The organism is Azospirillum sp. (assembly GCF_050789165.1).
The window spans coordinates 1-54,883 of sequence record NZ_JBOZRT010000083.1 but is presented as its reverse complement, the minus strand read 5'-3'; the positions used below and the strand labels follow the sequence as shown (position 1 = coordinate 54,883).

Here is a 54,883-nt window from a genome sequence, read left to right as displayed (position 1 = left end):
TCTCGGTGAGGATGCGGCGCATCTTGCCGGCGTACTGCTCCTCGCCGGCGAGGTTGGTGGCGGTGGCGAGGAACGACAGCAGCTTGTAGTCCTTGAACAGCTCGTCGACGCTGCCCGCCTTGGCCACCGCCTTCTTGAAGTAGTCGATGTCCTTCTGGATGTTGGACGTCTTCTCGAAGGTGGTCTGCAAGGTGGCGCTGCTGGTTGCGTACTTCTGGTACGTGATGATCGACGAGACGGACATGACGGGGTGCCCCGGTTCGAGGGGCACGGGAGAATGCCCCTTCACCGGGTTGGACGGGATTGGCCGGGGGCTCCTGCGCTGGTGGCGTGGATTTTTTGTGGGGGCAACAGGATTCACACGGATTTCACGGATTTACGGCACGGATTACACGGATCTTTTATTCGTGCCTCAGCAACGGCTTGCGGGGCATGCCGGGGCGGGACACGAGAAAAAGAAAATCCGTGTAATCCGTGCCGTAAATCCGTGAAATCCGTGTCTCCCGGGTTGCCCGCAAGGATCAGGCACGCTCAGGATTTCCAGAGCACCGCGCCGCCTTTGCGCGCCATCTTCGACCAGTCCTTGGCGAAGTAGGCGAAGTCGCGGCTCGGGCGGCCGAACAGGTAGCCCTGGCCGAGCGTCACCCGCAGCTCGTTCAGCAGCCGGGCGTGGTCCGGCTCCTCGACCTGTTCGCCGATGAGGGTGAGGTCGAGCTGGTGGCAGACGTCCACCATGGAGCGCAGCATCGCCATGTCGCGCGGGTTGCCGGCGGCGCCGCGCACGAACTTGCCGTCGATCTTGGCGTAGTCCACCTGCAGCCCGTACAGCGACTGGAACGAGGTTGACCCGGCGCCGACGTCGTCCAGGCAGATGCGGAATCCGGCGGAGCGCAGCTTCTGCAGCACGTCGTTCAGCCGGCCGATGTCGGAGACCACCACCGTCTCCGTCACCTCCAGCAGCAGCTTCTTCGCCAGATCGCCGTAGGGCTCGGTCACCGCCTGGAACTGGCGCAGGAACAGCGGGCTCATCAGCGTCTTGGCCGACAGGTTGATCGCCACGTCGGGCAGCTTGGGCTCCAGATGGTAGGCTTTCAGCGTGTCCAGCACCGACTGCGTCAGCAGCAGGTCGAAGTCGTAGATCAGCCCGACGTCCTCGGCGAAGGTGATGAAGTCGGCGGGCGACGGCATGCCCTCCAGCCGCGTCAGCGCCTCCAGGTGGTGGACGTCGCCGGTCTCCAGCTCGACGATGGGCTGGTAGACGACGAAGAAGTCGCGCTTCTCGATGGTCGCCCGCGCCCGGCCGATGCGGTCCACCGCGTCGGACAGCATGCGCTGCGCGCCGTCCTCCAGCGAGGCGATGGTGAACTCGCCGCCCTGCGCCGACACGAAGGCCTGCACCGTGTAGACCAGCGCCCGCGCCGCGTCGGCGGCGTCGAGCTGGGAGTCGGCCATGTCCAGCGACCAGCTGCGGATGCCGCCCTGCAGGTCGCCGCCGGCCTCCTTGATGATGCCGGCGATGTGCGTCTGAACCTCGTCGCCGTCCACGTCCGCCGTGTGCACGATGCCGAAGCGGTCGGCGCCGAGCTGCCCGGCGCTGTCGCCGTCCGCCGAGATGCCGCGCAGGTAGGCGTCGATGCCCTGCCGCACCTCGGCCGCGGCGCCCTCGGGCATGGTGTCCACCATGCTCTGCAGGCCTTCGATCAGCAGCAGCGTCAGGCCGTTGTCCAGGCCCTTCTCGCGCGCCTGGACGATGCGGTCCTCGAGAATGGCGGTGAAGGTGTGGTTGTCCAGCAGCTGTCCGGCGGCGCCGGGGCCGATCGACGGCGCCTCGTGGCGGGGGCCGGAGGCCAGCAGCACGGTCAGGAACAGCGACCCCGGGCAGGACTCCAGCCGGCAGCCGCCGAGCAGGGCGGGGAAGCGGTGCCCGTCGAAGCCCTGGAACACCACGCGCGCCGGCTTGATGCGGGCCTTCTCGACGATGCGGTTGAGCAGCACGTCGAGGTACTTGCGGTCGGTCGGCGCCACATGCGCGTGCAGGCTGCTGCCGACCAGCGAACCGACGTCGTCCGGCGTCAGGCGGCAGCGCGCGCCGGCGGCGAACAGGATGGTCCCCTTGGGATCGGTCTCGATCAGAAGGTCGGCGGCGGCGAAGGCGAAGCCGACGAAACGGTCGCGGTTGGTCGGCGGCGGGCGGGCGGTGGCCGGCGCGGGCTTGGCGGCGCGACGCTCCACGCCACGCGGCGGGGCGGCGGCGGCCGGGGCGCCCGGCTGGAGGGGCAGTGCATCCGCGTTTTGCGCCATGAAGCTCTTAATTTAAATAAAAGTTGATCAAGTATGCGCAATGTTGGCGCAGAGCGTACCGTCGATATTCATTTTATGAAAGTCCAAAGAATCGCCGAAGTCCGCGGCCGATTGGTCGCGGGCTTCGGCGTCTGGTCATAAGAAGACGAAGGAAATCGGCTCAGGGACGGCGTGGAAACACGCGGTTGACGTGGCCCATCTTGCGCCCGGGGCGGGCTTCGGCCTTGCCGTACAGGTGCAGGTGGGCGTTCGGCTCGGCGACGATCTGCCGCCAGCGCAGGACGTCGTCGCCGATCAGGTTTTCCATCTCGGCCTCGAAGCGCAGCTCGGTGGAGCCGAGCGGCAGGCCGCAGACCGCGCGCACCAGCTGCTCGAACTGGCTGGTGGCGCAGGCGTCCATGGTCCAGTGGCCGGAGTTGTGCGGGCGCGGCGCCATCTCGTTGACCAGGACGTGGCCGTCGGGCGTGACGAACATCTCCACCGCCAGCAGGCCGACGACGCCCAGCGCCTCGGCCAGGGTGGTGGCGACGCGGCCGGCCTCGGCGGCGGTGCCGGACGAGACGCGGGCGGGCGCCAGCGTGCGGTCGAGGATGCCGTTCTTGTGCCGGTTCTCCACCACCGGGTAGGCGGCGGTGCGGCCGTCCAGGCCGCGGGCGACGATCACCGACACCTCGCAGGTGAAGTCGACGAAGCCCTCGACGATGCCGGCGTCGGAACCGATGGACGTCCACGCCTCGGCCGGGTCGGTGCCCGGCCCGATCACCGCCTGCCCCTTGCCGTCGTAGCCGAGGCGGGTGGACTTGAGGATGCAGCGCGGGCCGATCTCGGCCACCGCCTTGGCCACGTCCTCGGCGCTCGACGCCGCGCGCCAGGGCGCGGTGGCGATGCCCAGGGCGTTGGCAAAGGACTTCTCCCGGATGCGGTCCTGCGCCACCGCCAGCACCTTGGCGCCGGGATGCACGGGCACGATCGAGGTGAGGAACTCTACCGTATCGACCGGGACGTTCTCCCACTCCAGCGTCACCACGTCCACGGACTTGGCGAAGGCGGCCAGCGCGTCGCGGTCCGTCCAGTCCGCCACGGTCATGGCGTCGGCGACCTGGCCGCAGGGGCTTCCCTCGGCGTCGGGGGCGAAGACGTGCGTGCGGTAGCCGAGGTTGGCGGCGGCCAGCGCGGTCATCCGGCCGAGCTGCCCGGCGCCCAGCATGCCGATGGTCGAGCCGGGGGCGAGCGTGTCCATGGCGTCAGGCCGGCTCATCGACGGGGGCTTCGGCGACCGCCGCGGTCTGGCGCGCGCGCCACGCGTCCAGCGCCTCGGCGACCTTCGGGTCCATCAGCGCGATGACCGAGCCGGCGAGGAGCGCTGCGTTGATGGCGCCGGCCTTGCCGATGGCGAGCGTGCCGACCGGCACGCCGCCCGGCATCTGCACGATGGAGAGCAGGCTGTCCATGCCCTTCAGCGCGTGGCTCTCGACCGGAACGCCGAAGACGGGCAGGGGCGTCATCGACGCGGCCATGCCCGGCAGGTGGGCGGCGCCGCCGGCCCCGGCGATGACGACCTTGAGGCCGCGGTCGCGGGCGGTGGTGGCGTACTCGACCAGGCGCTGCGGCGTGCGGTGGGCGGAGACGATGCGCACCTCGTGCGGCACGCCCAGGGCCTTCAGCGTGTCGGCGGCGTGCTTCATGGTCGTCCAGTCGGACTGGCTGCCCATGATGATGCCGACCAGCGGCGCGGAGGAGGACGGTTCGGCGGGCGAATGGACCGACACGGGGGCGCTTTCCAAGGGTGTTTCGGAAAGCCGGGCATTATAGGAAGGTCGCGCGCGGAGTCCAGCGGCGCATATATCCCTCTCCCGTCCCGGGAGAGGGTGGCCGCGGAGCGGCCGGGTGAGGGTGCCGGCAAGGATCCTTGGATTTACCCTCACCCCCCCGCTCTTCGAGCGGGCCCCTCCCTCTCCCGGGACGGGAGAGGGAAGGATTACGCAATAATATCGGGCAGCATCCGGCTCTCCAGGAGCGCGATCTGGTCCTTCAGCGCCAGCTTCCGCTTCTTCAGCCGCTGCAACTGCAGCTGGTCGAAGGGGGCGCGTTCCGACAGGCGCGCGATCACGTCGTCGAGATCGCGGTGCTCGCTCCTCAAGTCGGCGAGTTTCTGCTTCAGCATTTCCTGTTCGTTCATCGGCCGGCGTAAGGGGCTGCGCGAGATCGGGCGGGGGCGGCGGGGACTATAGCAGAAAACCCGGCTGCGCGCATGGTGAAACCACTGCCCATGCGGCCGGTTAACGCAGCGTGGCATTGCGGAGCGCCCGGGTTCTTGCAAGACTGCACGTTGTAACCCGGGCGGCCGCCCGCCCTCGCGACACGGGATACCATCATGACGGCAACCAAGCGCATCGGCATCCTCACCAGTGGCGGCGACTGCGCCGGCCTCAACGCGGTCATGCGCGCGGCGGTTCACCGCGCCACGCTCACCTACGGCTGGCAGGTGCTCGGCATCAAGGAAGGCACGCAGGGCCTGCTGAAGCGCCCGGTGCAGTACCAGGTGCTCGACCTGCCGCAGGTTGACGGCAACATGATGCGCATGGGCGGCACCATCCTCGGCACCACCAACCGCGGCGACCCCTTTGCCTATCCCATGGGCGACGGCACCTTCAAGGACCGCTCGGACGAGATCATCGGCGGCTACCGCGAGCTGGGGCTGGACGCCCTGATCGGCATCGGCGGCGACGGCAGCTTCGCCATCCTGCGCAAGATCGCGCAGAAGGGCGGCCTCAACCTGGTCGGCGTGCCGAAGACCATCGACAACGACCTTGGCGCCACCGAGGTGTCGGTCGGCTTCGACACCGCCGTCGGCGTCGCGGTCGAGGCGCTGGACCGCCTGCAGCCCACCGCCGCCAGCCACGCCCGCATCATGGTGCTGGAGGTGATGGGGCGCGACGCCGGGCACATCGCGCTGTCCGCCGGCATCGCCGGCGGCGCCGACGTGATCCTGATTCCGGAGATCCCGTACTCCATCGAGAAGATCGCCGAGAAGATGCGGCAGGTCAAAGCGAGCGGCCGCAACTTCGGCCTCGTCGTGGTGTCGGAGGCGGTGAAGACCGCCGACGGCGGCGAGGTGAAGAAGGTCTTCGAGGGCGGCGAGAAGCGCTACGGCGGCATCGGCGACTACATCGGCGAGAAGCTGGCCCGCGCCACCGGCGCCGAGACGCGCGTCACCGTGCTGGGCCACGTGCAGCGCGGCTCGCCCCCCAGCCCGCGCGACCGCCTCGTCGCCTCGGCCTTCGGCGTGCACGCGGTGGACCTGATCGCCGAGGGTAAGTTCGACCGCATGGTGGCGTGGTCCAACCGCGGCGTGGTCGATGTGCCGATCGAGGAGGCGATCGCCGCCTACGCCAGCGTCGATCCCGAGGGCACGCTGGTGAAGACGGCGCGCGGCCTGGGCATCAGCCTGGGGGATTGAGGTTTCCAGGCCCCCTCCCTGGCCCTCTCCCGCCGTTGGCGGTGGGGCAGGGAGGGGGCAGAAAGCCTTACCGTTCCGCCACCCGGTCGGAGGAGCCGTCCTCCTCCTCCCGCGTCGGGCGGCCGACGTAGAAGGCGGTGCAGCGCTTGCCGCCGGCGATCCGCGTCAGCGCCGCATGCCAGACCTCGCCGCGCGGGGCGTAGATCGTCAGCGACAGCGCCTCGACGTTCGGGCGCAGCTCGTAGCCGTCGATGGCGGTGTCCGGGTTCTTGGGATCGAAGATCGCCTGCGGCACCGTGAGCGTGCGGCCGTCGCCGAAGTCCAGCTTGACGTCCTGCGCCCAGGGGCAGCTGTTGCCGCCGCCCTCCGCGGCCCGCGCACCGGAAGCCGACAGTGCCGGGGCCAGCATCAGCGCTGCCGCCAGCGCGGCGCGCACCCACACCCGTGTCCGCACGATGCCCTCGATCCTCGTTCCCTTTCGCGCCGCACAATAGGACAGCCCCCGCGCCCGCCGCAACCTGTCGGAGCGTTGGGGCTGCCCTTATCACAATGCGGGGTCACAAAGCGGGCTGCGCGCTAGTCGAACACCGGGACGAAGGCGGCGGTGTGCGGGTCGATGACCCAGAGGTCGCCGGTCTCCAGGTCGAACCACCAGCCGTGCAGGTGCAGCGTGCCCGCCTCGACCCGGTCGCGGATGAAGGGGAAGGTCATCAGGTTCTCGACCGAGCCGCGCACCGCCGCGCGCTCCACCAGGTGCGGCGATGCCTGCAGCCACGCGGCGGAGGCATCGCGCTCGCTCTGGGTGTCCTCGCCGTTGGCGGGGGTGAGAAAGCGTTCGCACGCCTCCTGCGCGATGGAGACCCAGGGCGCGATGAAGTCGCCCGGCGGCTGCTCGCCGGACTGCATGCCGATCAGCCCGCGGATGCCGCCGCACTGCGCGTGGCCCAGCACCACGACGTGCCCGACCTCCAGCACCCGCACGGCGTACTCGATGGCCGCGGAGGTGCCGTGGTAGTGGCCGTCCGGCTGGTAGGGCGGCACCAGGTTGGCGACGTTGCGCACCACGAACAGCTCGCCCGGCTCGGCCTGGGTGATGAGCGCCGGATCGACGCGCGAGTCCGAGCAGCCGATGAGCAGCACCTCGGGCTTCTGCCCCTGCTCGACCAGCATGCGCATGCTCTCGGGGTATTTTTCGTAGTAGCGGGCGCGGAATCCCTTGATGCCGGCCATCAGCCGGCGGATCGCTCCATGTGGCACAGTGAGAGGCATGACGGCGGGTTCCTCTGCGGTGCGGCGCACCCTTGGGTTTAGTGCAAAATGCCGGGCATTCCAAGCGTTCCGCTCAGGTTTCGGCGATTTCCGGCTGGGGCGTCTCCCCCCACCGCCGCACCCGGCCGGAGTCCAGCCCGAACAGGTCGAGCGCCCGGCCGACCGCGTGGTCGATCAGGTCGTCCAGGCCCCTGGGCTTGGCGTAGAAGGCCGGCACCGGCGGGGCGATCACCGCGCCCATCTCGGCCAGTTGGGTCATGGTGCGCAGGTGGCCGACGTGCAGCGGCGTCTCGCGCACCATCAGCACCAGGGGCCGGCGCTCCTTCAGCGTCACGTCGGCGGCGCGGGTCAGCAGGCTGGAGGTGACGCCGGTGGCGATCTCGCCCATCGAACGGATCGAGCAGGGCGCCACGATCATCCCCAGCGTGCGGAAGCTGCCCGACGCGATGGCCGCGCCGATGTCGGCCGGGGAGTAGGCGGCGTCGGCCAGCGCCCGTACCTCGGCGGGTTTCAGGTCGGTCTCGTGCGCCAGGGTGACTTCGGCGGCGCGGCTGAGGACGAGGTGGGATTCCACCCCGATCCGGCGCAGGGTCTCCAGCAGCCGGACGCCGAGGATCACCCCGGACGCCCCGCTGATTCCGACGACCAGACGTGAAGATTGGCTCATTCCGCTCATGTAGCGCACGCTACCCCCTTCGTCCAGTATGGCGGACGCGTCCTTGATTCACTCTACCGCTGGCAACAAGATGACCGATCCCGCGTCGTATCGGGTCATATATGCCAACTTTCCGAAGGAGGGCAGTCATGACGTTTGAGGACCGGATCGAAACCCTGCGCGTCAAGCACCAGGCACTCGAAGCCGCACTCAAGCTGGAATGCCAACGGCCTCACCCGGACGATTACACGCTTGTCCGGATCAAGAAGGAAAAGCTGCGCCTCAAGGACGAGATCTCACGACTGGCGCGCGCCTGACCGGGCGCTCTTTCGGAAACGAAAACGGCGCGTCCGAGGACGCGCCGTTCTGCTTTTGGGGTCTGAGAACGCGGCTCAGTGCTCCGCGTGCTCGGAGTAGGGGGTGTCCTCCCCGTCGTCCATCTCCGCCTCGGCGTCCGCCTCGTTCTCCTCGCCGGGCTCGACCGGGCCGCGGTACTTGGCGGCGATGGCCAGCGCCTCCTCCAGCTCGCGCTGGGTGCACAGGCCCAGCAGCACCGGGCTGCGCGGCTTGATGTTGGCGGCGTTCCAGTGCGTGCGGTCGCGCACCGCGGCGATGGTCGGCTTGGTGGTGCCGATCAGGCGGCTGATCTGGGCGTCCGACAGCTCGGGATGGTGCTTGATGACCCAGGCGATGGCATCCGGCTTGTCGCCACGCTTGGTGATCGGGGTGTAGCGCGGACCCTTCGAGCGCGCCACCGGCGCCGGCAGGTCGGGGACCAGCAGCTTGAGGCGCAGGTCGGGATTCTTCTCGCAGCGCTCGATCTCGGCCTTGGTCAGCTGGCCGTTGGCGATCGGGTCGAGCCCCACCATGCCGACCGCCACCTCGCCGTCGGCGATCGCCTGCACCTCAAGGTGATGCAGGCCGCAGAATGCGGCGATCTGCTCGAAGCTCAGCGCTGTGTTCTCGACCAGCCACACGGCCGTCGCTTTCGGCATCAAGGGCAGTGCCATCATCCCTCCTGACAAACTCAAGGCCGTGCCGCGACCCGCCGGTGGGTGCGATCTCCGGCCTGCCTTCCAGTCTTGCGGACCACTTTACCCCCATATGGGAGTGCGGTCCGCTTATGTAAGCGTACACGGGGTTGGCGCCGGACATCCGGCGCCGCTTTCCCTGCTAACCCGACGGGAAGGCTTTGGCAAGCCCGCGGTTCCATTTGCACGGGCAGACAGCGTAAAAAATAGCCGCCTACAGCGGTTGCTCCACCGTCAGCACGATCTTTCCGACATGCGCGCTCGATTCCATCAGGCGGTGCGCTTCCGCGGCCTGATCCAGCGGGAAGGTGGCGTGGATCAGCGGCTTGACGGTTCCCGCCTCGATCAGCGGCCACACCTTGGCGCGCAGCTCGCCGGCGATGCGGCCCTTCTCCTCCACCGACCGGGCGCGCAGCGTCGAGCCGGTCAGCGTCAGCCGCTTCAGCATCACCGGCATCAGGTTCAGCGTCGTCTTCGGCCCGCGCAGGAAGGCGATGGAGACGTGGCGCCCGTCCGGCGCCATCGCCTCGATGCTGCGCTGGACGTAGTCGCCGCCGACCATGTCCAGCACCACGTCGACGCCGCGGCCGCCGGTCGCCTCCTTGATGACGGCGACGAAATCCTCCGCCTTGTAGTCGATGGCGCGGTCGGCGCCCAGTTGCTCGCAGGCCCGGCACTTCTCCGGGCTGCCGGCGGTGGTGAAGACGGTGGCGCCGAACGCCTTGGCCAGCTGGATCGCGGTGGTGCCGATGCCGCTGGAGCCGCCGTGCACCAGGAAGCGCTCGCCTTTTTGCAGGGCGCCGCGCTCGAACACGTTGGTCCACACGGTGAAGAAGGTCTCGGGCAGGGCCGCCGCCTCGACCATGCTCAGGCCCTTCGGGATGGGCAGCACCTGCGGCGCCGGCACCACGCAGTACTGCGCGTAGCCGCCGCCGGCTACCAGCGCGCACACCTTGTCGTCCGCCGCCCAGTCCATGACGCCCTCGCCCAGCGCCACGACGCGGCCGGCGATCTCCAGCCCCGGCAGGTCGGACGCGCCCTTCGGCGGGTCGTAGTTGCCCATGCGCTGCAGCACGTCGGGGCGGTTGACGCCAGCGGCGTGCACCTCGATGAGGACCTCGCCGGGGCCGGGGGTCGGCGCCTCGCGCGTGGCCGGGCGCAGCACCTCCGGCCCGCCGGGCTGGCTGATCTCGACGCAACGCATGCTGTCGGGCAGTGCGATTCCCATGGTCTCCCCCCTTCTCCGTCGTGCCGCCAGAAGGTAGAACTGGTCATCACCGCTGACAAGACGGGGAGGACGCCATGGCCCTGGACACCGACGAGTTGGAGCCGCGCAAGCCGAAGCCGGCGCTGAAGGACCTGTCGACGCTGTCGGTGGGTGAGCTGAAGGACTACATCGCCGGCCTGGAGGCGGAAATCGCCCGCGCCCGCACCTTCATCGACGCCAAGGAAGCCCACAAGAACGCGGCGGAGGCGTTCTTCAAGAAGGGGTGATGTGCAGTTTCCGCGCTGGCCCCCACCCAACCCTCCCCCACTTCGCGGGGGAGGGCTTAATCTCCTTCCCCCGCGAAGTGGGGGAAGGCCGGGATGGGGGCCCAGTGCGACGAGCTACCGCTCCGCCACCAGATCGCGGTAGCAGTGCCAGGTCGCGTGGCCGATCAGCGGGAAGGCGATGGCCAGCCCGACGAACGCCGTGGCGATGCCGGCGGCGGTGAACAGCGCGATCAGCGCCGCCCACACCAGCATGGCCCGGCCGTTCTGCCGCACCGCGTCGATGCTGGCCGCCATGGCGGTGAACACGTCGGTCTCGCGGTCCAGCAGCATGGGCAGCGACACCGCGCCGATGGCGAACACCGCGGCGGCGATCACCGCGCCGACCACGGTGCCGGTCAGCAGGAACGGGATCGTCTGCGACGAGAAGAAGATGCGGCTCACCAGTTGGTCGAGCGCCGGCGGATCCGACGAGAAGAAGATCGCGAAGACCAGCAGCGCCACCCGGATCCAGGCCAGCAGCGCCAGCATCAGCACCACGCCCATGGTGGCGATCTGCGTGCCGTTGCGCCGGTAGGCGCCGAGCACCGCGCGCGCCGTCACCGGCTCGCCGCGCTCCAGCAGCCGGCTGGTCTCGTACAGCCCGACCGCCAGCACCGGCCCGACCAGCATGAAGCCGGCCGCCATCGGCAGCACGAGGTAGTGCATCTGCAACGTCGCCAGCCCCGCCACCAGCACGAAGCTGGAGACCACGGCCAGCGCGCCGTAGAAGGCGCTGACCAGCGGCGCGGCGCGCATGTCGCGCCAGCCGGCGGCGAGCCACGCCCACGGGCGCTCCGTGTCGATGGCGTTCACGCGCGGGACGGCGGACGGGGGCGGGGCGGCGTGGAGGCGGTGCGAGGCGAGGTCGACCATGGCGCGATCTCCTGACCGTGTGGCGGGACGAGCCCATTCCTTAAGGTCAAGATAGCAAAGCGCCCCGCCGTGTGCCAGATTGTCGCACCGGCGGACAATCCGGTTATTCCATTGATTTGGTGCGGATTTCTGCCCCTAGTACGAAAGAGTCCGCGGGTCTATGCGGTTCAGTCCTCGCGCTTCTTGCCGTCGAGGTCGCGGCGCTGGCGTTCCTCCTCGCGGCGGCGGGACTGGGTCTCGGCCTTGGGACGGCCGAATCGGACGCGGTTCTCCTCGGCCTGACGCTCGCGTTCGGCCTTCGCCTGCGCCTTGCGGTAGCGGTTCAGGTTGACGATCTCTCCCATGGGTGCGTCCTCCGGGCGTGTGGAACGCCGCTGGCGGCCTCGTCGCGGCCTTGCCGCGGGAATGCCCAATTTGCTTGTTCACTGAGGGACGGATACCTTAGCGGAAGACGACAGGGGCGAGAAGCCTCGCGCACCGCCGAGGCGGTTTTGGGGACGGTGGAGATCCGGTGAAGAAGACGCTCATCACGCTGCTGATCCTCGCCGTGGTGCTGGTGGCCGCGGTGCTGGCGGTGCCCAGCTTCATCGACTGGAACAGCTACAAGGCGGAGATCGCCGGCCGCGTCGGCGCCGCCACCGGCCGCACGGTGGAGATCCGCGGCGACATCCGGCTGTCGCTGCTGCCGCGGCCGGCGCTGTCGGTGCGCGACGCCCGCCTGTCGAACGCCCCCGGCGCGGCGGAGCCCGACATGCTCCGCCTCAAGGAGCTGGACGCCACCATCGCCTTCTGGCCGCTGCTGGAGGGCAAGGTGACGGTGGAGAGCGTCACCCTGGTGGAGCCGGTGCTGGCCACCGAGGTGCTGCCCGATGGCCGCCTCAACTGGGACCTCTCGTCCGGCCGCGCCCCGGCGTCCGACACGGGGTCCCGGCCGGGCGAGGGGCTGGGCGGTTCGGTGCGCTTCGACGACGTGCAGATCCGCAAGGGGACCATCCTCTACCGCGACGCCGCCGGCCGCACCGAGCGGGCGGAGCACGTCGATGCCCGCGTCGTCGCCAACAGTCTGGTCGGCCCCTTCCAGGTGCAGGGCACCTTCGCGTGGCGCGGCGCGGCGCTGAAGGGCGAGCTGATCGTCGGCCCCATCGTCGAGAACATGGCGGTGCCGCTGCGCACCACCGTCGGGCTGGCCGACGGCGACGCCACGCTGCGGCTGGCCGGGACGGTCGGCGGGCTGCTGTCGCTCAACCTGCGCGCCGAGGGCAGCGACCTCGCCCGCGTGGTGGACGCGCTGCGCGGCGACGGCGGGACGGCGCCGGCCGTGCTGGCGCAGCCCTTCGCGCTGCGTGCGGTGGTCGAGGCGGGGGCGCAGGGCGGCTACGCGGTCAACGGGCTGGAGGCGCAGCTCGGCAACACGCGGGCCACCGGCACCGCCGGAGTGCGCCTGAAGCCGGCGCCCGACGTGACGCTGGCGCTGGCGGTCAACCGGCTCGACCTCGACGCCTGGATGCAGCAGGCCGCCCCGGCGCGCGCCACCAACGTCAAGGGCAACGGCCCGGCGCCGGCGGCGCCCGCCCCGGCGGCGGAGGTCGCGCTGCCCACCGACCTCACCGGCCGGCTCGACCTGTCGGTGGAAGGCATCGGCTACAACGGCGGGCTGGTCCGCCAGCTGCGGGTCGAGGCGGCGCTGGCGAACGGCACGCTGAACCTCGACCGTCTCAGCGCTCTGCTGCCGGGCGGCGCCGACTTCGTCACCGCCGGCGCGCTGACCGCCGCCGGCGGGCCGCCCAGCGTCGACCTGCGCGTCGAGGCCAACGCCGACAACCTGCGCGGCCTGCTCGACTGGCTGAGGGTCGATGCCGGCCAAGTGCCGCCCGACCGGCTGCGCAAGGCCTCGCTGTCGGCGCGCGTGCAGGGCCGGCGCGACAAGCTGGAGGTGACGGGCATCGACCTGCGCCTCGACACCAGCCGCCTGACCGGCGGCGTCGCCTACGTGGACCGCGGCCGGCCGGCCTTCGGCATCCGCGCCGAGGTGGACCGGCTGGTGCTCGACCCCTACCTGCCGGCCTTCCGCTCGGCGCCGGCGCCGGCCAAGGGCGCCGCCCCGGATCCCAAGGCCGGCCCGGTGCCGCCCGGCGTCGATCGGCTGCTGAAGGCGGTGGATGCCAACCTCGACCTCACCGTCCAGCACCTCACCGTGCAGGGGCTGCCGATCCAGGGGCTGCACCTGGACGCCACCGCCAACGCCGGGACGCTGACCGTGCGCGAGGCCACCGTCGGCGACGCCGCCGGGGTGACGGCGCAGCTCAACGGCCAGATCGGCGGGCTGTCGCCGCTGCGCATCACGCACCTGACCTTCACCGCCGCGGCCGACAGCCTGACCGGGCTGCCGAAGATCGTCGCCTGGCCGGCCGGCGCCCCGGCGCCGGAGCGCATCGGCCCGGTCAAGGCGCAGGGCCGGCTGGCCGGCGACCTGGAGCGGCTGGCGGTGGAGCTGAACCTCGCCGCGGCCGGCGGCACGCTGGACGTCGGCGGCGCCGTCACCAACCTGCAGCACACCGCCGGCGCCGACGTCAAGCTGCGCGCCACCTATCCGGAGACCGCCCGCCTCGTCGCGCTGTTCGGCGACGGCGCCAGGCCGGCGCGCGAGATCGGCGGCATCGACCTCTACGCCGAGGCCGCCGGCTCGGCCAAGGCGTTCGCGCTGAACAACCTGCAGGGGCTCGTCGCCGGCACGCCGGTGCGCGGCGGCGCCCAGGTCGATCTGGCCGGCGCCAAGCCGCGCGTGCAGGCGGACCTGCAGACCGGCGACCTCGACCTCGACCAGCTGCTGGCCGGCCCCGCCGCGGCCTCGCGCCGGCCGGCCGGCGCTCCCGCCGCGCCGGGCGCCCCCGCGGCCGATGCCGAGCGCCTCGACCTCGGCTGGATGCGCGGCTTCGACGGGAAGCTCGGCCTGACCGCGGCGGCCATCGTCGCCGAGGGCTGGCGGGTGGAGCGCCCGGCGCTGCGCGCCGGCCTGGAGAACGGCGTGCTGACGCTGGACCAGCTCGACGGCGGCGTGCTCGGCGGGCAGGTTGGCGCCACCGGCCGTCTGACGGCGGGGGAGGGCGGCGGCGCCCAGGGCGAGCTGAGCGTCACCCTGGTCAAGGCCAAGCTCGCCGAGGCCCTGGGCGGCGGGGCGGTGGACGTGGCCGGCGGCACGCTGGACCTCGACCTGGATCTGAACACCGCCGGGGCGAGCCGCGGCGCGCTGATGCAGGGGCTGTCCGGCAAGGGCGCGCTGCACGCCCGCGACGGTCTGGTGCGCGGCTTCGACATGGGCGTGCTGCGCGACCGGCTGACCCGCGTCGACCGGCCGCAGGACGCGCTGCCGGCGGTGCTCGGCGCCTTGCAGGGCGGGCAGACCCGCTTCGCCCGGATGGACGGCACCTTCGCCATCCAGCGCGGCGTGGCGCGCACCGAGGACCTGCGGCTGATCTCCGAGGTCGGCGAGGCCACGGCGGTGGGGCAGGTGGACCTGCCGGCGCGCACCGTGGACATGCGGGTGCGCGTCGCCGCCCGCGCCGACCAGCCGCTGCCGCCGGTCAGCCTGCGCCTGACCGGCCCGCTCGACCAGCCGACCCGCGCCTTCGAGATGCAGGAGGTGCAGGAGTTCCTCGCCCGCCGCGCGGCCGGGGCGGTGCTGGACAAGGTGGTGCCGCAGGTTCCGGGGCTTCCCCTGCCGGGCGGTGCCGCCCCGCAGGAGATGATCCGCGGCCTGTTGGACGGCCTGAAGCGCTGAACGGGTGACAAAGCCGCCATCGGGCGGCATTCTGCGGGCCTGGCCAACAATCCGGGAGGGCGGGGAATGCTGAAGGGCAAGGTGGCGGTGGTCACGGGATCCACCAGCGGCATCGGGCTGGGGATCGCGCGGGCGCTGGGGCGGGCCGGGGCGGACCTGGTGCTCAACGGCTTCGGCGACGCCGCGACCATCGAGGCGCTGCGCTCCTCCCTGGAGTCCGAGTGCGGCGTGCGCGTCGCCTATCACGGCGCGGACCTCGCCACCGCCGGGGGCGTGGAGTCGCTGATCCGGCACGCCGAGGCGACGCTGGGCGGCGTGGACGTTCTCGTCAACAACGCCGGCATCCAGTACGTGGCGCCCATCGAGGAGTTCCCGGTCGAGCGCTGGGACGCGGTGCTCGCCATCAACCTGTCCGCGGTGTTCCACGGCACGCGCTGCGCGCTGCCCGGCATGAAGGCGCGCGGCTGGGGCCGCATCGTCAACATCGCCTCGGCGCACGGCCTCGTCGCCTCGGCCCAGAAATCGGCCTACGTGGCGGCCAAGCACGGCGTGGTCGGCCTGACCAAGGTCACCGCGCTGGAGACCGCCGGCACCGGCGTCACCTGCAACGCCATCTGCCCGGGCTGGGTGCTGACTCCGCTGGTGCAGAAGCAGGTGGACGCGCTGGCGGCGGCCAAGGGCCTGGACGACGCGGCGGCGCGCGCCGAACTGCTGGGCGCCAAGCAGCCCTCCGGGCAGTTCGTCACGCCCGAGCAGTTGGGCGCGCTGGCGGTGTTCCTGTGCTCCGACGCGGCGGCGCAGATGACCGGCGCGGCGCTGCCGATGGACGGGGCGTGGACGGCGCAGTAGGGGCTTGATAAGGGCTTGATGAACGTCAAGCTACAGGGCGGTGTGTGGCTCCATACTGCCGCCACCATGCAGAACTGGGTGGACGGTATGAAGACGAGTCTCGTGGCCGCCGCGCTGGCGGCATCCCTGGCGTTCGGCCCGGCCCTGGCGCAGGAGGCGAAGAAGCCGCCGCAGATGCGGGTGATGGACCTGCTGATGCTGGGCGAGGGCACCGTCGTCGGCACGGTGAAGCGGGTCGGCTCGAAGTACGTCGCGCTCAGCGACGGTCAGCAGACGGTGGACGTGACCAGCAAGGAGTTCGTCTTCGACGGCTTGAAGGAGGGCGACCGCCTGACCGTCACCGGCACCGCCAGCCGCGGCACGCTGAAGCCGACGGAGATCCTGAAGGCGGACGGCACGCCGCTGCCGAAGCGGGAAGCGAAGTAGGGGGCGTACTTCCCCCCACCCCTGACCCCTCCCCCGCTTCGCAGGGGAGGGTGGGGCAAGTGAGCCGCGTTAAGCCGCCCGGACCTTGTTGAGGAACCCGGTCACCTCGGTGCGCAGCATGTCGGCCTGACGGGCCAGCTCGCGCGACGCGGTCAGCACGGCGTCGGCGGCGCTGCCGGTCTTGCCGGCGGCGGTCGTCACCTCGGCGATGTTGCGCATCACCTCCTGCGTGCCCTCGGCGGCGTGGTTGACGTTGTGGGCGATCTCGCGGGTCGCCGAGCCCTGCTGCTGCATGGCGTCGGCGATGCCGGTCACCGTGTGGCTGATGGTCGCCACCGCGTCGGAGATGGTGCGGATGGCGTCCACGGCGCCGCTGGTGGCCGACTGCATCTCCGACACCTGGGCGGAGATCTCCTCGGTCGCCTTGGCGGTCTGCCCGGCGAGGTTCTTCACCTCGGTCGCCACCACCGCGAAGCCCTTGCCCGCCTCGCCCGCACGGGCGGCCTCGATCGTGGCGTTGAGCGCCAGCAGGTTGGTCTGCTCGGCGATCTCCTGGATCAGGCCGATCACGTCGCCGATGCGCTGGGCGGCGGTGGACAGGCCCTGCACCGCGGTGTTGGTCTGCTTCGCCTTGTCCGCCGCGTCCATCGCCGCCTGCGACGAGGCGGTGAGCTGGCGCGAGATCTCGGCGATGGAGGCCGACAGCTCCTCGGTCGCCGCGGCCACCGTCTGCACGTTGCTGGTGGCCTGCTGCGAGGCGCTGGCGACCGCGGTGGACTTGGCGGTGGTCAGCGCGGCGTCGGACGACATCTCCTGCGCGTCGCGGCCGAGCGCGCCGGCCGACGTGGTCAGCGTCTGCACGACGCCGGACACCGCCTGCTCGAAGCCGTTGGCGAACTCGTTCATGGTGCGGCGGCGGTCGGCGTCGATCTGCCGGCGCATGCTCTCGCGCTCCTCCTCCATGTGCCGCATCTCCAGCGCGTTCTCCTTGAACACGCGCAGCGCGTCGGCCATGTGGCGCATCTCGTCCTTGCGGTCGGAGGCCGGGATGTCCACCGACAGGTCGCCCTCGGCCAGCTTGTCCATGGCGTGCGTCATGGCGTGCAGCGGCACGGTGATGGCGCGGTCGATGAACCAGGCGAGCAGGCCGCCCAGCACCAGCGCCACCAGGGCGCCCAGCGTGATCACCAGCGTCGCGTTGGCGCGGCCCTCCTCACGGTCGTCGCGCTGCATGGAGACCAGCCGCGCGGTCTGGTCGCTGACCGTACCGGCGGCCTTGGCCATGGAGGCCGACGCGGCGCGCTGAGCCTCGGCGGTGGCGACCAGGGCGGCGAACTCCTTGTCGAAGGCCTGGGCCGCCGCCTTGGCGCTGGCGATCATCGCCTTGCCGCCGGCGTCCACCAGCAGCTTGCCGGCCTGCTCCGCCAGATCGAGGGTGTCCTTCACCGCGTGGGTGGCGCTGGCGCGGGCGACGGCGTCGCCCTTCAGGCGGTAGTCGCGCTCGGCCAGCATGGCGGCCTGGGCGCTCTGCATCATGCGCATGGCGATGCCGCGCAGCAGCGTCGCCTCGTTCACCTCCGACTGGGCGAAGTTCGCGGCGTCCTGCAGCGCGCCGGAGACGGCGACTTGGTTGTCCTGCATCTCGCGGACCAGCGCCTGCACCTGCTCGGCCTGCTTCTCCAGCACGACCATGCGGGCCTGGAAGGTCTCGGCGTCCTCGCCGCGGGAGGACTGGCGGGTCTGCTCGACGATGGTGTCGCGGTAGGCGCGCACGGCGGCGACGATGTTCTCGCCCAGATCCTCCTCGTTGGTGCCGGCCACCTCGCCCCTCAGCGCCTCGGCGTGCTCCAGCAGGCTGTCGAGGACGTTGACCGTGGCGCCGGCGGTCGTGCGGGCGCGGGTGCGGGTGAACTCGCTCTGCAGCCGGCGGGCCTCCAGCAGCTGCTCGATCATGCGGTCGGCGCGGGCGGCGGTCTCGCGGCTGTGCCGGGCGGCGGCAGCGGCGTCGTTCAGGCTGACCAGGTTCTGGTCGTAGCGCTCGGACTGCTCCTTGCTGATCTTCTCGGCGACGTCGCGCAGCTCCTTGGCGCGGGCGGCCATGGTCTCGGTGCGCTTGTTGGCCTCGGCGTCCTGCGCCACGAAGTTGGCGAAGGCGCTGCGGTAGCCGTCGATGCCGCCGAGGATGTCGTCCACCAGCTTGACGCCGTCGGCGCCGTCCAGCGCGGCGCGGGTGTCCTGCGCCTCCTTGCGCAGCGCGTCGAGCATGCCGGGGACCGCGGCGGCCGCCTTGGAGTCGCGTTCGGTGACGAAGCGCGCCTCCTCCAGCCGGACGTTCTTCAGCCGTGCGTCCAGCTCCGCGGTGTGGGACGCCAGGTCCACGCGACCCGCGTAGGTGCGCAGACTGTTCCAGCCCACGAAGGCGACGGCGACCGTCAGCAGCAGCACGGTCGCGAAACCGAGCGCAATACGCGTACCAATGGTCATAACGGCGGGCTCCCCGGGGTGTGCGGCCTGTGGCAGCTTTTCTTGTAGTCGCAAACGGTTAATGTCTGGTTTTTCATACGCCGGAGATCCGCGGGAATCCAGGGAGTCCGGCAGCGCCCCCGCCGCCGGGTGGCCTCAGAAGCGGTCCGCCAACCAGGGGCGCGGCCCCGCGAAAAGCTTATCAGCCGTAGCAATTCCAGCGTCGGAGCCGTGCAAAACCCCGATCCGCCGCAACGCGGACGCGCCGAGATGGCCGGTGTAGAGCGGCGCCAGTGCGGCAACTGGTAGCACCACGTCCGCTTGCCCTCCGTCAGATGGTCTGTCGACCCGGCCGCGCCCGCCCGCCACCGTCAGGCGGAAGCGGCCGTGGTTGTGCGGCAGCAGCGGGTCGGCGACGTCCAGCACCAGCGTGCCCTCGACGCCCGCCGGGTAGCCGCGCGCGGCCAGCGCCCGCTCCACATCGACGACGCGGGCCAGCCACTCCTCCCAGCCGTCGATGGCGACGCCGGTGTCGGCCGCCAGATGCACCAGCGGGTCCTCCGGCCCGCCCGGCCAGACCACGCGGTCCACCTGGGCGCGGTAGCCGGCGAGGAAGCCCAGCACCCGGTGCGCCGCGCGCAGGCCGTGCACGCACACATCCACCACCGTCAGCCGCCGCTCGGCCGGGGGCCGCACCGCGACGTAGCCTTCCGGCCCGTCGGGCCCGTCGGCGACGTAGACGTCGGCCGCCTGCTCGTCGCCGGGCTTGAGCAGCAGCGTCCACTGCGCCTCGCCGCGCTCCGCCAGCCCGTTGCCGGTCCGCGCCTCGCGCAGCCGCAGCGCCGCCAGAAGGTCGGCGTCGAGCGGGTCGAGGCGGCGCAGCCCGTCCGCGGGTCCGCGCGCCAGCACGGCGGGCGCCGCGCCGTAGGTGACGGCGCTGCCGGCGCGGGCGTAGCCGAGCTTGGCGTAGAGCGGCAGCGTCGCGCCGTAGAGCACCGACAGCGCGCAGCCCTCGGCGTGCGCCTCGCGCAGGACATCGGCCATGAGGGCGCCGCCCAGCCCGGCGCCGCGCGCCGCCGGCTCCACCGTCACCACCGCCACGGCGCGCGACGGCACCGGCCGGCCGCCGAACCACTGCGGCATGTCCCACACGGCGGCGCAGCCGGCCGGCCGGTTGTCGTGGCGCAGCATCCGGAACACCCCGTCGCCGAACAGGTCGCGGTAGCGCAGCAGGTCGGCGCGCGGGATGCCGAAGCCCTGGCGCAGCAGGTGCGCCAGGGCGTCCAGGTCGCCGGGGGCGAAGCGGGTGTAGGTGGGCATGGTGCTTTCCACGAGATGGTGTTGCCCCCTCCCTGTCCCTCCCCCGCTTTGCGGGAGAGGGAACGCCGCCACTGCGTCGGCAGCCCCCTCCACCGCGACGCGGGGGAGGGTTGGGGAGGGAGCGATCGCGCGCTACAGCGCCTTCGCCTGCTCGCGCAGCACGAACTTCTGGATCTTGCCGGTCGAGGTCTTGGGCAGCGGTGCGAACACCACGGTGCGCGGGCACTTGAAGTGCGCGAGGTTGGCGCGGCACCAGGCGATGATCTCCGCCTCGGTGACGGTCGAGCCGTCCCGCAGCGTGACGAAGGCGCAGGGCGTCTCGCCCCACTTCTCGTCGGGCCGCGCCACCACGGCGGCCTCCAGCACCGCCGGGTGCTTGTAGAGCACGCCCTCCACCTCGATGGTCGAGATGTTCTCGCCGCCCGAGATGATGATGTCCTTCGAGCGGTCCTTGATCTGGATGTAGCCGTCCGGGTGCCACACCCCGAGGTCGCCGGTGTGGAACCAGCCGCCGGCGAACGCCTCCTGCGTGGCGCGCGGGTTCTTGAGATACCCCTTCATCACCGTGTTGCCGCGCATGAAGATCTCGCCCATGGTCTCGCCGTCCCTGGGCACCGGCTGCAGGGTGACCGGGTCGGCGACCATCAGCCCCTCCAGCGTGGCGTAGTTGACGCCCTGGCGCGCCTTGATCGCCGCGCGCTCGTCCAGTGGCAGGTCGTTCCATTCCTCGTGCCAGGCGCAGATGGTCACCGGGCCGTACACCTCGGTCAGGCCGTAGACGTGCGCGACCTCGATGCCCATGCGCTCCATCTTCTCGATGACGGCGGCAGGCGGGGCGGCGCCGGCGGTCATCATCTTCAGGCCCGGCTTCAGCTCGCGGCGCTGGTCGTCCGGCGCGTTGCAGATCAGGCCCATGACGATCGGCGCGCCGCAGAGGTGGGTGACGCCGTGGTCGGCGATGGCGTCGTAGATGGCCTTGGCGGTGATGGCGCGCAGGCAGACGTTGGTGCCGGCCATGGCGGTGACCGTCCACGGGAAGCACCAGCCGTTGCAGTGGAACATCGGCAGAGTCCACAGGTACACGGGGTGGTGCGGCATCGCCCAGGTGGCGACGTTGCCCATGGCGTTCAGGTAGGCGCCGCGGTGGTGGTAGACGACGCCCTTCGGGTTCCCCGTGGTGCCCGAGGTGTAGTTGAGCGCGATGGCCTCCCACTCGTCCGGCGGCATGCGCCATTGGAAGGCGGGGTCGCCGGTTTCCAGGAACTGTTCGTAGGTCATCGCGCCGATCAGCTCGCCGCCCTTGGCCTGGGGGTCGTCGATGTCGATGACGAGCGGCCGGCGCGCCGGATCCAGCAGAGCCACCGCCTTGGCCATCACGCCGGAAAACTCCCGGTCGGTGATCAGCACCTTGGCCTCGCCGTGGTCGAGGATGAAGGCCAGCGCCTCGGCGTCCAGGCGGATGTTCAGCGCGTTCAGGACGGCGCCGATCATGGCGGGGCCGAAGTGCGCCTCGAACGCCTCGGGAATGTTGGGCGCCATCACGGCCACCGCGTCGCCGACGCCGATGCCGCGCGCCGCCAGCGCCGAGCCGAGGCGCACGCAGCGCTCGTAGGTCTCCGCCCAGGTACGGCGGACCGGGCCGTGGACGACGGCCGTGCGGTTCGGGAACACCGCCGCGGTGCGGCGCAGGAACGACAGCGGGGTCAGCGGCGTGGTGTTGGCCGCGTTCTGGTCGAGGTCGGTCTCGTACGGGTTCTGCGTCGCGCGCGCCATGGCGGTCCTCCCCTGGGCCGTGTTCTTCGTTACCGGGAGTCTTGCCAGAGAACCGGCGGGCGGGGAAGGCGTTAGAAGCGCACCTCCTCGTAGACGTCCGTCAGGGACAGCACGCAGTCGATGGCGGGCAACGGAATTTGTGCGTCGAGGCCGGTGAGGACCTCAAGCCGCCAGCCGGCGCCGTCGCGGGTGTAGACATCGACCCGCGGCTCGTCCTGCGACACCAGCAGGTAGTGCTGGAGCGAGGCGATGCCCTGGTACGCCACCCACTTGCCGCCGCGGTCGTAGTCGGCGGTGGTGCGGGACAGCACCTCGACGATGACGACGGGATTCTCCGCGCGGTCGTCGTCGAAATCGGTGGGGCCGCAGGTGACGACCGCGTCTGGATAGGTTCCGGAGACCGGCGTGACGACCTTCGGGCCGTCGGCCCAGGCCCGGCAATTGCGTCCGCGCAGCGCGGAACGCAAGGTCGTTCCGACGTTCAGCTTGATCGCGGAATGCCGGTTCGTGCCGCCGGTCATCATGCGGATGACGCCGTCCACGAACTCGTACCGCTCAGGCTGCTGGCGCTCCCAATCGAGGAACTCGGCGACCGTCCAGGGCTTCGGCAACGGCTGGGCCACAGGCAACCTCCGCGTCGGATGTCCACGCCACGTTCATGATAATATACGGCACGGATCGCCGCTTGGGCAGGGGTGAGCCGAAACCCCGTCCGACGCCCGCGTCCTCGCGCCGCACGCCCCGTGATCGCGTTTGCAATCTCCCTATGATTTGTAGCACATTGACGCGCCGGCGCGACCCATCGTTGCGCGGCGCCGGAGGAATCCGCAGAAAACGAACAAAAATGGGAACGCTCTCATGAGTCAGACGTCAGCAGCCACCTATGACGCGATGCATGCCCGCTCGCTGTCCGATCCGCAGGGCTTCTGGGCCGACGCCGCGGAGCAGGTGTCCTGGATCAAGCGTTGGGACACGGTGCTCGACGACAGCAAGCCGCCGTTCTACCGCTGGTTCAAGGGCGGCGAGCTGAACACCTGCTACAACGCCGTCGACCGCCATGTGGAGCAGGGCCGCGGCGATCAGGCCGCCATCATCTACGACAGCCCGGTCACCGGCACCGTCCAGACCATCACCTATGCCGAGTTGCAGGACCAGGTCTCCCGCTTCGCCGGCGCGCTGCGCGCCCAGGGCGTCGAGAAGGGCGACCGCGTCATCCTCTACATGCCGATGATCCCGCAGTCGGTGGTCGCCATGCTGGCGTGCGCGCGTCTGGGCGCCGTGCACTCGGTGGTGTTCGGCGGTTTCGCCCCGCACGAGCTGGCCACCCGCATCAACGACGCCGCCCCGAAGGTGATCGTCTCCGCCTCCTGCGGCATCGAGCCGAACCGCGTCGTCAAGTACAAGCCGATGCTGGACGCCGCCATCGAGCAGGCGGACCACAAGCCCTCGGCCTGCATCATCTTCCAGCGCCCGCAGGAGACCGCGTCCCTGGTCGCCGGCCGTGACGTGGACTGGACCGAGGCCGTCGCCAAGGCCGAGCCGGCCGAGTGCGTGCCGGTTGCCGCGACCGACCCGCTCTACATCCTCTACACCTCCGGCACCACCGGCCAGCCCAAGGGCGTGGTGCGCGACAACGGCGGCCACGCCGTGGCGCTGATGTGGACCATGAAGCACATCTATGCCGCCGAGCCGGGCGAGGTGTACTGGGCCGCGTCGGACGTGGGCTGGGTGGTCGGCCACTCCTACATCTGCTACGCGCCGCTGCTGTACGGCTGCACCACCATCGTGTTCGAGGGCAAGCCGGTCGGCACGCCGGACGCCGGCACCTTCTGGCGCGTCATCGAGCAGCACAAGGTGCGCACGCTGTTCACCGCGCCGACGGCGTTCCGCGCCATCAAGCGCGACGACCCGAACGGCGAGTTCATCAAGAAGTACGACATTTCCAGCCTGCGCGCCCTGTTCCTGGCCGGCGAGCGGTCGGACCCCGACACGCTGCACTGGGCCGAGGACAACCTGCACGTCCCGGTCATCGACCACTGGTGGCAGACCGAGACCGGCTGGGCGATCACCGGCAACCCGCTGGGCGTGCACCTGTTCCCGATCAAGTACGGCTCGGCGACGCGCCCGATGGCCGGCTGGGACATCCGCATCCTCGACGCCGAGCACAAGGAGGTGCCGCGCGGCGACACCGGCGCCATCTGCGCCAAGCTGCCGCTGCCCCCGGGCACCTTCCCGACGCTGTGGAACGCCGAGGAGCGCTTCGTCAAGTCGTACATGGCCGACTACCCGGGCTACTACCAGACCGGCGACGCGGGCTTCATCGACGATGACGGCTACGTCTACATCATGGCCCGCACCGACGACATCATCAACGTGGCCGGCCACCGCCTGTCCACCGGCGCCATGGAAGAGGTGCTGGCGAGCCACAAGGACGTCGCCGAGTGCGCGGTGATCGGCGTCGCCGACGACCTGAAGGGGCAGGTGCCGCTGGGCTTCCTGTGCCTGAAGGCCGGCGTCACCCGCAGCCACGAGGAGATCGTCAAGGAGGTCGTCGCCCTGGTGCGCGAGCAGATCGGCCCGGTGGCCGACTTCAAGCGCGCCGTTGTGGTGGACCGCCTGCCGAAGACGCGCTCGGGCAAGATCCTGCGCGGCACCATGCAGAAGATCGCCGACAACGCCGAGCACAAGGTGCCGGCGACCATCGACGATCCGGGCATCCTGCCGGAGATCGCCGAGGCGCTGAAGTCCCTGGGCTACGCCGCCAAGTACGATCAGGCGGAGTAGGCCGCACGGCTCGCGAAGGCCCCTTCCCCGGCACCGGGGAAGGGGCCTTTTTCATGTCCGGAGCCATTTTTTCCCGTGATCGCTCTACCAAAGGTCGTAGACGAGAAGCCTCATCCTGAAGTAGGTTCGGCCATTGATCCTGTGGTCGCAACACCGGTGACCGCGTTCCGGCCGACGTGCCGTGCGTCCGACAGACTTCAGGTCGGCCAAATTCTGTCGGAACTCTTTGGGTGCCCTTGCGGGCGCGCCCACTTTCCCTTTGATCGCTTCTAAAGCGATGATTTTTGTCAACGGAAGGCGGGTCGAGCCCGGAATATTTTTTCTCAGCAAGCAATACGTCGTCTACCGCAAGGGAAACTCCTCCTGTATCGTCCGCGGACGTTGTCGGGGTTGCCGGACCGGAAGAGGAAACGCATGTCTGCTAAAGATATTCCATTCTCGATGCTCGACGAGGATACCATTGCGGCGGCGGCCCTGCACCGCGATCCTTACGATTATGCTTACGTGGACCGGGCGATCGGCCTCCAGCACAAGGAGGCGGTGCTCGCCGACGCGCCGCAGATCCCGCACCGCGGCAGCTACGGCCTGCCCAGCCTGCGCTACGGCGAGAAGTTCGGCGCGGTGATCAAGGACCTGCTCTCCCCGCGCTTCGAGCGGCTGGTCGAGAACAAGTTCGACATGGACCTCAGCCACCGGCACCGCTGCATCGTCATGATGGGCGCCACCACCGGCCACTACAACGAGGGCTACGCCCACCCGGATTCCCGGCACAAGATCGTCACCGTTCTGCTGGGCTTCAGCCGCGAGTGGCCGTACGAGCGCGGCCGGCTGCGCGTGCTGCGCAGCAACGACCGCGAGGACTGCGCCTTCGAGTTCCCGCCGGAGTTCGGCAAGATGCTGATGTTCCGCGTCTGCGACCACTCCTGGCACGGCTTCCTGCCGCAGAAGGGGCAGCGCGCCAGCCTGCAGCTCTGCTGGGTCGATTCGGAGTGGTATGTGCGGAAGGAATACTTGCGCCACAGCGTCAGCGCCTTCGCCAAGTCGATCCCGCCCCTGCGCAAGATCATCGAACTGGCGCCGCGCAAGCTGCCCGGCATGAACTGAGCCGACCTCGCCGCCCCGCAGACAGGACCGCCCCATGGACCCCCTGGTTTACCCCGACGCCGCGAGGATCGCGCGCCACTTCCGCCGCGCGCTGCTCGACTCCCAGCGCCACGAGGATCCGTACCTGCACTGGAACCTTCAGGACGTGCTGCCGGAGGCGGTGTGCCTGGGCCTCATCAGCCTGCCGATAATGCCGCTGCTGATCGACGACTGCGGCGGCGTGCGCGACCGTGACAACAACAAGCGGACGTTCTTCACGCCCCAGCTCCAGGCGCGCTTCCCGGTGGTGGCGCGGCTGGCCGAGGCGCTGCAGCGCCCGGACGCGGCGCGGCTGGCGGGCGAGGTCTGCGGCTTCCGGGCCGAGGGCAGCCATCTGCGCATCGAGTACATCCAGGACATCGACGGCGCCTGGCTGGAGCCGCACCACGACGTGCCCGAAAAGCTGTGCTCCATGGTGATCTACCTGTGCACCGGGCCGGACGCCGCCGACTGGGGCACCGACATCTACGATGCGCAGAAGCGCTGGGTCGGCCGCTCCTCGGCCGAGTTCAACTCGGCGGCGATCTTCATCCCCGGCGAGAACACCTGGCACGGCTTCGAGAAGCGCCGGATCGTCGGCATCCGCCGTCTGCTGGAAATCAACTACGTCCACCCGAGCTGGCGCGACAAGGACCAGCTCTGCTTCCCCGACCGCCCGGTCTCCATCGGCTGAGCGCAGCAGGAACCCTCCGTCATGCACATGGCCACCACCGGCATCGCCGCCCGCAGCTTCCGCGGCGCCCTCGGCACGACCGAGCACTACATCACCGTCGAGGCGCCGGCCGACCTCTCCTTCGCCGACCAGCTCCGGGCCGTCGAGCGCCGCTACGCCGACGCGCAGCGTGCCCTCGGCCTCGATCCGGAGACCGCGGTGTTCCGTCGCGTCTTCGTCAGCGACGTGCTGAACCAGATCGCCGCGGTGCAGGCCAGCCCGCTCGTCCAGGACCTGCCCGGCAGCCCGGTCGCCGTGTCGCTGGTGCAGCAGCAGCCGCTGCCCGGCTCCAAGGTGGCGCTGCTCGCCTACCACGTGGACGGCGCGGCGGTCGCCAAGCGGCGGCTGTCGCCCAACCACGTGCTGGTCGAGCAGAACGGCCTGCGCCACCTGTGGAGCACCCGCCTGTGCGCCGGCAGCGCCGACCCGGTCGTCAGCGCCGAGGCGCAGACGGGCGGCATCTTCGACGCGTTGATGGCGACGCTGTCGGCCGAGGGCGGCAACCTGCACGACCACTGCGTGCGCACCTGGATCTACGTCAAGGACGTCGACGTCTTCTACCATGGCATGGTGAGGAGCCGGACCGCCGTCTTCGACCGCCAGGGCCTGACCGCCGACACCCACTACATCGCCAGCACCGGCATCGAGGGGGCCTGCGCCCACCAGTACGACGTGGTGTCGATGGACGCCTACTCGGTCCTCGGCATGGTCCCGGAACAGATGTCGTTCCTCAACGACTTCGACTACATGTGCCCGACGCGGGACTACAACGTCACCTTCGAGCGCGGCACCCGCATCGCCTACGCCGACCGGGCGCACGGCTTCATCTCCGGCACGGCGAGCATCGACAAGACCGGCCGGGTGGTGCACCCCGGCGACGTGATCGCCCAGCTCGACCGGGCGCTGGAGAACGTCGAGGCGATCCTGAAGCCGGGCGCGGCGACGCTGGCCGACATGACCCACCTGCTGGTCTACCTGCGCGACACCGCCGACCACCCGCGCGTCGAGGCCCACCTCGCCGAACGGTTGCCGGAGGTGCCCGCCCTCATCGTCCGCGGTGCCGTCTGCCGGCCGGAATGGCTGATCGAGGTCGAGGGGATTGCCGTGTCGAAGAACGACGATCCGGCGCTGCCCCGCTTCTGACCCGGCGCGCCGCCCAGAGAAGGCGGCGTGACGCCGGTCCGGCTGGCGGCTACAATGCCTGCATGACGAGTACCGCCGACACCTCTGCCAAGCCACGATAGCCCCGGCAGCGCCGTCCACCGTGGACGGGACGCACCGGGGCATCGAGCTTGAAGAGGCAAGATGTCCAAAGACATGAAGCGGGCGCGCCGCCGGCATGAACGCGCGCGCATGGTCGCGAAGGCTCGGCGTGTCTGCCCTTGGGCCGACGTTCCGCAGAAGGCCGCCGACAATCTGGCAATGTGTAGCTGCTGGATGTGCGGCAATCCACGGCGTTATGGACTGGAGCCGACCCTGCAGGAACAGCGACAGGCCATCCGGGAACGGGATTGGGATCGATGAGAGCGGAGGGGCGATGCAGAGCGGCATCGTCCCTCAAATCTCGAACCGAGACACGACGCGGCGTGCTCGTCCCCTGGCGTGACGATCCTGCCTGACGCGGGCGCTCCGGGGCCCGTCAGTGCGGTTGTCGGAGCGGTGCCTGGCGACGTGCCATGGGTAGCGCCGGCCTATGATCCTTTCCGGAAGTCGACATAGTCCCCCTCCGACAGCGGGCCGAACCGCGAGAACACCAGGACGGCGGCGAGGCCGAAGAGGACGACCGGGACGCCGGTCACCTCGCCGGTCCCGAACGCCGTCCAGGTCGCGAACGCGGCGGGCAGCCCCAGGGCGCCCACGCCCACCGCGATGGCCAGTCCCTCGGCCAGCAGGAGGTTGCGGTCCTCGGCGTAGGACGAACTCACTTTCACGGCGGCGAGGGCGCACCCCCTCGCGCCGTGCTGGACGAGGAACGTGCCGTCGGCGCCGGCGGCCAGGTGTGCGGACACGTTCGGCCCGACGACGACGTTGCGCAGCATCACGGTTCCACGCCGGCCGGCCAGTTCGAGCCAGGCGTAACGCTTTCCGCGGCCGGACGGAGATGCCGGCCCGAGCGCCTTCACCATCCCGCTGACGACTTCCGAATGCGCCATGCCGACCGGCTCCCGACAGTTCACACGATCATGGTTGGGTGGTGCAGGCCGTGGGCGGGGCGCTCACGGCGGGGGCGAGCAGGGCGAGAACGCACGGCCCGTACCGTTCGGCGAAGGCGCCGCTGCGCGGCCCGTCGGCGGTGCCGGCCGACCCCGGTTCGACCGCCACGTGGTGAACCGGCGTGCGGACTGCGACGATGAGCGGCAGCGCCGCCCCCAGCGTCTCCGCCTCGTCGGGGTCCGCCTCGTAGACGAAGAGCGCCAGCCGGGTCGGATCCTGCGTCTTCAGGACATTGATGAACGTGTACTGCTGCAGGCGCCGGTCCGCCTCCGCCGCGCTGATGGCGTGCGGATCGAGAGCAATCACGGCATGGATGCCGCTGCCGTGCTCGGGAGACTGGAAGGACGAGTTGGCCAGCAGGGAAACCCAACCGCCGCCCCCCTCGCCGGCCAGGACGACGCGCCGGTATCCTTGTGCCTTGAGGCCCTGGACGCGTGCGATCAAGGCGTTGGCGTCGTCGCGCTCCCGCCCGGCATCGGCGGACACGGGGTTGATGGCCAGATCCCAGCCGCCGGCCTGCACGCGCCGGAGCAGGGGGGATGGGGCCGCCGGGCTCCCGGCCTCCACGCTGTAGACCACGATCCCCTGGCCGTCCGCGGGCGCCGCCGCAGCGTCGCCGAGGCCGGCCAGGACAACCGCCAGCCCGCCCAGGCCGACCGCCCAGCGCTGAAGGAACGCGCTCCGGTTCATTCCGCCCCACCGGCAGGATGGCCGATGGGGCGGACGTCGATCATCCGCCGGAACGCCGGCCGCCCGGTGGGGCGGGGACCATGCACGGCCATGATGGGAGAAAGAGTTGTTTCATGTGCCGGCATGACCGCTCGCCCTGTTCGGCCGACAACATACCCTGCAGGAGTCGTGTCCGGGATTAAAGTAATTTCATCCTTCGCGCACCGGCGGCCTGGGTCGCGCAGAGGAGGCGAGCGTCGCCGGACGCCGGCGGCATAGACGTGACCTGGGCTGAACCCATGGGTGGCCTTGCGACGACCGCAACATGAAGGAAGTTTAACGTGCCCGATCCGATCGCCAGGGGTTAGCCTTTGGCCATCCAGAAGGAGGCGGCCATGAACGAGATGTCCAGGCGCCCGTCGGAGCGCACCAGGAACGCGGCGGAACAGTTCGCCCAAGTTGACGCCGGGGCGGCGAAGACACCCAGGACCTTCCTGGAAGCCCAGTGGGAGAAGGCGGCGGAGCGCTGCCGGTCGACGGGCGCGGACCGCGCGCCCGCGGTCACGCCGGCGGGCCGAGGCGCTTCACGCGTCCCGTCGGCGCGGGACGGGTGAGCGGCCTGCGCCCCCCGCTTCCCGACGGCCGATGCCGTCTGGCGAAGGTCCGGTAGAACACCTGTTTGATGGCCTCGGCCAAGCCCAGGTAGGTGACGACGGTCACCGCCAGGAAGGCGAAGTAGGCCGGCGGCAGGGGCTCGAAGCCGAACAGCGCGCCGGCGGGGCTCAGCGGCACCAGCGCGGCCAGCACGACGGCCCCGACGGACAGCCCGGCCAGCAGCGGGTGCGGACGGCTGGCGAAGGGCGTGCGGCGCGTGCGGATCACGAAGATGATCAGGCACTGCGTCGCCAGCGACTCCACGAACCAGCCGGTCTGGAACAGCGCCTCGCCGGCGCCGAACAGGGCCAGCAGCGCGTAGAACGTCAGGAAGTCGAACAGCGAGCTGACCGGCCCCATCACCAGCATGAAGCGGCGGATGTGCTCCAGGTCCCAGCGCACCGGTCGCCTGATCGTCTCCGGATCGACGTGGTCGAAGGGGATGCCGATCTCCGAGGCGTCGTACAGCAGGTTGTTGAGCAGCACCTGGATCGGCAGCATCGGCAGGAACGGCAGGACCAGCGCGGCGCCCGCCATGCTCAGCATGTTGCCGAAGTTGGAGCTGCTGCCCATCAGGATGTACTTGGTGACGTTCTCGACGGTGCGGCGCCCTTCCAGCACGCCGTCGTGCAGCACGGCGAGGTCGTGCTCCAGCAGGATCAGGCTGGCCGCGTCCTTGGCCACGTCGGCGCCGCTGTCCACCGAGACGCCGACGTCGGCGACGTGCAGCGCCGCCGCGTCGTTGATGCCGTCGCCGAGGAACCCCACCGCGTGCCCGCGGTGCTTGAGCGCCACCAGCACGCGCTGCTTCTGCGGCGGCGACAGCCGGCAGAACACGTTGGTGGTCGCCAGCCGCGCGCGCAGCGCCTCCTCGCTCAGGGCGTGCAGCTCGTCGCCGGTCATCAGGCCGGTCACCGCGATGCCGAGCTCGCGGCAGACGTGCCGGGTCACGCGGTCGTTGTCGCCGGTGAGGATCTTGACCGCCACGCCGGCCCCGGACAGCGCGCGCACCGCCTCGGCGGCGCCCGGCTTGGGCGGGTCGAGGAAGGCGGCGAAGCCGGCGAAGACCAGCTCGGTCTCGTCGCTCACCCGGGCCTCGCGCTGCTCGGGCCCGACGGCGCGCGAGGCGATGCCGAGCACGCGGAACCCGTCCTCGCCGAGCCTCTCGAACAGGTCCGCGGCGCGCGCCCGCGCGGCGGCGTCGAAGGCGAGCACGGTGCCGGGGCTCGGCTCGTAATGGGTGGACAGGCGCAGGATCTCCTCGGGCGCTCCCTTGACGATCAGCATGTGGCCGCCGCCGCCCTCCAGCAGCACCGACACGCGCCGCCGCTCGAAATCGAAGGGGACCTCGTCGAGCTTGCGCCAGTCCGCGGCCTCGATCGTGCCGTGCTCCAGGATGGCGTCGTCGAGCGGGCTGCGGATGCCGCTCTCGAAATGGCTGTTGAGCCAGGCCAGCCGGAACACGGCCTCGCTCTCCCGCCCGTGCCAGTCGATGTGGCGGACCAGGCGGATGCGCGCCTCGGTGAGGGTGCCGGTCTTGTCCGTGCACAGCACGTCCATCGCGCCGAGGTTGTGGAGCGCCGTCAGCCGCTTGACGATCACCTTGCGCGCGGCCAGCCGCAGGGCGCCGCGGGCGAGCGTCACCGTCACCACCATGGGCAGCAGTTCCGGCGTCAGCCCCACCGCCAGGGCGACGGCGAACATCAGCGACTCCAGCCAGGGCCGGTGGAACGCCACGTTGGCCAGCAGCACGAACAGCACCAGGAAGACCGTCACCCGCAGGATCAGCATACCAAAGCGGCGCACGCCGATCTCGAAGTCGGTCGGCGGCGGCGCGGCCGCGAGGCTGTGCGCCATGCCGCCGAGAAGGCTGTCCCGCCCGGTCCGCACGACCACGGCGCGCCCGGTGCCGCTGATGACCGAGGTGCCCATGAACAGCGTGTTGGTCGCGGCGCTCGGATCGGCCGCCGGCTGCGGCAGGTCGGCCGCGTGCTTCTCGACGGGGTAGGGCTCGCCGGTCAGCAGCGCCTGGTTGACGAAGAGGTCGCGGGCCTCCATCAGCCGCGCGTCGGCCGGCACCAGATCGCCGGCGGTCAGCCGCACGACGTCGCCGGGCACCAGTTGCTCGACCGGAAGGTCGCTCTCCCGGCCGTCGCGCAGGGCGGCGGCGCGCAGCCCGACCGAGCGCCGCAGCGCCTCCACCGCAGTCTCGGCCCGGACCTCCTGGACGAAGTCGAGGACGATGCTGAGGAGCACGATGACGACGACGATGGCGAAGCTGTAGAGGTCGCCGGCCGCCGCCGAGAAGCCGCTGGCGAGCAGCAGGATGACGAGCAGCGGGTTGCGCAGCCGGTCGAGGAAGCGCAGCCACAGCGGCCGGCGCCGCACCGCCGTGACGTCGTTGACGCCCCAGCGCTCCAGCCGCGCCCGCGCCTCCGAGGCGTCCAGGCCGGCGGGCGTGGCGCCGAGGTCGGCCAGGACGCCGGCCAGCGGCCGGTCCGCCATCGCGACGCTGTCGGGGTGATCGCTCATGGCGCGCGCCTCCGGCTTCGGTGTCCAGGCTACCCGCTCCTATTCGTACCGCAGGGCTTCGATCGGCTGCAGCCGCGACGCCTTGCGGGCCGGGTAGAAGCCGAAGAAGACGCCGACCGCCGCGGCGAAGCCGACGGCGAGCAGGATCGCCATCGGCCTCAGGTCGGTCTGCCAGTGCGCCCAGTGGCCGATGGCGAAGGACGCGGTGGCGCCGACGGCGATGCCGGCCAGCCCGCCCAGCAGCGACAGCGTCAGCGCCTCGATGAGGAACTGGCCGAGGATGTCGCGGCCGCGCGCGCCCACCGCGAGGCGCAGGCCGATCTCGCGGGTCCGCTCGGTGACGCTGACCAGCATGATGTTCATGATGCCGATGCCGCCGACCACCAGCGACACCGAGGCGACCGCGGCCAGCAGCAGCGTCAGCACGCGCGACGACGCCTCCTGCGCCTGCGCCACCTCCGACAGGTTGCGCACCCAGAAATCGTCGTCCTGCGCCGGCTGGAGATGGTGGCGCTGGCGCAGCAGGCCGTGGATCTGCGCCTCGGCGGCGCGCATGTCGGCGCCGGCGCGCATCTTCACCAGGATGGCGGCGACGGCGCGCCGGTTCACCTCGCTGGCCCCCAGCACCCGGTTGCGCGCCGTGCTCAGCGGCATGACGAGGGTGTCGTCCTGGTCCTGCCCCTGCATGCTCTGGCCCTTGCGGGCGAGCACGCCGATCACCGTGAACGGCACCTTCTTGACGCGGATCGTCTGCCCGACGGGGTCGGCGCCGCCGAACAGCGTCGTCGCCACCGTCTGGCCGAGCAGCGCCACCTTGGCGGCGCGGTCGAGGTCGGCCTGCTCGAACGGCCGTCCCTGCGCCACGTCCCAGTCGCGGGCGGCGAGGAAGTCGGGCGTGGTGCCGAAGACGACGGTGGACCAGTTGAGGTTGCCGTAGATGATCTGCGCGCCGCCGCGCACGCCGGGTGCTGCGACGAGAACCTCGGGCACCTCGCGCTGCAGGGCCTGGGCGTCGTCCTCGCTCAGCGTCATCTGGGTGCCGAAGCCGAGCCGCACGCCGCCCGAGGTGATGGCGCCGGACACCACGACGATCAGGTTGGAGCCGAGGCTGTTGATCTGGTCGGCGATGCGCGCCTCCGCTCCTGACCCGACGGCGATCATGGTGATGACCGAGGCCACGCCGATGATGATGCCCAGCATCGTCAGCACGCTGCGCATCAGGTTGAGGCGCAGCGCCGCCAGCGCGATGCGCAGGGAGGAGAGCAGGGTCATGCCGCCGCCTCCGCCGGCCGCCACGCGGCCAGCACCTCGGCCGCGACGCGCGGGGCCGCGACCGGCCGGTCGTCGATCAGGCGCCCGTCGCGGAAGCGCAGCGTCCGCCGGGCGAAGGCCGCGATGTCCGGCTCGTGCGTCACCAGCACGACGGTGATGCCGCGCGCGTTGAAGGTCTGGAACAGCGCCATGATCTCGACGCTGGTCCGCGAGTCGAGGGCGCCGGTCGGCTCGTCGGCGAGGATCAGCAGCGGTTCGTTGACCAGCGCGCGGGCGATCGCCACCCGCTGCTGCTGGCCGCCCGAGAGCTGCGAGGGGTGATGCCGCGCCCGCTCGGCCAGACCGACCTCGGCCAGCTGCGCCAGCGCACGGCGGCGCCGTTCCTCGGCCGGAACCCCGGCGTAGACCAGCGGCAGTTCGACGTTCTCCACCGCCGACGTGCGCGGCAGCAGGTTGAAGCCCTGGAACACGAAGCCGACCAGCCGGCTGCGCACCGCCGCCAGCGCGTCGCCGTCCAGGTGGGAGACGTCCCGGCCGTCGAGCCGGTAGGTGCCGGCCGTCGGGCTGTCGAGGCAGCCGAGCAGGTTCATGAAGGTGGACTTGCCCGACCCCGACGGCCCCATGACCGCCACGAACTCCCCCCGCGCGACGCGCACCGACAGGTCGTTCAGGGCGAGCAGGGGCACGTCGCCGAGCCGATACTCCTTGCTCAGATGCTCGGTCTCGATCAGCCAGTCGGTCATGGCCGGTTCCTCGACCTCAGAAGCGTGGACCCGCGCCCACCGTTGGGCCGGAGCCGGTGCGCGCGGCGGGTGCGGCTTCGCCCAGCACGACCCGGTCTCCGGGGGCGAGCTTGCCCGCGACGACCTCCACCGCGGTGCCGTCGGAAATGCCGAGGCGAAGCGGCCGGCGCTCCGGCTGCCCCGCGGACGCCAGCACCCAGACCTCGCCCGCCTGCGGGGACGGCGGCGCGCTCGACGGGGCGGCACTGGCCGGGTGGTAGCGCAGGGCGGCGTTGGGGATCAGCAGCGCGTCGTCGCGGTGGTCGGCGATGATGCGGACGTTGGCGGTCAGCCCGGGCAGAAGCGCCAGGTCCGGATTGGGCGCCGAGATCACCACGTCGTAGGTGACGACGTTCTGCACCACCTGCGGCGCCTTGCGGATCTGCAGCACCGTTCCGGTGAAGCCGCGGCCGGGGTAGGCGTCCACCGAGAAGCGCACCTCCTGGCCGAGCCGCACGGTGCCGACGTCCGCCTCGTCCACCGAGGCGTCCACCTGCATCGCGGTGAGGTCCTGCGCGATGGTGAACAGCACCGGCGCCTGCAGGCTGGCGGCGACGGTCTGGCCGCGGTCGACGTTGCGCTGGATGACGGTGCCGTCCACCGGGGCGACGATGCGCGTGTGCTCCAGGTTGATGCGCGCCCCCTGGTACGCCGCCTGCTTCTGCTGGACGAGCGCGGTCGCGCTCGTCAGGTTGGCCTGGGCGAGGCTGAGTTGCGCGTCGGTGGAGCGGACGATCGCCTGCTGGCTGATCTGCTGGGCGGTCAGGGCCTCGACATCGGCCTGGGCGGCATCGTTGGCGGACCTCGCGCTGTCGCGGTCCGAGGCGGACGCGTTGCCGCGGTCGAAGAGCCGCTGCGTGCGGTCGAAGCTGTTCTGGGCGTTGACCAGAACCGCCTGCGCCTTGCGCAGCTGGGCCTGGACGTTGGTCAGGGTGGCGCGGGCGGCTTCCAGGTCGGCGGTCGCGCGCGCGACCGTGGCGTGCTGCGTCTCGATGCCGGCCTGGGCGACGGCGAGATCCCCGGCGGCCTGCGCGACCTGGGTCTCGAACAGCGCGGGGTCGATTCGGGCGATGAGCTGGCCGGTCTTCACCTCGGTGTTGAAGTCGGCCAGCAGTTCGCTGATCTGCCCCGACACCTGCGAGCCGACCTGCACCGTCACGACGGGGTTGACGGTGCCCGATGCCGTGATCGAGGCGGTGACCGCCCCCCGCGTCACCGGGCTGGTGCGGTATGCCGGCGCGCCGCTGCGGGTGCCCACGGCGGAGTAGAGCAGCGCGGCTCCGGCCAGCAGCGCCAGCGCCAGCCCGATGAGCCAGGCCGACGGCCGCAGGCCGCCGCGGCGGGGCGGTGCCGACGCGCCCGACCGTCCGGTGCGCGATCCGTGGTCGGAAAGCGGCAGCGTCATGGTCTGGCTCCATCCGGATGTCGGCCCGCATCGACGCGACGGACGGTCCATCATCGTCCCGCCTTCATGCCGGGCATTAACCTGGATCAACGCCGTTCCGGCCGGCGCGCGGTCGGGACACCCGGTCCGGACGAACCGGCCAGCCGTTCAGAATGTAACTTTATTGTCCCAGATGCCTCACAAATGTCCCGGCTGAAACTTTATTGTCGGCGAACCGTTGGGATTTCAACGGCCTGGAGCCGGCGGCGCCACGATTCTGACGAATTTCCGCTACACCGGCTCCACAGTCTGGAATAAACCTCAAAGCGGCCGTGTTTCTCAGGTCGGCACCGGGCTTCGGGGCGACCTGGGAACCGCGGCCGCGTCTTCCTACCTGTGGGTGGGCCGTTCCGCCGCATGGCGGAGGGCACCGCCGGACAACGATCGGGTGCGCGGTTGAGCAAATTCGGGGTCGAGCTGGAGGTCCACATCGCGTCGCTGCGCCGGTATGCCCGGTCGCTGCTGCGCAACCGCGTGGACGCCGAGGATCTGGTGCAGGAGGCGCTGGCGCGCGCGATCTCGCGGGCCGACAGCTTCCAGGCGGGGACGAACCTGCGGGCGTGGCTTTTCACCATCCTGCACAACGTCCACGTCAATCAGGTCCGTTCCCGCGCGTCGCGCCCGGACGAGGTGCCGGTCGATGCTGTGGAGCACCGGCTGACCACGCCGGCCCGGCAGGAGGAGCGCGTCGAGGTCCGCGAGATGATGCGGGCGGTCGATGAACTGCCCGAGGAGCAGCGGCAGGTGCTGATGCTCGTCGCGCTGGAGGGCCTGAAATACGAGGAGGTCGCCGAGGTTCTCGGCGTTCCGATCGGCACCGTCATGTCGCGCCTCTCCCGCGCGCGCGAGGCGGTGCGGACCAAGATGGCGAATGGCGGGGCCGCGGCGGGCCTGCGGAGGGTGAAGTGATGACGGCGCACAAGCTGAAGGACGAGGATCTCCACGCCTACGTGGATGGCTGGCTGGACGGCGACCGCCGCCTGGCCGTCGAGCGCTGGCTGGCCGACGACCCGGAGGCCGCCCGCAAGGTCGAGGATTACCGCGCCCAGGCGGCGCTCCTGCACGAGATCTTCGACCCGGTCCTGCGCGAGGAGCACGTGCCGGAGACCCAGGACCTCGCCGACCGCCTGAAGGGCCGCATCGCCGGCAACGACAACCGCCCGGCCTGGTACGCCAAGCCCTGGGTGCGCATGGCCGCGGCCGTGATGCTGCTGGTCAGCGGCGCCGCCGGCGGCTATTTCGGCCGCGGCGCCAGCATCCCGTCGCCGGCGCAGCAGCAGCAGCGCCAGAACCTCCTCACCTTCGCCGAGGAGGCCGCGCAGGCCCACCGCTTCTACACCGCCGACGAGCGCTATCAGGTTGAGATGGGCGCCGACGACCCCGGCGCCCTGGACAGCTTCCTGTCCCAGCGCGTCGGCAAGGAGGTGTTCGGCCCCGACCTGTCGAAGGTCGGCTACCGCCTCGTCGGCGGCCGCTCGCTGCCCACCGACCTCGGCGCGGGCGCGCAGTACATGTACATCAACGACCAGGGCAAGCGGATCACCCTGTTCGCCGGCTCCGCCCCGCAGGGCCAGAACAACTCCTTCAGCTTCGCGCAGAAGGGCGACGTCGCGACCTTCTACTGGGTCGAGGGCCAGCTCGCCTACGCGTTGATCGGCCGCCTGTCGCGTGACGAGCTGCTGGGCATCACCAAGGCCGTCTACGACGACGTCAAGGCTGGCCGCCGCCTCGCCCCGCCGCCGCCCCAGCAGCAGCAGCAGCAGAACCCGGAGGAGAAGAACCCGGACCAGCAGCGCCGCGAGAGTGAGCAGGGCAACGGCGTCCAGCCGGTCAGCGACACCCACAAGCCGAAGGACAGCTGAGGCCGGGGAGTGGAAAGCCGAGGGGCGCCGTTCCCCCGGCTTTCCGACGCCTTGTGGTTTGCCTCCGCGCCGATCACAGCTTCAGGATGATTCCCTGCCCGGTTGGCAGCTCCAGGACCTGATAGCCGCGTTCGGCGAAAAACTTGTCCTCGCCGACCTTCTGGGCGGAATGCTTGCCGTCGGCACCGCGCCAGCCGTAGTCGTCCAGAATGACCATCGCCCCGGGCACGACGCGGTCCCACAGCTCGTTCAGGGCGCCGAGTTCCGCGTGGACGTTGTTCATGTCGATGTGGAGGAACGAGATCTTCTCCGGCGTCCCTTGCTTGAAGCTCTCGGGCACGTAGCCCTTGATGATCCGGACGCGCGTCGCTCCCTCGAACAGGTCGAGGACGCTCTGGTACAGGCTGTCGGTCAGCCCGTCGAGCCTGGGATGGGCATCACCTTCGGACCAGTTGAACACGTCGTACAGCCACAGGGTCCGGTTCGTGGATTCGATGTCGATGGTGTCGTACAGGATGCGCGCGGTGGTGCCCTTGTAGGTCCCGCACTCGACGAAATCGCCTTCCAGCTTCAGCGCGTTGCGGGCCGCCCACACCAGCACCGCGGTCCGCCAAGCCAAGCCACGGGCAATCGGGTCCTTGCTCTTGTCGATCGCGGCCATCATCGCACTGTCGCTCAGGAAGCTCAGGTTCCTGGCGTAGGTGACGAGCGTGTCGCTGGCGAAGATGCCGGATCCCGGAAGTGCCGTAATATAATCGGCAAGCTTCTCCCCCATTCTCTTTGATTTGTTTTCTTCCTGATGGAACGACGTCCATGGAAATTTTTGTACGAAATTGTCTTTTGAACTAAGGATGGCATCCCTGCGGCATCGGTCGATAACATCCTGGATGTTCGGTATCGTCGTTTGGCCGCGCTCTTGCGCATGCTCAAAGCAGACCGCCGCTTCGCCCCAGCGTTCACGCCCTACATAGGCGTACCCCAGGTTCACATAGGTGTTTGGCTCCTGCGGCGCTATAGAGATTGCCTTCTCAAAAAGGGAAATAGCTTCATCCCCACCAACGATCATGCCAAGATTGTTCATGCAGCCTGCATTGTATGGCTGTTCATTCAGAATATCGCGATACAGCCGCTCCGCCTCCGAGTAACGTCCCTCATTGTGGGCCTTGACGGCGAGCGACATCATATCTTCCAACGACATGTCCATTTACCGGCGCCCCATTTCAGATCTCGTGGACATGGACGTTCATCGAATGAACGATATTCCATGGTGAGGATGGCGGCGATTATGCGGGCGGCTCTTGCACGAGCACAAGGAAGATGCGGGGATACAATGTCGCGCATGTCCAAGCCGGTTTCACGTCCATCATCGATGCGCAAGCCGACACCGCCGGTGGCGCCGGCGTGACGGTCCACACGGACGGTCGTCCGGCGTTGAGGGAGTCCAAGCGCGTTCCGCCTTGTGGTGGAATCCCTCGTGCCCCGAATGTTCTTGAATTGTTCGTGTCGATATGCCACGCTCACGGTTGGGCCGGCAACGGCCCGCGGGCGGTTCGGGGCGCAAGGGGGAATGGTGAAGTGAACACGCCCCGCACACTGTTTCACGGTGTTCCAAACCGTTCCATTCGCCGCCGCGGCTCCCCTCACGCCGGCAGCGGCACCCCGTGCGCGGTCAGCGCCCCCGTCTGCCGGCGCTCCAGCGCGCCCACGTCGAAGTCCTTGATTAGGTCCTGGAAGAGGCGGAACCAGTTCACCTCGGCGTTCAGGTGCAGGAAGACCGAACCCAGGCCGATGGCCGCCCGGTCCATGAAGACGAACTCGCGCGGCACCTCGACGCCGCCGACGCGCCTAAGCTCGGCGTGCACCTTCTCCGCCGTCTCGCGGCCGTAGTGGCCGGCGTTGGTCTCCTCGATGCGGCGGGTGCGGTCCTCCATGATCGGGGCGTAGACGAAGCGCGCCCAGATGTTGAGGACCTCCACCAGCTCCTTCGACGGGTTCACGAAGCCCCAGGTGCGGTAGGCCTCCACCGCAGCGTCCTGGTCGCCGGCGCGCAGCGCGTTGTAGAGGTCGATGACGCCCTTGACGAAGCTGGGGTGGAAGACGCGGACGCAGCCGAAGTCCAGCAGGTTGATCGAGCGGTCCGGCCGCACCGTGTAGTTCCCCAGGTGCGGGTCGCCGTGGATGACGCCGTAGAAGTAGAACGGCACGTACCACGCCCGGAACATGTTCATCGCCAGCTCGTCGCGGCTTTCCGGGTGATCCTTGACGAAGTCGAGGATGCGCCGGCCCTCCACCCACTCCAGCGTCAGCAGCCGCCTGGTGGACAGCCCGTGCACCACCGCCGGCACGTGGACGCCCGGCGTGTCGGCCAGCATGGCCCGGTACAGCCCGGCGTGCCGGCCCTCCAGGTCGTAGTCCAGCTCCTCGCGCAGGCGGGCGCCGATCTCCGCGTGGATCTGCCGGGTCGAGATGGCGCTGTCCGACCGCTCGAAGATGGCGAAGATCAGCTGGAGCTGGCGCAGGTCCGCCTCCACGGCCGAGGCCATGTCGGGGTACTGCAGCTTGCAGGCCAGCGCCCGGCCCTCATGGTCCACCGCCTTGTGCACCTGCCCCAGCGAGGCGGCGGCGGCGGCCGCGTGCTCGAAGCTGCGGAACTTCGCCTGCCAGGAGGGCCCCAGCTCCGCCTGCATGCGGCGTTTGACGAAGGGCCAGCCCATCGACGGCGCGTCGGCCTGGAGCTGCGACAGCTCCGCCACGTACTCGCGCGGCAGGGCGTCGGGGATGGTGGAGAGGATCTGCGCCACCTTCATCAGCGGGCCCTTCAGCCCGCCGAGCGCGGCGCGCAGCTCCTCGGCGTGGCGCTGGCGCTCGATGGGGATGCCGAGCACGCGCTCCCCGGCGAAGCGGGCGGCGAGCCCGCCGACGGCGGTGCCGACCCGCGCGTACCGCGCGATCCGCCCGCCCAGCGTGTTCTCTTCGGATTTTGCCATGGCGCCCTAATGTGGGGACGCGGGCGGCGCCGGACCAGTGTCGCCGCCTTGACCGGCCGCGGCCGCTTCGGCAGGCTGCCCGCCGATAAAGGGGAGGGAAGGGCATGAAGGGTCCGGCACTGGCGGCGCTCGCCGCGGTCTTCGCAACCGGTCCCGCGGCGGCGGCGGAGAGCGGCTGGTACCTGCGCGCCGACCTGTCGCGGGATTGGTCCCGCTCCACCGCCTTCCACGACTGGACCTGCGACGGCACCGACCCGGCCCGCGTGCCGCTCTACGGCTGCGCGGCGCGCGGGGCGGGGGACTTCGGGAGCAGCACCGGCTTCGGCGCCGGGGTGGGCTACCGGGTGGCGCCATGGCTGCGGCTGGACGCCACGCTCACCTACCGGCCGGGCTGGCGCTTCGACGGCCACGCCAACTTCCTGCCCGGCGAGGACGAGCCCATGAACGCCAAGGCGCGCACCCTCACCGGCATGGCGAACGCCTACCTGGACCTGCCCGCGCTGGGCTGGTTCGAGCCGTACGTCGGCGCCGGCATCGGCGTGTCGCACAACCGGCTGGACGGGGTGGCGCTGTCCTTCCCGTCGCTGGACCAGCGGGTGTGGACGCCGTCCGGCCGGCGCACGTCCCTGGCGTGGCAGCTGACCGCCGGCACGGGGATCGCGCTGGGCGGCGGGCTGACGCTGGACGTCGCCTACCGCTACACCGATTTCGGCACGATGGAGACCGAGAATGGTGACGCCCCGCGGCTGCGCCGCGGCGCCTGGCGCACCCTCGCCATCGACGGCACGGAGGCGCGCCTGCGTGCGCACGGGGTGAGCGTGGGGATGCGGTACGGGTTCTAGCCCTGCAGCCGCCGCGTCCACGCCGCCAGCGCGGTCAGCAGCGCCACCACCCTGCCGCGCACCGCCTCGTCCTTCAGCGAGCCGTCGGGGTTGAAGGATTCGGCCGCGCGGACCAGCACCTCCGGCTTGTTCAGCGGGTGCATGTCCAGGTACACGCAGGTCTGGCGCAGATGGTACTGCGAGCGCCCGGTGCCCAGCCCGCCGCCGGCGCCCATGATCGCCAGCGGCTTGCCGGCGAAGGGCTGGTCGGCGCCGCGCGACGCCCAGTCGATGGCGTTCTTCAGCACGCCGGGCATGGAGTAGTTGTACTCGGGACACGCAATCAGCAGCGCGTCGGCGGCGCGGATGCGCTCGCGAAAGGCCTGCACCGGCTCCGGAAAGCCGGCGGCCTCGACGTCGCCGTTGTAGAGCGGGATCGGGGCGATGTCGAAGACGTCGATCTCCAGACCCTCGGGCGCCGCCTCGACGGCAAGGCGCAGCAGGGCGCGGTTGAACGATCCCCTGCGCAACGAGCCCGCGAACCCAAGAACCCGCACCGGTGCCGCCATGCCGCCCTCCCCTTGCCGCTCCGAAAGAGGGATGGGGCGGGCAGGGCGTCTTGGCAAGGGGGGAAGACGGTCAGCCGCCCTGCGCCCTGATCCAGCCGGCGGTGGCGCTGTCCATGGTGTTCTTGTGGGCGACGAACCAGTCCGGCAGCGCCTCGCCCACGTAGCCCCGGGCGAGCATGAGGTTGCCGGCGGCCAGCCGCTTCTCGATCCCTTCCAGCTCCAGCCGCACGCGGTCGTGCTCGTGCTTGTGGATGGGGTAGGGCGGGAAGCCGTGCTGCCGCATCAGCTCCTCCTCGCGGCCCAGATGCTCGCGCAGGTGGGTGGCGATCTTGCCGAAGAGGGCCGGGAACTCGGCGTCGTCCGCACGGGCGGTGACGGCCAGAAGCTCGACGAACTCCTGATGGTCGGCGTCCATCACGGCGTTGCCGACCTTCATGCTGTCGTCCCAGGAAAGGGTGGTCATATGCCCTCCGAAAGGGAATTCGGGGGGCACGCTACCACCGCATTGCGGGAGCTTCTTGACTTATGTCAAACCGTGGCGCGATCAGCCGGCCTTCTCGAGTTCGTCGAGGAAGCCGCGGATCACGCCCAGGCCCTTCTGCCAGAACGCCGGGTCCGTGGCGTCGAGTCCGAACGGCGCCAGCAGGTCCTTGTGGCGCAGCGTTCCGCCGGCCTCCAGCATCGCCAGATAGCGCTTGGCGAAGCCGGCGTCGGATTCCTGGTACACGGCGTACAGCGAGTTCACGAGGCAGTCGCCGAACGCGTACGCGTACACGTAGAACGGCGAGTGGACGAAGTGCGGGATGTAGGCCCAGTAGTTGCGGTAGCCCTCGTCGAAGCGCAGCGCCGGGCCCAGGCTGTCGGTCTGCACGCCCATCCAGATCTCGCCCAGGCGTTCCGGCGTCAGCTCGCCGTCGCGGCGCTCGGTGTGGACCTTGGTCTCGAAGTCGAAGAAGGCGATCTGGCGGACCACGGTGTTCAGCATGTCCTCGACCTTCGAGGCCAGCATGATCTTGCGGCGCTTGGGGTCGGTCTCGCTGTCCAGCAGGGCGCGGAAGGTCAGCATCTCGCCGAACACCGACGCGGTCTCGGCCAGCGTCAGCGGCGTGTCCGACATCAGGTGCCCCTGCCGGCCGGCGAGGATCTGGTGCACGCCGTGCCCCAGCTCGTGCGCCAGCGTCATCACGTCGCGCGTCTTGCCCTGGTAGTTGACCAGCAGGTAGGGGTGCGCGCTGGGCACCGTCGGGTGGGCGAAGGCGCCCGGCGCCTTGCCGGGGCGCACCGGCGCGTCGATCCACGGGTTGTCGAAGAAGCGCTTGCCGTAGGACGCCAGCTCCGGCGAGAAGCGCCCGTAGGCGCCGAGCACGAGGTCGCGCGCCTCAGACCAGGGGATGGTGCGGTCGCTGTCGTCGGGCAGCGGCGCGTTGCGGTCCCAATAATCCAGGTGCGTCTGCCCGAACCACTTGGCCTTCAGCTTGTAGTAGCGGTGCGACAGGCTCGGGTACGCCTGCTTGACGGCGGCGACGAGCGCCTCCACCACCTCGTCCTCGACACGGTTGGACAGGTTGCGGGCGGACACCGGCGTCGGGTAGTTCCGCCACTTGTCCTCGATCTCCTTGTCCTTCGCCAGGGTGTTGGTGACCAGCGCGAACAGGCGGATGTTGTCGCCCAGCACGCGGCCCACCACCTGCCCGGCCTCGCGGCGCACGCCCGCGTCGCGGTCGGACAGCTTGTTCAGCGCCTCGGCGCAGGTCAGGTCCTTGCCTCCCATGGGGAAGCGCAGGCCGGCGATGGTCTCGTCGAACAGGCGGTTCCAGGCGGCGCGGCCGACCACGTGCTTCTCGTGCAGCAGCCGCTCCAGCTCGTCGGAGAGCTGGTGCTCGCGATACAGCCGCACGTCGCGGATCCAGGACGCGTAGTGGGCGAGGTCCTTCGACGCGCGGACGCGCGACTGCAGGGCGTCCTCGTCGATGCGGTTGATCTCCAGCGTGAAGAAGACGAGGTGGGTGGAGATGCCGTTCACCCGCTCCTGCGCCGACTGGTAGAACTTGCCGATCTCCGGGTCGGCCATGTTGCCGGAATAGACGAGCCCGGCGTAGGACATGGCGCGGGAGAGCACCTCGTCGATCCGCTCGTACTCGCGCACGGCGCGGGCCAGCGTGTCGCCGTCGAGGCTGGCGACGCGGCCGGCGTAGGCCTCGTGGAACGCCTTGGCCTCGCCCTCCATGCGCACGAGGTCGGCCTTCAGCTCGGGCGAGTCCATCCCCGGATAGAGGTCGCGCAGGTCCCAGGTGGGAAGCGTCCCCAGGTCGGGGCCGGCGGCGTTGTCCAGGGCGGCGCTGCGGAACATGCGGAATCCTCTCAGAAGGGCGACCTTCCCGATATAGGCGGAGCGGCCGGCGATGGAAAGCCGCGCGTCAGCCGCCCGCCTCCTGCACGCGGCGGATGGCGGCGTCCACGCATTGCATGTGCAGCTTGCGCTTGGCCAGCGTGCGGGCGCGCCGCTCGTCGGGGTCGGTGGTCGGCATCGCCTCGATGCGGCAGCCGCGCCAGCCCTGGGCGTCCAGCGCGCGGGCGACCTCGGCGTAACCGAAATAGCCGTTGTCCGGCTGCTCCCACGGCGTGCGCAGATCGACCCGGCGCAGCACGAAGCGGTTGGACTGGCTGCTCGCCCCGGCGTTGGTCAGCCGCGCCACGATCAGCCGCTCGCCGTTCGGGTGCACGACGGAGAGGATCGGGCGGATGCCGGCGATGGGCGGATTCTGGGACATGCAGGCCGGAGCGGGGCGGAGCTATCTCTCCTGTAGAGGGAATGGCGCCGATTGACCAGCCCGGCGTGTGGGGCGGGTCGGGATCGGCCAGCGCATCGCCTCTGATGGAATAGGGGTATTCGGAAGCGGGCGGGCCAGAACCAGAAGTATGCCGGAAAAATTATTGACTATTATCAAGAAATAGGGAAATGCTGTTTTGCGCTGCACCAATCCTGTCGAACAATTGATCTGAATCACTGTTTGAAGCCGCAGCATCCCCATACCCTCTGCCCAATAGCATACGACATTAGCCCGATCATCGGTGCTGCGATCGGATGCGGAAGGCTTGGAGGGTGACATGCTGTTTTCGGTCGGCTCGAACGAGGATGCCGGCGCGCGGCGCGCGATGACCAGCGGGGTCGCGGTCGGCGCGCAGCCCGCCGCCCGGACGCAGACGTTCTGCTCCTCCTGCCAAGCCCGCGCCAAGGGGATGTGCGCGGCGCTGAGCGCGGCCGAGCTGTCCGGGCTGGCCGCGATCTCGCGCAGCCGGGTGCTGGCCTCCGGCCTGCCGGTGATCCACGAGGGCGAGCACGCCGATGCCGTCTACACGGTGATGTCCGGCATGCTGAAGCTCTTCAAGATGCTCCCCGACGGGCGGCAGCAGATCACCGGCTTCGCCAGCGCCGGCGATATGATCGGGCTGTCCTATGGCGACAGCTTCGCCTACACCGCCGAGACGATCACCGCGGCCACCGTCTGCCGCTTCCCGCGCACCGGACTGAGCACCATGATGGCGCGCCACCCGCACCTGCAGGGGCGGCTGCTGGCCATGACCTCCATCGAGCTGACGGCGGCGCAGGACCAGATCCTGCTGCTCGGCTGCAAGAACGCGGCGGAGCGCATCGGCTCGTTCCTGCTGGCGCTGGCGCGCCGTGCGGAGGGCGCGGAGAAGGATCCGCAGCCGACCGTCTTCCTGCCGATGCAGAAGACCGACATGAGCGCCTACCTCGGCCTGCGGCCGGAGACGCTGTCGCGGCAGTTCCGCAAGCTGGAGGACGCCGGCCTGATCGAGCGCGTGGCGGCCGACCGCATCCGCCTGCTCAACCCCGACGCCCTGTCGGACATGGCCGGGCGGGCGGCGTAGCCTCCGCTCAGGCCGTTGCCGCTACGGGGGCGCTCACCGCGCCCTCGCCGACCAGCGCGTCGCCCTCCAGGCGGTAGCCGCGGTGGGCGAACAGCTCCACCAAGTCGCAGTGCGGCACCGCGATGACCGCCAGGGCGCCGCGGTCCACCACGATGCGGCCGGCGCCCAGCCGGTGCGCCAGCTGACCGGCCGCTTCGATCAGGCCGTCGGCGGTCGCGGGCGCGTCGAACAGGCCGGCCACCGCGAACGGGCCGACCCGCAACACCCCCGTCTCGTCCAGCGCGTAGCAGAACAGGCCACGGATGTGGCCGGTGCCCATGCGGCACGCGATGACGCCACGCGTGTCCCCGGTTTCGGTGAACGGCGCGGCCAGGGCGCGCCACTGCGCGGGCGTGAAGCCGGGGCGCAGCGGTTGCACGACCGGGAAGGCCTGGTCGATGTGGGCGGCGGACAGCGGGGCGATGACGAAGCGTCTGGGCATCGGGGTTCCTTTGCCCGGCATCGTGCCCGCCTCCGCCGGCCGGCGCCTTGACCCTGGTCAGGCGCCCGTCCTTACACGCTCAGCCGCTCGCGCAGGTCGTCCACCGCCTTCTTCGGCAGCAGCTTGCGGGCCGTCAGGTCGTCCACCGCCTGGAAGGGGCGGGATTCGACGATCTTCTGCGCGCGCTTCGGCCCGATGCCCTTCAGCGACGCCAGGGCGTCCGGCGCGGCCCGGTTCAGGTCGACCAGCGCCACGGCCGCGGCGGTCACGCCGGCGGCGGTGTCGAGCACCTTGCTGACCTTCCTGGCGGTCTTGCCCTTCTTCGGGCCGAGGGCGGCGTTCACCGTCACCGCCGCACCGACGATGGCCGCCGCGGCATCGACCACCGCGCGCACCGTATCGACGATGGTCGTCTTCTCGGGTGCCGCTTTGGGGGTGGCCCGGGTGGGGGATTTCTTGGCGGCGGCAGGTTTGGCGGCGGCAGGCTTGGCGGTCGCAGATTTTGCCGCGGCGCGCTTGGGCTTGGCGGCCTTCGCCGCGGTCTTCTTCTTCTGTTCGGTGTCCTTGGTCGTCTTCGTGGTCTTGCTCGGCATGGGAAATCCTCCGGCTTTTCAAGAAAAACCCGGAGACCACGCTCGTGTTCCCAAGCTCACGCTCGGTGGTGAGGCGCGGGGCGCTTATGGAACGGAATGGAACACTATGGAACAGTGTGCAGGGGCTGTTCAGTACGCCATCCCGGGTGTCGGCGCAGTACGCCCCTTGAGGATTTTCATCCTAGCACGATCAAGCCCGAACCGGCAATGGCGCAATCGCTTGAAAAGCGCGTGCAGGGGTTCCCTGGGAGGTCTTCGCGCCGGGCTCCCTCCCAACCCCCTCGCTTCGCTGGAGAGGGTCGGGTGGGAGCCCGGCGCGAGACCTTCTCCCTTTACTCCGCCGCCATCGGCTGCGGCGTGGCCGGGGCGCGGAAGGCGCTGAGCAGGTCCGCCTCGCGGGCCTTGGCGGCGGTGAGGTTGCGCTCCTTGACCGGACCGTAGCCGCGGATGTCCATCGGCAGCTTGGCGATCTCCACCGCGAGGCCGAGGTTGCCGCGGTCGAGCTTCGTCAGCATCTCGCCCACCGTCGCCTCGAACTCCGCGATGAGCTGGCGCTCCATCTTGCGCTCCGGCAGCCAGCCGAACGGATCGAGCGGCGTGCCGCGCAGGCGCTTGCCCTTGGCCAGCCAGACCATGGCCTTGCGCATCCACGGGCCGAATTCCTTCTTCTTCGGCTCGCCGGTGCCGTCCTCGCCGGTCTGGCCGAGCACCGGCGGGGAGAGGTGGAACTTGACCTTCCAATCCCCCTCGAACATCCGGTCCAGCTTCTCGAAGAAGCCGGTGTCGGTGTAGAGGCGCGCCACCTCGTACTCGTCCTTGTAGGCCATCAGCTTGAACAGCGACCGCGCCACCGCCTCGGTCAGCACGGTCGAGCCGGGGACCTTCTGCCCCTCGACGCGGCGCGTCCAATCCACCGTCGCGTGATAGCGCGAGGCGTAGGCGGCGTCCTGGTACTCGGTGAGGAAGCGCGTGCGGCGCTCGATCATCTCGTCCAGGGTCTCGGACAGGCGGCGCTGCTCGTCGATGGGGGCGGTGCCCAGGCTCTCCGCCGGGACCGCCGCGGCCTCGACGGCCGTCTGGTCGTGGGCGGCGCGGCGGCCCCAGAGGAAGGCCTGCTTGTTCATCTCCACCGCGGCGCCGTTCAGCTCGATGGCCTTCAGCAGCGCCTCCGCCGACAGCGGGATCAGGCCCTTCTGCCACGCGTAGCCGAGCATGAACGGATTGGACGCGATGCTGTCGCCGAGCAGGCTGGTCGCCAGCCCGGTGGCGTCCACCGCGGCGACGCGGTCCATGCCGCCGCAGGCCTGCGCGATGTCACCGACGAGGTCGCCGACCGGCACCGTCAGGTCGCGCTGCTTGGTGAAGTCGGCGGTGATCAGCTCGTGCGTGTTGACCACGGCGCGGGTGCGGCCGGCCACCATCTTCGACAGGCCGTCGCCGGCGGCGGCCACCACCACGTCGCAGGCCACCACGGCGTCGGCGCCGCCGGCGGCGATGCGGACGGAGTGGATGTCCTCCGGCGCCTTGCCGATGCGGATGTGGCTGGTCACCGCGCCGCCCTTCTGGGCCAGCCCGGTCATGTCGAGCACGCCGACGCCCTTGCCCTCGATATGCGCGGCCATGCCGAGCAGCGCCCCCACCGTCACCACGCCGGTGCCGCCGACGCCGGTGATGTATATGCTCCACGGCCGCTCGTCGATGGAGGGCAGGACGGGGTCGGGCAGGCCCGGGAACAGGTGGGCGGCGTCCACCCCGGCCTTCGCCGCCGGCTTCGGCTTGCGCAGCTGGCCGCCCTCGATGGTGACGAAGCTCGGGCAGAAGCCCTTCACGCAGGAGAAGTCCTTGTTGCAGGTGGACTGGTCGATCTGCCGCTTGCGGCCGAACTCGGTGTCCACCGGGATCACCGACACGCAGTTGGACTTGACCGAGCAGTCGCCGCACGCCTCGCAGACCAGCTCGTTGATGACCGTGCGCTTGGCGAGGTCCGGCATCTTGCCGCGCTTGCGGCGGCGGCGCTTCTCGGTGGCGCAGGTCTGGTCGTAGATCAGGATGGTGACGCCGCCCTCCTCGCGCAGGTCCTTCTGCACGCGGTCGAGGTCGTCGCGGTGCTCGACCGCGGTGAAGGGCGGCAGGCCGGACTCGGGGCCGTACTTCTCCGGCTGGTCGGAGACGACGACGATGCGCTTCACCCCCTCGGCGGTCAGCTGCTTGGCGAGCGAGGAGACGGTCAGCGTGCCGTCCAGCGGCTGGCCGCCGGTCATGGCGACGGCGTCGTTGAACAGCACCTTGTAGGTGATGTTCACCTTGGCGGCGATCGCCTGCCGGATCGCCAGGATGCCGGAGTGGTAGTAGGTGCCGTCGCCGAGGTTGGCGAACAGGTGCTTCTCCTCGGTGAAGGGCGCCTGGCCGACCCACGGCACGCCCTCGCCGCCCATCTGGGTGAAGGTGTCGGTGCGGCGGTCGAGCCACGTCGCCATGTAGTGGCAGCCGATGCCGCCCAAGGCGCGGCTGCCCTCGGGCACCACGGTGGACGTGTTGTGCGGGCAGCCGGAGCAGAAGGTCGGCTTGCGCACGATGCGCGCGACGTGCGCCTTCTGCTTCTCCTGGGCGTCGAGGAAAGCGACGCGCTGCTTGATCCGCTCGTTGTCGATGAAGCGCAGCAGGCGGCGGCCGATCACCACGGCGATCTGCGCCGGCGACAGCTCGCCGGCGGAGGGGAGGATCCACTCGCCGTGCTCGTCGAACTTGCCGACGACGCGCGGGCGGACGTCCGGATGCCAGTTGTAGAGCTGCTCCTTCAGCTGGTTCTCGATGACCGCGCGCTTCTCCTCGACGACGATCACCTCCTCCAGGCCTTCGCAGAAGTGGCGGGCGCCCTCGCGCTCCAGCGGCCAGGGCATGGCCACCTTGTAGACGGTGATGCCCAGGTCGGCGGCCATCTCCTCGCTGATGCCCAGCTCGTCGAAGGCCTGGCGGACGTCCAGGTAGCTCTTGCCGGTGGTGACGATGCCGAAGCGCGGGCGCGGCGAGGAAATCACCACCTGGTCCAGCTTGTTGGCACGCGCGAACGCCAGGGCGGCGTACAGCTTGTGCTTCATCAGCCGGAATTCCTGCTCCAGCGGCGGGTCGGGCCAGCGGATGTTGAGGCCGCCCATGGGGATGGGGAAGTCCTCGGGCAGGATGGGGTGCACGCGGTGCGGATCGACGGTCACCGAGGCGGAGGTGTCCACCGTCTCGGCGATGGTCTTCATGGCGATCCAGCAGCCGGAATACCGGCTCATCGCCCAGCCGATCAGGCCGTAGTCGAGGATCTCCTGCACGCTGGCCGGGTTCAGCACCGGGATCATGGCGTGCATGAAGGCGTGTTCGGACTGGTGCGGGAAGGTCGAGGACTTGCAGTTGTGGTCGTCGCCGGCCAGCACCAGCACGCCGCCGTGGCGCGAGGTGCCGGCGCCGTTGGCGTGCTTGAACACGTCGCCGGAGCGGTCGACGCCCGGCCCCTTGCCGTACCACATGGCGAAGACGCCGTCGTACTTGGCGCCGGGGAACATGCCGACCTGCTGGCTGCCCCACACCGCGGTGGCGCCCAGTTCCTCGTTCACGCCGGGCTGGAAGACGATGTGGTTCTTCTCCAGGAACTTGCGGGCGTTCCACAGGTTCTGGTCCAGCCCGCCGAGCGGCGAGCCGCGGTAGCCCGAAATGAAGCAGCCGGTGTTCAGCCCGGCGGCGAGGTCGCGCTGGCGCTGCATCATCGGCAGGCGCACCAGCGCCTGGGTGCCGGTGAGGTACACGCGCCCCTGCTCGAGCGCGTACTTGTCCTCGAGAGTCACGGTGGCGAGAGCCATGCTTTCCATCCCCGAATCGGCGCGCCGGACGGTCGCGCGCTCTTTGTTCAACTGACAGAAAGGTAATAGCCGCTGTCGTATCAGTCCATCGCCGGCCGGGGTGCCGCGTGAAAAAGCAAGGAACGGTCGGCGGACGCGTCTCCGTCGATTTTCAATATAGGGATTCGCTGGGCGAACGGAAATTACCGGTCCGGACTATCCGCGCCGGGGGTGGCTCAGCCGAGCAGCCGAGGGCCGCGCGGCGGGCGCGGGGCCTCCGACTCCTCCCACATCGTGCCCTCGACGATGGGGTGGCGCTCGATCAGCGAGTCCACCCCGGCGGCGAGGCAGGCGGCGAGGCTGGCGTCGGCGACGGTGGCGTCGCCCTCGCGCGTCACCAGCCAGCGCAGGCCGGCGTGGTGCGCCCGGAGCGTGTCGAGGAAGGCCGGCACGAACGGGTCCACCCGGGTGACGCAGCGCGCCAGCGAACGGGCGATCTCCTCCAGCAGCGGGTCGCCGGCGGCGGCGTGCTGCAGGTCGGCGGTGACGATGCGCAGCGCGGCGAGGTTCGGGGCGGGGCGGTCGAGCACGCCCTCCAACCGGTCCAGCGCGAGCAGCAGGCGCAGCCGGCGTTCGCGCTCGGCCGGCGTGCCGGGGGCGACGGAGAGGCGAGGCGCCTCGGACCCGGCGACCTGCGGGAACAGCGCCTCTCCGGCGGGCGTGGGCGGGGCGGCGTGCGGGGCGGCGGGAGCCGGGCGGCGGGGCTGGCGCAGCACCGCCTCGATCCGGCGGGCGATGACCACGGCGGAGACCGGCTTGGCCAGCACCGCGTCCGCTCCGGCGTCCCAGGCGGCGCGGACGGTGGGCACGTCGGCCTGGGCGGTCAGCACGATCACCGGCAGGTCGGGACGCGGGCTGTCCGGCGCGTGACGGATCCAGCGCAACAACGCCGCCCCGTCCACCGGCGCCATCACCCAGTCGGTGACCACGAGGTCGATGGGCTCGCTGCACAGCAACGCACGCGCTTCCGAGCCGTCGCCGGCGGTGACCACGCGGCCGACGCCCCACAGGCTCAGCATCTCCTTCAGGCCGCGGCGCAGCAGCGCGTTGTCGTCGGCGACAAGGATCTTCATGCGGGCGAGGGTGCGCGGGGTCATGGGCCGTCGGTTCGCTCGGTCGTTCATCGTCGAGCGGGAATATCGTCGGTGGAGGCCGCGGGTGCAGGGCGGGGAGAGGGGTTAGCGCCATTCCCGGCCGGCTCGCCGGGAGGAACTCCCGCCCGGTGAGGATGGTGGCCGGGTGGAGACCGCATTGGGAGGACGGCATGGCCGATCAGGACGACCGCGGGCGCGCGGGGCAGACCGTACAGAACACCCGCATCCCCGATATGGGGTCCGAAGGCGGCGGCCCGGTTACCCCCGGCCGCGCCGGGCGCGGCATGGGGGTATCCACGGGGGATTACACGGAGGAGGGGAAGCCGGGGTGATGTGAGGTGTCGTCCCCACCCGGGACCTCCCCTGCGAGGCGGGGAGGCCGGGGTGGGGCGAGTGATCCGCTTACCCCTTCACCAGCGTCAGGTCCCGCAGCACCGCCACCTCGTGCGCCTGCTCGTTCAGGCGGGCCTTTACCACGTCGCCGATGGAGACGATGCCGACGAGGTCGCCCACCTCGTTGCACACCGGCACGTGGCGGTGGCGGCGCAGGGTCATCATCTGCATCAGGTCCTTGATGGAGTCCGTCGGCGTGCAGGTGCGGACCTCCTTGGTCATCAGGTCCTCGACGCGGTCCTCCAGCGCCTCGTCGCCGTGATCGGCGATGGCGCGGACGATGTCGCGCTCCGACAGGATGCCCACCAGCTTGCCGCGCCGGTCGCGCACCACCAGCGCGCCGATGCGCTTCTCGGTCAGTATCCGGGCGGCGTCCGCCACGGTGTCGTTCGGCAGGATCGAGACGATGGTGTGGCCCTTGGTGCCCAAGACGTCGGCGATGGTGCTCATGGCGTTCGCTCCCCCTGGATGGCAGGTGCTTGCTGCGCGGATGATCGGCTCCTTGATCATCTAGAGTGCCGCCCCCGCACCGCAACGGCGCGAACAGATTTGCAAGATTACAAATTTCTAATGGGCTGGCCTGGACGCCCGGTCCGGGCGCGCCTATCCTCGCGGCCGGAACGGCGTGGCGGGAAGGAGCGGGCGATGGGCGGGTGCTGCGGTGGGTCGTGCGGGACGGGCGGCGGCCCGGCGAACCGTCCGGTGGACTACCGGCGCGTCCTGCGTCTGGCGCTGCTGGTCAACGCGCTGATGTTCGTGGTCGAGATGGCGGCGAGCGTGCAGGCCGACTCCATGGCGCTGCGCGCCGACGCGCTGGACTTCCTGGCCGACGCGGCCAACTACGGCATCAGCCTGTGGGTGCTCGGCCGGGCGCTGGAGTGGCGGTCCTGGGCGGCGCTGGCCAAGGGGCTGTCGCTGGGGGGCCTGGGGCTGTGGGTGCTGGGCAGCGCGGTGTCGAACGCCGCATCCGGCGTGGTGCCGGACGCCCCGGTGATGAGCCTGGTCGGGCTGCTGGCGCTGGCGGCCAACGTCTCGGTGGCGGCGCTGCTGTTCGCCGGACGGCGCGGCGGTGCCACCGTGCGGTCGGTCTGGCTGTGCTCGCGCAACGACGCGCTGGCCAACGTGGCGGTGATGATGGCGGCGGCCGGGGTGTGGACCACCGGGACGGGCTGGCCCGACCTGATCGTCGCCGTGGGAATCGCCGGGCTGTCGCTCAACGCCGCGGCGTCGATCCTGCTGCAGGCGGCCGGCGAGCTGCGCGCGGCGCGCGGGGCGCCGAGTCGCTAGACCCGGCGCCGCCCGCGTCACTCGCCCATGCCCAGGGCCTGCTTGTAGAGCTCCAGGATGGCTTCCTGTTCCTGCAGGTCGGCCTTGTCCATTTTGCGCAGCCGGACGATCTGCCGCATGATCTTGGCGTCGAAGCCGGTGCCCTTGGCCTCGGCGTACACTTCCTTGATGTCGTCCTGGAGGCCCTTTTTCTCCTCCTCCAGGCGCTCGATGCGCTCGATGAAGGAGCGCAGGCGATCCACGGCGATGCCGCCGACGTCGGACATGATGGCTAACCCCTGAACCGGTGTCTTTTGGAGCGGCGACGATATCGGCGCACCCCGGCCTTCGCAAGGGCCGGTGCAGCTTTCGGTTCGCTTGTCACGGACGGAGCGTCCGTGTGCCAATCCAACGAAAGTCGGATCGCGCGGGTTGCCACGGTGTGAGAAACCGGCCGGAATCCGGGTTGTGTGGCGCGGGGGGCGCTTCACAAGCCGCATGGATTGCGGCAAACATGCCTAATCAGCGAGCGAATTGCTTTCGACCAGCACATTCGGGGAAGGGGAAACAAGAATGAAGGTCGCCATACCCAAGGAACGGCGCCCGAACGAGGCCCGCGTCGCGGCGTCTCCGGAGACGGTGAAGAAACTCAAGGCGCTGGGGCTGGACATCGTGATCGAGAGCGGGGCCGGACTCGGCGCCGCGGTCACCGACGCCGCCTACGAGGCCGCCGGCGCCAGCATCGCACCGGACGCCAAGTCGGCCCTGGCGGACGCCGACATCGTGCTGAAGGTGCAGCGCCCGCTGCTCGCTGCGGAAGGCGGCGCGGACGAGCTGGCGCTGATCAAGCGCGGCGCGCTGCTGTTCGGCATCCTCAACCCGCACGCCAGCCGCGACGCGGTCAAGGCCTACGCGGACGCCGGGGTGAACGCCTTCGCGATGGAGTTCATGCCGCGCATCACCCGCGCGCAGGTGATGGACGTGCTGTCCTCCCAGGCCAACCTGGCCGGCTACAAGGCGGTGGTGGACGCGGCCAGCGAGTACACCCGCGGCTTCCCGATGATGATGACCGCCGCCGGCACCGTGCAGCCGGCCCGCGCCT

At 70.3% G+C, this 54,883-nt stretch carries 50 protein-coding genes and 1 pseudogene (1 of these 51 cut by a window edge); 17 read left to right on the top strand and 34 right to left on the bottom strand.

The features are described 5' to 3' along the window. The 5 genes from ACRWK7_RS18385 to ACRWK7_RS18365 form a co-directional block, all read right to left on the bottom strand. Nucleotides 1-271, bottom strand: the 5' end (the start) of a protein-coding gene (locus ACRWK7_RS18385; protein ID WP_431857733.1) for a DUF1217 domain-containing protein. The gene continues 530 nt to the left of window position 1, outside the view; only the first 271 of its 801 coding nucleotides appear in the window; its start codon is at nt 269-271; its stop codon lies beyond the left edge, outside the window. A gap of 260 nt (nt 272-531) precedes the next feature. Then, nucleotides 532-2,301 (bottom strand): EAL domain-containing protein, encoded by a 1,770-nt coding sequence (locus ACRWK7_RS18380; protein WP_431857732.1) that lies wholly within the window; start codon nt 2,299-2,301, stop codon nt 532-534. A 160-nt stretch (nt 2,302-2,461) separates the two neighbouring features. Further along, a complete protein-coding gene (locus tag ACRWK7_RS18375; RefSeq protein WP_431857731.1) occupies nt 2,462-3,559 on the bottom strand; it encodes a 5-(carboxyamino)imidazole ribonucleotide synthase in 1,098 nt (365 codons plus the stop codon). Next, complete coding sequence (gene purE, locus ACRWK7_RS18370; RefSeq protein WP_431857779.1) at nt 3,546-4,013, bottom strand: 5-(carboxyamino)imidazole ribonucleotide mutase; 468 nt, start codon at nt 4,011-4,013, stop codon at nt 3,546-3,548. Before purE ends, ACRWK7_RS18375 begins: the two co-directional genes overlap by 14 nt. Nucleotides 4,014-4,279: 266 nt before the next feature. Continuing rightward, nucleotides 4,280-4,465 (bottom strand): YdcH family protein, encoded by a 186-nt coding sequence (locus ACRWK7_RS18365; protein WP_431857730.1) that lies wholly within the window; start codon nt 4,463-4,465, stop codon nt 4,280-4,282. Between the two features lie 210 nt (nt 4,466-4,675). Between ACRWK7_RS18365 and ACRWK7_RS18360 the strand changes: the two genes are divergently transcribed. Beyond that, nucleotides 4,676-5,761, top strand: coding sequence for an ATP-dependent 6-phosphofructokinase (locus tag ACRWK7_RS18360; RefSeq protein ID WP_431857729.1), 1,086 nt, complete (start codon nt 4,676-4,678; stop codon nt 5,759-5,761). Nucleotides 5,762-5,828: 67 nt separating this feature from the next. Here ACRWK7_RS18360 and ACRWK7_RS18355 read toward each other — a convergent pair whose 3' ends face one another. The 3 genes from ACRWK7_RS18355 to ACRWK7_RS18345 form a co-directional block, all read right to left on the bottom strand. Further along, entirely contained in the window at nt 5,829-6,215 is a 387-nt protein-coding gene (locus tag ACRWK7_RS18355) for a hypothetical protein (RefSeq protein ID WP_431857728.1), read from the bottom strand. Nucleotides 6,216-6,337: 122 nt separating this feature from the next. After that, nucleotides 6,338-7,030: a carbonic anhydrase gene (locus ACRWK7_RS18350; RefSeq protein WP_431857727.1), complete on the bottom strand. Its 693-nt coding sequence runs from the start codon at nt 7,028-7,030 to the stop codon at nt 6,338-6,340. A 73-nt stretch (nt 7,031-7,103) separates the two neighbouring features. After that, nucleotides 7,104-7,697: a UbiX family flavin prenyltransferase gene (locus tag ACRWK7_RS18345; RefSeq protein ID WP_431857726.1), complete on the bottom strand. Its 594-nt coding sequence runs from the start codon at nt 7,695-7,697 to the stop codon at nt 7,104-7,106. Between the two features lie 137 nt (nt 7,698-7,834). On the opposite strand from ACRWK7_RS18345, the gene ACRWK7_RS18340 reads away from it, so the two are divergent. Next, on the top strand, nt 7,835-8,002 hold the full coding sequence (locus tag ACRWK7_RS18340; protein ID WP_431857725.1) for a YdcH family protein: 168 nt from the start codon (nt 7,835-7,837) through the stop codon (nt 8,000-8,002). A gap of 75 nt (nt 8,003-8,077) precedes the next feature. On the opposite strand, the gene ACRWK7_RS18335 is transcribed toward ACRWK7_RS18340, so the two are convergent. Together ACRWK7_RS18335 and ACRWK7_RS18330 are read right to left on the bottom strand one after the other, a co-directional pair. Beyond that, on the bottom strand, nt 8,078-8,695 hold the full coding sequence (locus ACRWK7_RS18335) for a DUF1013 domain-containing protein (protein WP_431857724.1): 618 nt from the start codon (nt 8,693-8,695) through the stop codon (nt 8,078-8,080). Between the two features lie 235 nt (nt 8,696-8,930). After that, complete coding sequence (locus tag ACRWK7_RS18330; protein WP_431857723.1) at nt 8,931-9,944, bottom strand: NAD(P)H-quinone oxidoreductase; 1,014 nt, start codon at nt 9,942-9,944, stop codon at nt 8,931-8,933. A gap of 74 nt (nt 9,945-10,018) precedes the next feature. Between ACRWK7_RS18330 and ACRWK7_RS18325 the strand changes: the two genes are divergently transcribed. After that, nucleotides 10,019-10,210 (top strand): DUF1192 domain-containing protein, encoded by a 192-nt coding sequence (locus ACRWK7_RS18325; RefSeq protein ID WP_431857722.1) that lies wholly within the window; start codon nt 10,019-10,021, stop codon nt 10,208-10,210. Nucleotides 10,211-10,324: 114 nt separating this feature from the next. On the opposite strand, the gene ACRWK7_RS18320 is transcribed toward ACRWK7_RS18325, so the two are convergent. Together ACRWK7_RS18320 and ACRWK7_RS18315 are read right to left on the bottom strand one after the other, a co-directional pair. Continuing rightward, nucleotides 10,325-11,122, bottom strand: a complete 798-nt coding sequence (locus ACRWK7_RS18320; protein WP_431857721.1) for a DUF2189 domain-containing protein — start codon at nt 11,120-11,122, stop codon at nt 10,325-10,327. A 167-nt stretch (nt 11,123-11,289) separates the two neighbouring features. Next, the gene (locus ACRWK7_RS18315) at nt 11,290-11,466 is read right to left on the bottom strand and encodes a DUF4169 family protein (protein ID WP_431857720.1); all 177 of its coding nucleotides are present in this window, start codon (nt 11,464-11,466) and stop codon (nt 11,290-11,292) included. A gap of 167 nt (nt 11,467-11,633) precedes the next feature. On the opposite strand from ACRWK7_RS18315, the gene ACRWK7_RS18310 reads away from it, so the two are divergent. From ACRWK7_RS18310 to ACRWK7_RS18300, 3 genes are all read left to right on the top strand, one after another. Continuing rightward, the gene (locus ACRWK7_RS18310; RefSeq protein WP_431857719.1) at nt 11,634-14,900 is read left to right on the top strand and encodes an AsmA family protein; all 3,267 of its coding nucleotides are present in this window, start codon (nt 11,634-11,636) and stop codon (nt 14,898-14,900) included. A 66-nt stretch (nt 14,901-14,966) separates the two neighbouring features. Beyond that, nucleotides 14,967-15,749 (top strand): 3-hydroxybutyrate dehydrogenase, encoded by a 783-nt coding sequence (locus ACRWK7_RS18305; protein ID WP_431857718.1) that lies wholly within the window; start codon nt 14,967-14,969, stop codon nt 15,747-15,749. Nucleotides 15,750-15,836: 87 nt separating this feature from the next. Next, nucleotides 15,837-16,175: a hypothetical protein gene (locus ACRWK7_RS18300; RefSeq protein WP_431857717.1), complete on the top strand. Its 339-nt coding sequence runs from the start codon at nt 15,837-15,839 to the stop codon at nt 16,173-16,175. Nucleotides 16,176-16,244: 69 nt separating this feature from the next. On the opposite strand, the gene ACRWK7_RS18295 is transcribed toward ACRWK7_RS18300, so the two are convergent. The 4 genes from ACRWK7_RS18295 to ACRWK7_RS18280 form a co-directional block, all read right to left on the bottom strand. Then, nucleotides 16,245-18,659: a methyl-accepting chemotaxis protein gene (locus ACRWK7_RS18295; RefSeq protein WP_431857716.1), complete on the bottom strand. Its 2,415-nt coding sequence runs from the start codon at nt 18,657-18,659 to the stop codon at nt 16,245-16,247. A gap of 135 nt (nt 18,660-18,794) precedes the next feature. Then, the gene (locus ACRWK7_RS18290; RefSeq protein WP_431857715.1) at nt 18,795-19,958 is read right to left on the bottom strand and encodes a GNAT family N-acetyltransferase; all 1,164 of its coding nucleotides are present in this window, start codon (nt 19,956-19,958) and stop codon (nt 18,795-18,797) included. Nucleotides 19,959-20,090: 132 nt separating this feature from the next. Beyond that, on the bottom strand, nt 20,091-21,731 hold the full coding sequence (locus ACRWK7_RS18285) for an acyl-CoA synthetase (protein WP_431857714.1): 1,641 nt from the start codon (nt 21,729-21,731) through the stop codon (nt 20,091-20,093). Nucleotides 21,732-21,802: 71 nt separating this feature from the next. After that, entirely contained in the window at nt 21,803-22,354 is a 552-nt protein-coding gene (locus ACRWK7_RS18280) for a Uma2 family endonuclease (protein ID WP_431857713.1), read from the bottom strand. 235 nt (nt 22,355-22,589) lie between these two features. On the opposite strand from ACRWK7_RS18280, the gene ACRWK7_RS18275 reads away from it, so the two are divergent. The 4 genes from ACRWK7_RS18275 to ACRWK7_RS18260 all read left to right on the top strand — a co-directional run bounded on the left by ACRWK7_RS18275 (nt 22,590) and on the right by ACRWK7_RS18260 (nt 27,513). Then, nucleotides 22,590-24,515, top strand: a complete 1,926-nt coding sequence (locus ACRWK7_RS18275; protein WP_431857712.1) for a propionyl-CoA synthetase — start codon at nt 22,590-22,592, stop codon at nt 24,513-24,515. Between the two features lie 414 nt (nt 24,516-24,929). Then, entirely contained in the window at nt 24,930-25,619 is a 690-nt protein-coding gene (locus ACRWK7_RS18270; protein ID WP_431857711.1) for a 2OG-Fe(II) oxygenase, read from the top strand. Nucleotides 25,620-25,653: 34 nt separating this feature from the next. Further along, nucleotides 25,654-26,331: a 2OG-Fe(II) oxygenase gene (locus tag ACRWK7_RS18265; protein ID WP_431857710.1), complete on the top strand. Its 678-nt coding sequence runs from the start codon at nt 25,654-25,656 to the stop codon at nt 26,329-26,331. A gap of 21 nt (nt 26,332-26,352) precedes the next feature. Continuing rightward, on the top strand, nt 26,353-27,513 hold the full coding sequence (locus ACRWK7_RS18260) for a Rid family hydrolase (RefSeq protein WP_431857709.1): 1,161 nt from the start codon (nt 26,353-26,355) through the stop codon (nt 27,511-27,513). A gap of 548 nt (nt 27,514-28,061) precedes the next feature. On the opposite strand, the gene ACRWK7_RS18255 is transcribed toward ACRWK7_RS18260, so the two are convergent. The 6 genes from ACRWK7_RS18255 to ACRWK7_RS18230 all read right to left on the bottom strand — a co-directional run bounded on the left by ACRWK7_RS18255 (nt 28,062) and on the right by ACRWK7_RS18230 (nt 35,898). Then, nucleotides 28,062-28,523 (bottom strand): hypothetical protein, encoded by a 462-nt coding sequence (locus ACRWK7_RS18255; RefSeq protein ID WP_431857708.1) that lies wholly within the window; start codon nt 28,521-28,523, stop codon nt 28,062-28,064. Between the two features lie 28 nt (nt 28,524-28,551). Continuing rightward, nucleotides 28,552-29,274, bottom strand: coding sequence for a hypothetical protein (locus ACRWK7_RS18250; RefSeq protein WP_431857707.1), 723 nt, complete (start codon nt 29,272-29,274; stop codon nt 28,552-28,554). 540 nt (nt 29,275-29,814) lie between these two features. Continuing rightward, nucleotides 29,815-32,439, bottom strand: a complete 2,625-nt coding sequence (mgtA, locus tag ACRWK7_RS18245; RefSeq protein WP_431857706.1) for a magnesium-translocating P-type ATPase — start codon at nt 32,437-32,439, stop codon at nt 29,815-29,817. Between the two features lie 39 nt (nt 32,440-32,478). Further along, nucleotides 32,479-33,711 carry an ABC transporter permease gene (locus tag ACRWK7_RS18240; protein WP_431857705.1) on the bottom strand — a complete coding sequence of 411 codons (1,233 nt, stop codon included), beginning with the start codon at nt 33,709-33,711 and terminating at the stop codon, nt 32,479-32,481. Next, complete coding sequence (locus tag ACRWK7_RS18235) at nt 33,708-34,454, bottom strand: ABC transporter ATP-binding protein (protein WP_431857704.1); 747 nt, start codon at nt 34,452-34,454, stop codon at nt 33,708-33,710. The genes ACRWK7_RS18240 and ACRWK7_RS18235 overlap by 4 nt, the downstream gene beginning before the upstream one ends. 16 nt (nt 34,455-34,470) lie before the next feature. Further along, nucleotides 34,471-35,898, bottom strand: a complete 1,428-nt coding sequence (locus tag ACRWK7_RS18230; protein ID WP_431857703.1) for an efflux RND transporter periplasmic adaptor subunit — start codon at nt 35,896-35,898, stop codon at nt 34,471-34,473. A 435-nt stretch (nt 35,899-36,333) separates the two neighbouring features. Between ACRWK7_RS18230 and ACRWK7_RS18225 the strand changes: the two genes are divergently transcribed. Further along, entirely contained in the window at nt 36,334-36,846 is a 513-nt protein-coding gene (locus ACRWK7_RS18225) for a sigma-70 family RNA polymerase sigma factor (protein ID WP_431857702.1), read from the top strand. After that, entirely contained in the window at nt 36,846-37,799 is a 954-nt protein-coding gene (locus ACRWK7_RS18220; RefSeq protein WP_431857701.1) for an anti-sigma factor family protein, read from the top strand. Before ACRWK7_RS18225 ends, ACRWK7_RS18220 begins: the two co-directional genes overlap by 1 nt. A gap of 73 nt (nt 37,800-37,872) precedes the next feature. On the opposite strand, the gene ACRWK7_RS18215 is transcribed toward ACRWK7_RS18220, so the two are convergent. Together ACRWK7_RS18215 and ACRWK7_RS18210 are read right to left on the bottom strand one after the other, a co-directional pair. Then, nucleotides 37,873-39,003, bottom strand: coding sequence for a TylF/MycF/NovP-related O-methyltransferase (locus tag ACRWK7_RS18215; RefSeq protein ID WP_431857700.1), 1,131 nt, complete (start codon nt 39,001-39,003; stop codon nt 37,873-37,875). Nucleotides 39,004-39,439: 436 nt separating this feature from the next. Next, on the bottom strand, nt 39,440-40,786 hold the full coding sequence (locus ACRWK7_RS18210) for an ABC1 kinase family protein (protein WP_431857699.1): 1,347 nt from the start codon (nt 40,784-40,786) through the stop codon (nt 39,440-39,442). Between the two features lie 104 nt (nt 40,787-40,890). Between ACRWK7_RS18210 and ACRWK7_RS18205 the strand changes: the two genes are divergently transcribed. Continuing rightward, on the top strand, nt 40,891-41,628 hold the full coding sequence (locus ACRWK7_RS18205; RefSeq protein ID WP_431857698.1) for an outer membrane protein: 738 nt from the start codon (nt 40,891-40,893) through the stop codon (nt 41,626-41,628). On the opposite strand, the gene ACRWK7_RS18200 is transcribed toward ACRWK7_RS18205, so the two are convergent. The 4 genes from ACRWK7_RS18200 to ACRWK7_RS18185 form a co-directional block, all read right to left on the bottom strand. Then, nucleotides 41,625-42,176, bottom strand: a complete 552-nt coding sequence (locus ACRWK7_RS18200; protein ID WP_431857697.1) for an NADPH-dependent FMN reductase — start codon at nt 42,174-42,176, stop codon at nt 41,625-41,627. The two genes, ACRWK7_RS18205 and ACRWK7_RS18200, sit on opposite strands and share 4 nt — an antisense overlap. Nucleotides 42,177-42,246: 70 nt before the next feature. Further along, nucleotides 42,247-42,639 carry a bacteriohemerythrin gene (locus ACRWK7_RS18195; protein WP_431857696.1) on the bottom strand — a complete coding sequence of 131 codons (393 nt, stop codon included), beginning with the start codon at nt 42,637-42,639 and terminating at the stop codon, nt 42,247-42,249. Nucleotides 42,640-42,720: 81 nt separating this feature from the next. Further along, nucleotides 42,721-44,526, bottom strand: a complete 1,806-nt coding sequence (locus ACRWK7_RS18190) for a M3 family oligoendopeptidase (protein WP_431857695.1) — start codon at nt 44,524-44,526, stop codon at nt 42,721-42,723. Between the two features lie 67 nt (nt 44,527-44,593). Then, the gene (locus ACRWK7_RS18185; RefSeq protein ID WP_431857694.1) at nt 44,594-44,947 is read right to left on the bottom strand and encodes a hypothetical protein; all 354 of its coding nucleotides are present in this window, start codon (nt 44,945-44,947) and stop codon (nt 44,594-44,596) included. 337 nt (nt 44,948-45,284) lie between these two features. On the opposite strand from ACRWK7_RS18185, the gene ACRWK7_RS18180 reads away from it, so the two are divergent. Then, nucleotides 45,285-46,070: a Crp/Fnr family transcriptional regulator gene (locus tag ACRWK7_RS18180; RefSeq protein WP_431857693.1), complete on the top strand. Its 786-nt coding sequence runs from the start codon at nt 45,285-45,287 to the stop codon at nt 46,068-46,070. Between the two features lie 7 nt (nt 46,071-46,077). On the opposite strand, the gene ACRWK7_RS18175 is transcribed toward ACRWK7_RS18180, so the two are convergent. The 4 genes from ACRWK7_RS18175 to ACRWK7_RS18160 all read right to left on the bottom strand — a co-directional run bounded on the left by ACRWK7_RS18175 (nt 46,078) and on the right by ACRWK7_RS18160 (nt 52,125). Then, nucleotides 46,078-46,551 (bottom strand): hypothetical protein, encoded by a 474-nt coding sequence (locus ACRWK7_RS18175; RefSeq protein ID WP_431857692.1) that lies wholly within the window; start codon nt 46,549-46,551, stop codon nt 46,078-46,080. Nucleotides 46,552-46,622: 71 nt separating this feature from the next. Next, nucleotides 46,623-47,144, bottom strand: a complete 522-nt coding sequence (locus tag ACRWK7_RS18170) for a ComEA family DNA-binding protein (RefSeq protein WP_431857691.1) — start codon at nt 47,142-47,144, stop codon at nt 46,623-46,625. Nucleotides 47,145-47,476: 332 nt separating this feature from the next. Further along, nucleotides 47,477-50,989, bottom strand: a complete 3,513-nt coding sequence (locus ACRWK7_RS18165; RefSeq protein WP_431857690.1) for an indolepyruvate ferredoxin oxidoreductase family protein — start codon at nt 50,987-50,989, stop codon at nt 47,477-47,479. A 215-nt stretch (nt 50,990-51,204) separates the two neighbouring features. Further along, nucleotides 51,205-52,125: a response regulator gene (locus ACRWK7_RS18160; RefSeq protein WP_431857689.1), complete on the bottom strand. Its 921-nt coding sequence runs from the start codon at nt 52,123-52,125 to the stop codon at nt 51,205-51,207. A gap of 167 nt (nt 52,126-52,292) precedes the next feature. Between ACRWK7_RS18160 and ACRWK7_RS18155 the strand changes: the two genes are divergently transcribed. Then, nucleotides 52,293-52,454, top strand: a complete 162-nt coding sequence (locus tag ACRWK7_RS18155) for a hypothetical protein (protein WP_431857688.1) — start codon at nt 52,293-52,295, stop codon at nt 52,452-52,454. A gap of 70 nt (nt 52,455-52,524) precedes the next feature. Here ACRWK7_RS18155 and ACRWK7_RS18150 read toward each other — a convergent pair whose 3' ends face one another. Continuing rightward, the gene (locus ACRWK7_RS18150; protein WP_431857687.1) at nt 52,525-52,965 is read right to left on the bottom strand and encodes a CBS domain-containing protein; all 441 of its coding nucleotides are present in this window, start codon (nt 52,963-52,965) and stop codon (nt 52,525-52,527) included. Between the two features lie 195 nt (nt 52,966-53,160). Here ACRWK7_RS18150 and ACRWK7_RS18145 point away from each other — a divergent pair, with 195 nt between their 5' ends. Next, nucleotides 53,161-53,802, top strand: coding sequence for a cation transporter (locus tag ACRWK7_RS18145; protein ID WP_431857686.1), 642 nt, complete (start codon nt 53,161-53,163; stop codon nt 53,800-53,802). Nucleotides 53,803-53,819: 17 nt separating this feature from the next. Here ACRWK7_RS18145 and ACRWK7_RS18140 read toward each other — a convergent pair whose 3' ends face one another. Continuing rightward, nucleotides 53,820-54,068, bottom strand: a complete 249-nt coding sequence (locus ACRWK7_RS18140) for a DUF2312 domain-containing protein (RefSeq protein ID WP_109119624.1) — start codon at nt 54,066-54,068, stop codon at nt 53,820-53,822. 286 nt (nt 54,069-54,354) lie between these two features. Between ACRWK7_RS18140 and ACRWK7_RS18135 the strand changes: the two are divergent. Then, a pseudogene (locus tag ACRWK7_RS18135) lies at nt 54,355-54,883 on the top strand (NAD(P)(+) transhydrogenase (Re/Si-specific) subunit alpha); the annotation flags it as partial.

What these genes read in the sequence shown, in the direction of transcription:
- ACRWK7_RS18380 (WP_431857732.1), bottom strand. Translation starts at nt 2,301, where the DNA reads ATGGCGCAAAACGCGGATGCACTGCCCCTCCAGCCGGGCGCCCCGGCC.
- ACRWK7_RS18375 (WP_431857731.1), bottom strand. Translation starts at nt 3,559, where the DNA reads ATGAGCCGGCCTGACGCCATGGACACGCTCGCCCCCGGCTCGACCATC.
- purE (WP_431857779.1), bottom strand. Translation starts at nt 4,013, where the DNA reads ATGGGCAGCCAGTCCGACTGGACGACCATGAAGCACGCCGCCGACACG.
- ACRWK7_RS18365 (WP_431857730.1), bottom strand. Translation starts at nt 4,465, where the DNA reads ATGCTGAAGCAGAAACTCGCCGACTTGAGGAGCGAGCACCGCGATCTC.
- ACRWK7_RS18360 (WP_431857729.1), top strand. Translation starts at nt 4,676, where the DNA reads ATGACGGCAACCAAGCGCATCGGCATCCTCACCAGTGGCGGCGACTGC.
- ACRWK7_RS18350 (WP_431857727.1), bottom strand. Translation starts at nt 7,030, where the DNA reads ATGCCTCTCACTGTGCCACATGGAGCGATCCGCCGGCTGATGGCCGGC.
- ACRWK7_RS18345 (WP_431857726.1), bottom strand. Translation starts at nt 7,697, where the DNA reads ATGAGCCAATCTTCACGTCTGGTCGTCGGAATCAGCGGGGCGTCCGGG.
- ACRWK7_RS18340 (WP_431857725.1), top strand. Translation starts at nt 7,835, where the DNA reads ATGACGTTTGAGGACCGGATCGAAACCCTGCGCGTCAAGCACCAGGCA.
- ACRWK7_RS18335 (WP_431857724.1), bottom strand. Translation starts at nt 8,695, where the DNA reads ATGGCACTGCCCTTGATGCCGAAAGCGACGGCCGTGTGGCTGGTCGAG.
- ACRWK7_RS18330 (WP_431857723.1), bottom strand. Translation starts at nt 9,944, where the DNA reads ATGGGAATCGCACTGCCCGACAGCATGCGTTGCGTCGAGATCAGCCAG.
- ACRWK7_RS18325 (WP_431857722.1), top strand. Translation starts at nt 10,019, where the DNA reads ATGGCCCTGGACACCGACGAGTTGGAGCCGCGCAAGCCGAAGCCGGCG.
- ACRWK7_RS18320 (WP_431857721.1), bottom strand. Translation starts at nt 11,122, where the DNA reads ATGGTCGACCTCGCCTCGCACCGCCTCCACGCCGCCCCGCCCCCGTCC.
- ACRWK7_RS18315 (WP_431857720.1), bottom strand. Translation starts at nt 11,466, where the DNA reads ATGGGAGAGATCGTCAACCTGAACCGCTACCGCAAGGCGCAGGCGAAG.
- ACRWK7_RS18305 (WP_431857718.1), top strand. Translation starts at nt 14,967, where the DNA reads ATGCTGAAGGGCAAGGTGGCGGTGGTCACGGGATCCACCAGCGGCATC.
- ACRWK7_RS18300 (WP_431857717.1), top strand. Translation starts at nt 15,837, where the DNA reads ATGAAGACGAGTCTCGTGGCCGCCGCGCTGGCGGCATCCCTGGCGTTC.
- ACRWK7_RS18295 (WP_431857716.1), bottom strand. Translation starts at nt 18,659, where the DNA reads ATGACCATTGGTACGCGTATTGCGCTCGGTTTCGCGACCGTGCTGCTG.
- ACRWK7_RS18290 (WP_431857715.1), bottom strand. Translation starts at nt 19,958, where the DNA reads ATGCCCACCTACACCCGCTTCGCCCCCGGCGACCTGGACGCCCTGGCG.
- ACRWK7_RS18285 (WP_431857714.1), bottom strand. Translation starts at nt 21,731, where the DNA reads ATGGCGCGCGCGACGCAGAACCCGTACGAGACCGACCTCGACCAGAAC.
- ACRWK7_RS18275 (WP_431857712.1), top strand. Translation starts at nt 22,590, where the DNA reads ATGAGTCAGACGTCAGCAGCCACCTATGACGCGATGCATGCCCGCTCG.
- ACRWK7_RS18270 (WP_431857711.1), top strand. Translation starts at nt 24,930, where the DNA reads ATGTCTGCTAAAGATATTCCATTCTCGATGCTCGACGAGGATACCATT.
- ACRWK7_RS18265 (WP_431857710.1), top strand. Translation starts at nt 25,654, where the DNA reads ATGGACCCCCTGGTTTACCCCGACGCCGCGAGGATCGCGCGCCACTTC.
- ACRWK7_RS18260 (WP_431857709.1), top strand. Translation starts at nt 26,353, where the DNA reads ATGCACATGGCCACCACCGGCATCGCCGCCCGCAGCTTCCGCGGCGCC.
- ACRWK7_RS18255 (WP_431857708.1), bottom strand. Translation starts at nt 28,523, where the DNA reads ATGGCGCATTCGGAAGTCGTCAGCGGGATGGTGAAGGCGCTCGGGCCG.
- ACRWK7_RS18250 (WP_431857707.1), bottom strand. Translation starts at nt 29,274, where the DNA reads ATGAACCGGAGCGCGTTCCTTCAGCGCTGGGCGGTCGGCCTGGGCGGG.
- mgtA (WP_431857706.1), bottom strand. Translation starts at nt 32,439, where the DNA reads ATGAGCGATCACCCCGACAGCGTCGCGATGGCGGACCGGCCGCTGGCC.
- ACRWK7_RS18240 (WP_431857705.1), bottom strand. Translation starts at nt 33,711, where the DNA reads ATGACCCTGCTCTCCTCCCTGCGCATCGCGCTGGCGGCGCTGCGCCTC.
- ACRWK7_RS18235 (WP_431857704.1), bottom strand. Translation starts at nt 34,454, where the DNA reads ATGACCGACTGGCTGATCGAGACCGAGCATCTGAGCAAGGAGTATCGG.
- ACRWK7_RS18230 (WP_431857703.1), bottom strand. Translation starts at nt 35,898, where the DNA reads ATGACGCTGCCGCTTTCCGACCACGGATCGCGCACCGGACGGTCGGGC.
- ACRWK7_RS18220 (WP_431857701.1), top strand. Translation starts at nt 36,846, where the DNA reads ATGACGGCGCACAAGCTGAAGGACGAGGATCTCCACGCCTACGTGGAT.
- ACRWK7_RS18215 (WP_431857700.1), bottom strand. Translation starts at nt 39,003, where the DNA reads ATGGACATGTCGTTGGAAGATATGATGTCGCTCGCCGTCAAGGCCCAC.
- ACRWK7_RS18210 (WP_431857699.1), bottom strand. Translation starts at nt 40,786, where the DNA reads ATGGCAAAATCCGAAGAGAACACGCTGGGCGGGCGGATCGCGCGGTAC.
- ACRWK7_RS18205 (WP_431857698.1), top strand. Translation starts at nt 40,891, where the DNA reads ATGAAGGGTCCGGCACTGGCGGCGCTCGCCGCGGTCTTCGCAACCGGT.
- ACRWK7_RS18200 (WP_431857697.1), bottom strand. Translation starts at nt 42,176, where the DNA reads ATGGCGGCACCGGTGCGGGTTCTTGGGTTCGCGGGCTCGTTGCGCAGG.
- ACRWK7_RS18195 (WP_431857696.1), bottom strand. Translation starts at nt 42,639, where the DNA reads ATGACCACCCTTTCCTGGGACGACAGCATGAAGGTCGGCAACGCCGTG.
- ACRWK7_RS18190 (WP_431857695.1), bottom strand. Translation starts at nt 44,526, where the DNA reads ATGTTCCGCAGCGCCGCCCTGGACAACGCCGCCGGCCCCGACCTGGGG.
- ACRWK7_RS18185 (WP_431857694.1), bottom strand. Translation starts at nt 44,947, where the DNA reads ATGTCCCAGAATCCGCCCATCGCCGGCATCCGCCCGATCCTCTCCGTC.
- ACRWK7_RS18180 (WP_431857693.1), top strand. Translation starts at nt 45,285, where the DNA reads ATGCTGTTTTCGGTCGGCTCGAACGAGGATGCCGGCGCGCGGCGCGCG.
- ACRWK7_RS18175 (WP_431857692.1), bottom strand. Translation starts at nt 46,551, where the DNA reads ATGCCCAGACGCTTCGTCATCGCCCCGCTGTCCGCCGCCCACATCGAC.
- ACRWK7_RS18170 (WP_431857691.1), bottom strand. Translation starts at nt 47,144, where the DNA reads ATGCCGAGCAAGACCACGAAGACGACCAAGGACACCGAACAGAAGAAG.
- ACRWK7_RS18165 (WP_431857690.1), bottom strand. Translation starts at nt 50,989, where the DNA reads ATGGCTCTCGCCACCGTGACTCTCGAGGACAAGTACGCGCTCGAGCAG.
- ACRWK7_RS18160 (WP_431857689.1), bottom strand. Translation starts at nt 52,125, where the DNA reads ATGACCCCGCGCACCCTCGCCCGCATGAAGATCCTTGTCGCCGACGAC.
- ACRWK7_RS18155 (WP_431857688.1), top strand. Translation starts at nt 52,293, where the DNA reads ATGGCCGATCAGGACGACCGCGGGCGCGCGGGGCAGACCGTACAGAAC.
- ACRWK7_RS18150 (WP_431857687.1), bottom strand. Translation starts at nt 52,965, where the DNA reads ATGAGCACCATCGCCGACGTCTTGGGCACCAAGGGCCACACCATCGTC.
- ACRWK7_RS18145 (WP_431857686.1), top strand. Translation starts at nt 53,161, where the DNA reads ATGGGCGGGTGCTGCGGTGGGTCGTGCGGGACGGGCGGCGGCCCGGCG.
- ACRWK7_RS18140 (WP_109119624.1), bottom strand. Translation starts at nt 54,068, where the DNA reads ATGTCCGACGTCGGCGGCATCGCCGTGGATCGCCTGCGCTCCTTCATC.